Source organism: Streptomyces sp. NPDC047072, from assembly GCF_040643855.1.
In the GTDB taxonomy this organism is placed as follows: domain Bacteria; phylum Actinomycetota; class Actinomycetes; order Streptomycetales; family Streptomycetaceae; genus Streptomyces.
The window spans coordinates 1-54,575 of the sequence record NZ_JBEYVC010000029.1 but is presented as its reverse complement, the minus strand read 5'-3'; the positions used below and the strand labels follow the sequence as shown (position 1 = coordinate 54,575).

Here is a 54,575-nt window from a genome sequence, read left to right as displayed (position 1 = left end):
TGACCCCCACCTCCGAGCCCTCCCGCCCCTCCCGCAGACCCTCCTGGGCGAGCCGCAACTACAGCCTGCTGACAGCGGCCGCGTTCGTGACGAACCTCGGCAGCAACGGCGCCCTCATCGCCTCCGCGTTCGCCGTCCTGGAGGCGGGCGGGGACGGCTCGGACGTGGGACTCGTGGCCGCCGCGCGGACCCTGCCCCTGGTGGTCTTCCTGCTGATCGGCGGCGCGGTCGCGGACCGGCTCCCCCGGCACCGCGTGATGGTCGCGGCCAACGCCCTCAACTGCGTCTCCCAGGGCGCCTTCGCCGTGCTCGTCCTGGCCGGCGAACCGCGGCTGTGGCAGATGATGCTGCTCACCGCACTGGGCGGCACCGGCCAGGCCTTCTTCAGCCCGGCGGCCGAGGGCATGCTGCTCTCCTCGGTACAGGGCGAGCAGGCGGGCCGGGCCTTCGCGGTGTTCCGGATGGCGATGCAGGGCGCGGCGCTCGGCGGGGCCGCGCTCGGCGGCGCGATGGTCGCCGCGATCGGCCCGGGCTGGGTACTCGCGGCGGACGCGGTCGCCTTCGCGGTCGCCGGTTCGCTGCGTTCCTTCCTCGACGTGAGCCACATCCCGGCGCGCGAGCCTGGCGAGGGCATGCTCGCCGACCTCCGGGACGGCTGGCGGGAGGTCGCGGGGCGCCCGTGGCTGTGGGGCATCGTCGTGCAGTTCTCCATCGCCAACGCCGTCCTGGGCGCCGCCGACGCGGTCTACGGCCCGCTCGTCGCCCGGGACCACCTGGGCGGCGCGGGCCCCTGGGGTCTCGCGCTGGGCTTCTTCATGGCGGGCACGGTCGGCGGCGCGCTGCTGATGACCCGCTGGAAGCCGCGCCGCCTGCTGTTCACGGGCATCCTGGGTGTCTTCCCACTGGCCCTGCCCTCCGCGGCGCTGGCCGTCCCCGTCTCGGTGCCGGTCCTGTGCGCGGCGATGTTCGTGGCCGGCGCGACCGTGGAGGTCTTCGGCGTCTCCTGGATGACCGCCCTGCACCAGGAGATACCGGAGAACAAGCTCTCCCGGGTCTCGGCCTACGACTGGTTCGGCTCGGTCGCCCTGATTCCGCTCGCGACGGCGCTGGCGGGCCCGGCGGAGTCGGCCTTCGGGCGCACCCCGGCCCTGTGGGGCTGCTCCGCGCTGATCGTGCTGGTCACCGCGGCGGTGCTGTTCATTCCGGACGTCCGCAACCTGCGCCGGAACACCAAGGAGGTGACCCAGACCCCGGTGAGCGGCTCAGCCGATGCCGAACGCCCCGTCGGGGGGCTCGGGTGACGCCACCGCGTCGGCGTCCCGCACGGGCCGCGCGTCGCCGATGAACTCCCGCAGCCCGTCGCCGTGCGCCACCCGTGCCGGGAAGGCGTCGGCGGCGGTGCGCCGGGCCAGCCCCGGCAGGTCGAGCGGCCGGTGCGCGGCGACCAGCACCGCGTTCCCGAACCGCCGTCCCCGCAGCACCCCCGGCTCGGCGATCAGCACCAGTTCCTCGAACAGGCCGGCGAAGTTGGCGAGTTGGGACCGTAGAAACGCGAACGGCGCGGCATCCGCGAGATTGGCGAGATAGACCCCGTCCCCCTTGAGCACCCGGGCGGCCTCCCGCGCGTACTCGACGGACGTCAGCTGTGCGGGCACCCGCGACCCACCGAAGACATCGGCGACCAGCGCGTCGGCGGAGTCCGCGGGAGCACCTTCCAGCCAAGCCCGGGCGTCGGCGGCGTGCAGCGTGACACCGCTCCCCTCGGCCAACGGCAGATGCTCGCCGACCAGCTCCAACAGCCCCCGATCGGCCTCTACGACGTCCTGCCGCGAGCCCGGCCGGGTGGCGGCCACGTACCGGGGCAACGTGAACGCCCCACCCCCGAGATGCACGACGTCCAGCGCCGTCTCCCCCAGGGAGTCCAGCACATGCCCCAGCCGACGGGCGTACTCGAACTCCAGATGGGTGGGTTCGTCGAGATCGACGTAAGACTGCGGAGCCCCATCAACAGTGAGCAGCCACCCCCGCGACCGATCGACATCAGGCATCAACTTGGCGAACCCGAAATCGGTAACTCTGCCAACGGGTATGGACTCATTCACACGTCCATGATGCCTCCCAGGGGCGCGGGGAACTGCGCGACCAGCCACGAAGCGGCCCGCAGTCCCCCCACGTACAAGCACCACCCCTATGGAACGGCGGTCACGGTCCCCGCCCCCACGGTCCTGCCACCCTCACGGATGGCGAACCCGAGGCCCGCCTCCAGCGGCACGTCCCGCCCCAGCTCGACGGTCATGACGACCTTCTCCCCGGGCCGGGCGACGGCGACCGTACCGAGGTCGACGTCCCCCACCACATCAGCCGTACGGATGTAGAACTGCGGCCGGTACCCCGTGGAGACCGGCGTCGTACGACCGCCCTCCCGCGCCGACAGCACATACACCTGCGCGGTAAAGCGACGACTCGGCACCACACTCCCCGGCGCGGCCACCACATGCCCACGCCGTACGGCATCCCGCGGGACGCCCCGCAGCAGCAGCGCCACGTTGTCCCCGGCCTGCGCCTCGTCCATGGGCTTGCCGAAGGTCTCGACCCCGGTGACGACGGTCTCCACCCCCGCACCGAGCACTTCGACCCGGTCACCCACCCGCACGGTGCCCCGCTCGACCGCCCCGGTGACCACGGTCCCGCGGCCGGTGATGGTGAGGACGTTCTCGACCGGCAGCAGGAACGGCGCGTCCAAGTACCGCTCGGGGATGGGCACATACGTGTCCACCGCGTCGAGCAGCGCCTCGACCGCCGCCGTCCAGCGCGGGTCCCCCTCCAGCGCCTTGAGTCCGGAGACCCGTACGACGGGCACCGCGTCGCCGCCGTAGCCGTGCGCGGTGAGCAGTTCGCGGACCTCCAGCTCGACGAGCTCCACCAGCTCCTCGTCGGCCGCGTCCGCCTTGTTCAGCGCGACGACCACGTGGTCCACGCCCACCTGCCGGGCGAGCAGCACGTGCTCCGCGGTCTGCGGCATGATCCCGTCGAGCGCGGAGACGACGAGGATCGCCCCGTCGAGCTGCGCGGCCCCGGTGACCATGTTCTTGACGTAGTCGGCGTGGCCCGGCATGTCGACGTGCGCGTAGTGCCGGGTGTCGGTCTCGTACTCGACGTGCGCGATGTTGATGGTGATGCCGCGCGCGGCCTCCTCCGGGGCGCGGTCGATGCGGTCGAACGGCACGAAAGTGCCCCCGCCACGCTCGGACAGAACCTTGGTGATGGCGGCGGTCAGAGTCGTCTTGCCATGGTCAACGTGCCCCATGGTGCCGATGTTCAGGTGCGGCTTGGTGCGCACGTAAGCGGTCTTGGACATGGCTGTACCTCGAAGCCTCTTCTTGTTCGTGGAAGAACGGGGACCCCAAGGACTTGCCGACCCTCCCCCTGCGGGGTCCGCCGGACGATCCGGGAAGGGTCAGCTTCGGGCGCCGTCTGCGGCGGCCGGGAAAACGGGAACGGCAGCCTTCGGCGCATCCGCGACTGCGGATGCTGCGAGAGCGAAGGCGTACCGGAACATGACGCAGATCATGTCCGACGCGTCGTCCCACGTCGAACGGTTTTCCACGGCCGCTTTCGCGGGCGGCCCACAGGATCCATACGGCGATCACACATCCAGGTCGGTTACCGTCACTGGATGCTCGATGCCACCACCCGCTCTGGGGGCACCGCCACGGCCTCTCCCCGGGCCGCCGCCACGGAGTTCGCCCTCGCCACCCCCGCTCCGGTGGGCCTCACCGCGCGCTGCACGAGAGTGCTGCTGTCGCCGTGGGCGCGGCTGTCCCTGCTCATAGCGCTGCTCGCGGGCGCCGCGTCCACCGTGCTGCTCTTCGAGCCGCAGCGGCTGCTGGCGGACGGCTGGCCGCCCCAGCTCGGCGGGGCCGCTGCGGCTGTCGTGTTCGGGGTGGCTTACGGGTTGTGCACGGTCGCTTTTGTGCCACGTCCTCTACTGAACCTCGCCGCCGGCGCGCTCTTCGGGTCCTCGCTCGGGCTCGCCTCGGCGCTCGCGGGGACGGTTCTCGGAGCGGGGATCGCGTTCGCGCTCGGGCGGGTGCTCGGGCAGGACGCGTTGCGGCCGTTGCTGCGGGGGCGGTGGCTCAAGGCTGCGGACGGGCAGCTCAGTCGGCACGGGTTCCGGTCGATGCTGGCGGCGCGGCTCTTTCCCGGGGTGCCGTTCTGGGCCGCGAACTACTGCGCGGCGGTGTCCCGGATGGGGTACGTGCCGTTCCTCGTCGCGACGGCGCTCGGGTCGGTCCCGAACACCGCCGCGTATGTCGTTGCGGGGGCGCGGGCGTCTGCTCCGACGTCCCCCGCGTTTCTGATCGCCATGGCCGCGATCGCCTTGCCGGCGTTGGTGGGGGCGGTGGTCGCCTGGCGTAAGCGGCACCACCTGCGCCGTTGAAAGTGCCTCGCCGGGTTGTTGGGCGGCTGCGGGTCCGTTGTGGCTGGTCGCGCAGTTCCCTGCGCCCCTTAGTGGGTTGTAGCTAGAGTCCTTCCAGGATCATCGCGTTGGCCAAGCCCCCCGCCTCGCACATCGTCTGCAGGGCATAACGGGCTCCGCGTTCACGCATCGCGTGCACCAAGGTTGTTGTCAGGCGGGTGCCGCTCGCGCCCAGGGGATGGCCCAGAGCTATCGCTCCGCCGTGCACGTTGACCTTCTCCAGGTCCGCGCCCGTCTCCTGCTGCCAGGACAGGACGACGCTGGAGAACGCCTCGTTGATCTCGAAGAGGTCGATGTCGTCGAGGGTCAGGCCCGCGCGGCGCAGGACCTTCTCCGTCGCCGGGATGACTCCCGTGAGCATCAGGATCGGGTCGGAGCCCGTCACCGCGAAGCTGTGGAGGCGGGCCAGGGGGCGCAGGCCCAGGCGGTTCGCGGTCTCGGTGGACGTGATGAGGACGGCCGACGCCCCGTCATTGATCGGGCTCGCGTTGCCCGCCGTGACGTTCCACTCGATCTGCGGGAAGCGTTCGGCGAAGTTCGGGTCGTAGTAGGCGGGCTTGAGACCGGCGAGGATCTCCGGTGTGCTGCCGGGGCGGACGCACTCGTCGCGTGAGACGCCCTCCAATGGGGCGACTTCGGCGTCGAAGAGGCCCTTCTCCCAGGCCGCCGCGGCCTTGTGGTGCGAGGAGACGGCGAACGCGTCCATCTGCTCGCGCGTGATCGACCACTTGGCCGCGATGAGTTCCGCGCTGATGCCCTGCGGGACGAGGCCCTCCTTGTAGCGTTCGGCGATCCCGGGGCCGAAGGGGTCCTTGCCGGGCGGGACGTTCGACCACATCGGCACCCGGCTCATCGACTCCACACCGCAGGCGACGACGAGGTCGTACGCACCGGCGATGACCCCCTGCGCGGCGAAGTGCACGGCCTGCTGGGAGGAGCCGCACTGGCGGTCCACGGTGGTCGCGGGCACCGTCTCCGGGAAGCCCGCCGACAGGGCCGCGTAGCGGGTGGTGTTCATGGCCTGCTCGCCGACCTGGTCGACGGTGCCGCCGATGACGTCGTCGATCAGCGCCGGGTCGATCCCGGAGCGCTCGACGAGGGTGCGCAGGGTGTGGGCGAGGAGTTCGACCGGGTGGACGTGCGCGAGGGCGCCGTTCGGCTTGCCCTTGCCTATGGGAGTACGTACGGCTTCGACGATCACTGCGTCACGCATGCTGCGGGCCTCCAGGGCTGCCAAGGGGCATTACCAGTGAGTAGGAAATCCAAACTCACCATAACTCCGTGAGTTGGAAAAACAAACCCTCCCCTAGACTGGACGCATGGCCGCCACCAAGGACCCCCGCCCCTGCCTGATCGCCGACACCCTCGCGCTCGTCGGCGAGAAGTACTCCCTGCTGGTGATGCGGGAGGTCTGCCTGGGCAACGGCCGCTTCGACCAGCTGGTGCGCAACATCGGGGCGCCGCGCGACATCCTGGCCACCCGGCTGCGGCGGCTGGTGGATGCCGGGATCCTCACCAAGCGGGCCTACAGCGAGCGTCCGCAGCGGTTCGAGTACCGGCCGACACAGGCGGGACTGGAGCTGGAGCCGGTGCTGCTGACGCTCATGGCGTGGGGCGACCGCCATCTCCGCCAGGGCGACCGCCCGATGGTCGTCGAGCACAGCTGCGGCCATGAACTGCTGCCGGTCGTCACCTGCTCCGCCTGCGGGGACGCCGTCGCCCACGACGATCTGACGGCCCATCCCCAGGCTCCCGGCTGGACGGTGAGCGGGCCGACCGCGGCGTAGTCCCAGGGCTCTCGGCGGCAGGGCCCCGGGGCCCTCGCGTCCGCCCCTGTGCCGGAGCCGTCGGTGCGGGACGCTACGCTGCCCCTCGCACCCCGATCACCGTGTCACGGTGACCGGCGCGCCCGACTCCCTTCTGACGATCAGCACTTGGACGCCGTAACTTCATGTCTTGGTTTGAATCCCTCATCCTCGGACTCGTCCAGGGGCTGACCGAGTTCCTTCCCGTCTCCTCCAGCGCGCACCTGCGGCTCACCGCGGCGTTCTCCGGCTGGAAGGACCCCGGAGCGGCCTTCACGGCGATCACGCAGATCGGCACCGAGGCGGCCGTGCTGATCTACTTCCGCAAGGACATCGGGCGGATCATCTCGACGTGGTCCCAGTCGCTGTTCAAGAAGGAGCTGCGCAGCGACCACGACGCCCAGATGGGCTGGCTGGTGATCGTCGGCTCGATCCCGATCGGTGTGCTGGGGCTGCTGTTCAAGGACCAGATCGAGGGGCCGTTCCGCGATCTGCGCATCACGGCCACGATGTTGATCGTCGTCGGCATCGTGATCGGCGTCGCCGACCGGCTCGCCGCGCGCGACGAGAGCGGCGGCAAGCACCGGGCGCCCAAGCAGCGCAAGGGACTTGAGGACCTCGGCATCAAGGACGGCCTGATCTACGGCTTCTGCCAGTCGATGGCGCTCATCCCCGGTGTGTCCCGCTCCGGCGCGACCATCAGCGGTGGCCTCTTCATGGGCTACAAGCGCGAGTCGGCGGCCCGTTACTCCTTCCTGCTCGCCATTCCGGCGGTGCTGGCCTCCGGGCTCTTCGAGTTGAAGGACGCGATGGAGAGCGACCACGTGTCCTGGGGACCGACGATCTTCGCGACGGTCATCGCCTTCGCGTCCGGATACGCCGTCATCGCCTGGTTCATGAAGTTCATCTCGACCAAGAGCTTCATGCCCTTCGTCTGGTACCGCATCGCCCTCGGCATCGTCATCATCGCCCTGGTCACCATGGGCGTCCTGAGCCCCCACGCGGCGGAGTCGGCGACGGAGTGACGCGGGGGGTTCGCCCGACTGACACCTTCCGCCGACCGAAAACCCGTGACCAATCACATACGTCGTGCGTAGCCGTCCGGTAGCGGACCGTCAGTTCTTGCCCCTAGGCTTGTCCGCATGTTCCCCGATTCCGTGACCCCTGGTTCCGCGCGGTCCGCTGCCGAGGTGAACGAGCAGATCCGCGCGCTCTGGATGCGCGCGGGCGGCACGCTGTCGGCCCAGGAGCGCGCGGAGTACGAGCTGCTGGTCGTCGAGTGGGCGGCCGCGATCCGCGGCGACATCATCGAGGCGGCCTGACCGACCCCGGTCGCCCGCACGTCGGCCGAAACTCCTTGTACAAACCGGGAGTTCCCTCCGATACCCTTCCCGGACCCACCGTCGAGTGTCCCTCGAAGTGAGGTCATGCCATGCGAGCGATCGTCGTGGGAGCGGGCATCGGAGGACTGGCCGCGGCCGTGAGCCTGCGCCGGGCCGGTCATGAGGTCACCCTCGTCGAGCAGACACCCCGCTTCACCGAACTCGGCGCCGGAATCCAGCTCGCCCCCAACGCCACCCGCGAACTACGCCGGTTGGGCCTGCTGGACACCGTGGCGGCACAGTCCGCGTACCCCTCCCACATCAGTTTCCGCTCCTGGTCCGACGGCTTGGAGATCTGCCGTTACGAACTGGGCCGCGAGGCCGAGGACACCTTCGGCGCGCCCTACCTCCAGGTCCATCGGGCCGATCTGCAACAGGCGTTGGCGGCCGCGGTGCCGCCCGCCTCGGTGCGGCTCGACACCGTCGTCGTGGGCGTCGACCAGGACGCCAAGTCCGCCTGCGTGGTCACCGGCGACGGCGAGGTGCTGGACGCCGACCTCGTCGTGGCGGCGGACGGCATCCGCTCCGCGGTCCGCCAGTGGCTCTTCGGCAAGGACGCGGCGGTCTTCTCGCACACCGCCGCCTTCCGCGCCCTGCTCCCCGCCGCCGAGGTCGCCGACCTGGACCTCCCGGACACCGGCATCTGGCTCGGCCCCGGCCGGCACTTCGTGCACTACTGGGTGCGCCGCCGCGAACTCCTCAACGTCGTGGCCGTCGCCACGGCGGACGAGTCGGCGGCGCAGGAGTCGTGGACCGCGCGTGCCGAACCCGGCGAGCAGTTAAGGGAGTTCGAGGGCTGGTCCCCCACGGTGCTCGACGTCCTGGAACGGGCGGGCCAGGTCTTCCGCTACGGCATCTACACCCGCACCCCGCTCGCCCGCTGGAACACCGGCCGCATCACGCTCCTGGGCGACAGCGCCCACGCGATGGTGCCGTTCCAGGCCCAGGGCGCGGCCCAGGCGATCCTCGACGCGGCCGTCCTCGGCGACTGCCTCGCGGACGCGGCCCCGACGGACGTACCGGAGGCCCTGGAGCGCTACGTGCACCGCCGTCTGACGACCGCCACCGGCATGCAGGCCAGGTCCACGCGGGCGGGCGCGGAGTTCCACCTCCCGGACGGCCCCGAGGCCGAGGCCCGCAACTCCCGGATGGCGGCCCACGCGGCCGAGCACCGCTTCCTCCCGGTGGCCACCGAATGGGCCGTGGACCCACTGAACGAGCCGAAGCCGGAACCAGAACCGACCTGAGCCCGGCGAGAAGGCGCACACGAAGACCCCGCACGCCCCTTGGCTCCGTCCGCCCCATGCCCAACACTGAGCCGATGACGCAGCGTGTGGAGCTCGCGACCGTGATGGACCGGCTGGCCGTCGACGCCCTCGTCACCGACTACGCCGTGGCCGTGGACGACGGCGACTGGACCTCGTACCGGGCGCTGTTCACCCCGGACGGACGCGCGGACTACCGCTCGGCCGGCGGGATCGAGGGGGACGCCCGGCAGGTCTGCGACTGGCTCGCCGAAAGCCTCGGGCTGTTCTCGATGCGCCAGCATCTGATCGTCAACCGCCGGGTCCGCTTCGGCCTGCTGGAGCAGGACACCGGCGACACCGCCCGCGTCCAGGCCGACTACATCAACCCGATGCGCCTGGCCGGCGACGACTCCCCGGAAACCGCCCCCGACTTCGTCTGCGGCGGCCGCTACGCCTTCGCGCTGCTGCGCACGGACGACGGCTGGCGGCTGCGCGAGGTCGTCGTCCAGGAGAAGTGGCGGCGTCTTCCCGCCCCGCGCCCGGCTCCCGTGATCAACTGAAACGACGCCATCACCCGAAGGTGGTCAACAACACGCACACTGGTAACACCCACGGGGTAGGAGGCGCCGTATGAACAGGTTCGGCCACTGGCTCGCCTCCCCCTGGCGGCGCTCGACCGTCGCCGCGCTGGCGGGCGCCCTGCCCGTGTTCGCGTTCCCCGCCCCGTCGTTGTGGTGGTTCGCGTACGTCGCCCTCGTCCCCTGGATCGTCCTGATCCGCTCGGCTCCGACCGGCAAACGGGCGGCGTACGACGGCTGGGCGGGCGGCTTCGGCTACATGGTGGCCGTGCACCACTGGCTGTTCCCGAGCCTGAACGTCTTCATCTTCGTGATCGGCGCCCTGCTGGGCGCGCTGTGGGCCCCCTGGGGCTGGCTGGTCCGGCGTCTGCTCGGCCGGGCACAGGTCGCGACCGCTCTCGTCGTCCTCCCCTCCGGCTGGCTCGGCATCGAGCTGGTCCGCTCCTGGCAGGGGCTCGGCGGCCCCTGGGGCATGATCGGGTCCAGCCAGTGGCAGGTGGAGCCCGCGCTGCGGCTGGCCTCCGTCGGCGGGGTGTGGCTGCTCAGCTTCCTGGTGGTGGCCGTCAACGTCGCCGTGGCCGTGCTGGTGACGGTCCGTGAGTCCCGGGTGCCCGCCGTGGTGGGCCTGGTCGCCACCGCCACCGTCACCTCGGCGGCCTGGATGTGGGCACCGCGCCCCGACACCTCGGGCCGGACCCGGATCGCCGTCGTCCAGCCCGGTGTGATCGTCGGCCCCGAGAAGCGCTTCGACCGCGAGGAGCAGCTCACCCGCGAACTCGCCGGCCAGGGCGTCGACTTGATCGTCTGGGGCGAGAGCAGCGTCGGCTACGACCTCGGGGACCGCCCCGACCTCGCGCGCCGGATCGCCGCCCTGTCCCGCGAGACCGGCGCCGACATCCTCGTCAACGTGGACGCCCGCCGCTCCGACAAGCCCGGCATCTACAAGAGTTCGGTCCTGGTCGGCCCGGACGGGCTCACCGGCGACCGCTACGACAAGATGCGCCTGGTCCCCTTCGGCGAGTACATCCCGGCCCGGCAGCTGCTGGGCTGGGTCACCTCCGTCGGCAAGGCGGCCGGCGAGAACCGCAGGCGCGGCTCCGAGCAGGTCGTGATGAACGTCGGACACGGCCTGAAGGTCGGCCCGATGGTCTGCTTCGAGTCGGCCTTCCCCGACATGAGCCGCCATCTCGCCCGGGACGGCGCCCAGTTGCTGATCGCCCAGTCGGCCACGTCGAGCTTCCAGCAGAGCTGGGCTCCCGAGCAGCACGCCTCGCTCGCCGCCCTGCGCGCCGCCGAGACGGGCCGCCCGATGGTGCACGCCACCCTCACCGGCGTCTCCGCCGTCTACGACGCGAGGGGACACCGGATCGGACAGTGGCTCGGCACCGACGCGAGCAGTGCGCGGGTGTACGACGTCCCGCTGGCCACCGGCACCACCCTGTACGCCCGGTTCGGCGACTGGGCCGTGCACGCGGCACTGCTGGTCCTGGCCGCCTGGTGCGCCGTAGCGGGCAGTCGGCGCCTCAGGCGCCCCGCTCCTGAACCGCTCGCACCACCCGCTCGCACAGTTCATGAGTCGCCAGTGCGTCCCGCGCGCTGAGCAGCTTGCCCGCGCGCACCGCGTCGAGGAAGGCGAGCACCGCCTGCTCGATGCCCCGCTGCCGGGCCACCGGCACCCAGTCGCCGCGCCGCCGTACGGTCGGCTGGCCCTTGTGGTCGATGATCTCGGCGAGGTTGACCACCTGCCGCTTGGTGTCCTGCCCGGACACCTCCAGGATCTCCTCGGCCGAGCCGCTGAGCCGGTTCATCACCCCGAGCGCGGTGAACCCGTCCCCGGACAGCTGGAGCACGACGTGGTGCAGCAGTCCGTCCTCTACGCGGGCCCGCACGGTGACGTCGTCGACCGGGCCGGGCGCCAGGAACCGCAGGGTGTCGACGACGTGGATGAAGTCGTCGAGGATCATCGCGCGCGACTCCTCGGGCAGCCCGATGCGGTTCTTCTGCATCAGGATCAGCTCGCGGGGATGGTCGGCGCACTGCGCGTACCCGGGGGCGTAGCGCCGGTTGAACCCGACGGCGAGGCTCACGCCCCGCTCCTCGGCGAGCGCGACCAGCCGTTCTGAGTCGGCGAGCCGGTAGGCGAGCGGCTTGTCGACGTACGTCGGCACGCCCGCCGTCAGCAGCCGCTCGACGATCTCGGGGTGCACGAGCGTGGGCGCGTGCACGAAGGCCGCGTCGAGGTCCTGGGCCAGCAGGGAGTCGAGGTCGCCGTGGCGCCGCGCCTCGGACAGGCGGAGTCCGTCGGCGACCCGGGCGAGCGTCGCCGGTGTCTGCGTCTGGAGGTGCAGCTCGATGCCGGGCAGGCCGCCGAGAACCGGCAGGTAGGCCTTCTGCGCGATGTCGCCGAGTCCGATGCAGCCGACCTTCACGGGGTCTCCTCCAGTGGTTGTCCGCCGGGTCCTGCCGGAAGCATACGGCCGCTAAATCGCTGGTGGGCAGGGATGCTGCGGTCCATGATGCGGGGATGACGATCGAACGCAGCGAACCCGCCACCACCGCCGACGAACGCACGATGCTGGAGGGCTGGCTCGACTACCACCGTCAGACTCTGGCGTGGAAGTGCGAGGGATTGACCGACGCACAGCTCAGGACCGCCTCGGTGCAGCCGTCCGCGCTCTCCCTGATGGGGCTGGTGCGCCACATGGCGGAGGTGGAGCGGCACTGGTACCGCAGGATCCTCGCGAACGAGGACGCCGCGCCGATGTACTACGACAACGAGACCGATCCGGACGGCGATTTCCACGTCACCGAGACCGACACCTGGCAGGAGGCGTACGGCACCTGGCAGGCCGAGATCGAGGAGGCCCGCAGCAACGCGGCCGGCTTCGGCCTCGAGGACCTCTCCAAGGGCAGGCACCGGCGCACCGGCGAGCAGTTCAACCTGCGCTGGATCCACACCCACATGATCGAGGAGTACGCCCGTCACAACGGGCACGCCGACCTGATCCGCGAGTGCCTCGACGGCGCGACCGGGGACTGACGTCAGCACAGGGGGACGTGAGCACGCCATACGGGGGCCGAGATCACCCGTGCGGGGCAAACTGCGCTCGTCTGCTGTCCCCGAGGGCGGCGGAACCACCAGAGTGGCGCGGGTGCATCGAACGACGACCACCGCAACGCTCCTGGTCACCGTGGCTGTCTCGGCCCTCACCGGCTGTGTGACCATCCAGCGTCCCCCCGTGCCCGGGCCGCCGCCGACGACACTCTCCCAGCCGCCGGCACCGCGCCCGGACGGTCAGGCCGAGCCGCAGATCGTGCAGGCGCCGGCCCGGGAGGCGCTGGAGATGATCGGCCCGTCCCGCGCGCCCCGGTCGAGCACGCCCACGCCGGGCCGTGCGGCCCCGCAGACCCCGGCCCGGCCACAGGAGCACCAGGAGCGCACCCGGCCGGCCCACCCGGACCATCCCGAACAGCGCCGCCCCGAGGTCCGGCACCCGCACCCCCGCCCGCCTCACATCGAGGTACCGGACGTCACCAAGTCGGTCCCCAGGGGCCCCGAGGACGTCTGCGCCCTCGGCAAGAAGTACGGCCGCTGGCAGGAGGACAGCCCCGAGGCGGCCATCTGCAAGCAGGCGTACGGCCGTTGAGGTACGCCCACCGGCTCGGCGTACCTCAACGGCTCAGGGCCGCTGTCGCGGCGGCCCCCAGCCGTGCTCCCCGGTGGGTCCGCCGCCTCCCGGGCCGAGGCGTTGTTCCAGGCGGCTGATCGCCGCGCGGACGCCGTCGCTGTACCCGTCGTCGCCGAGGGCGTCGGCCGCCCGGCGGGCCCGGCGGATGTAGGTGCGGGCGGCGTCCGTGCGGCCGAGCTTGGCGTAGTCGGCGGCCAGGTTCAGATGCAGCGAGGGGTACAGCGCGCGCACCGCGAGCGTGCTCTCGTGGGCGGCGAGCCGGTCCTCCGTGAGTTCCTCCGCCGCGGTCAACGCCCGTAGGTCCCACGCCAGTTCGTCACAGGGGTCGTCCTGGACGTCCGCGAGGTAGTGGGCGAGCGTGCAGCGGTGCAGCGGGTCGCCGTCCTCACCGATCTCGCCCCACAGCCCGAGGAACCGGTGCCGCGCCTCCTCGCGGTCCCCGGCGTGGTGCAGCATCACGGCCTGTCCGATCCGGCCCATCACGACGTCCCCCGCCGCCTGTTCCGCCCGCTCCGTCACCGCGCCCTCCGGCCCTCGTCGACTTCGTCGCCTGTCCCGGTCGACGCTAACGGCAGCCACCGACAAACCGGGGCAGGCCGCACCGAACCGGCCGGGCACGACGGCACCCGGTGGCGGTCAGCCAAGGTTCGGGATCGTCCAGTCGATCGGCTCGTGGCCCTGCGCGGCCACCGCCTCGTTGATCTGCGTGAACGGACGGGAGCCGAAGAACCTCTTCGCCGACAGCGGGGAGGGGTGCGCGCCCTTGACCACGATGTGCCGGCTCTCGTCGATGAGGGGGAGCTTCTTCTGGGCGTAGTTGCCCCACAGCACGAAGACGGCCGGGTCGGGCCGCGAGGCCACCGCGCGGATCACGGCGTCGGTGAACTTCTCCCAGCCCTTGCCCTTGTGGGAGTTGGCCTCGCCGGAGCGGACCGTGAGGACCGCGTTGAGCAGCAGGACGCCCTGCTGGGCCCACGGCATGAGGTAGCCGTTGTCCGGGATCTCGGTGCCCAGCTCCTCCCGCATCTCCTTGTAGATGTTGCGCAGCGAGGGCGGGGTCTTCACACCGGGGCGGACCGAGAAGCACAGGCCGTGGCCCTGGCCCTCGCCGTGGTACGGGTCCTGACCGAGGATCAGGACCTTCACCTTGTCGTACGGTGTCGCGTCGAGCGCGGCGAAGACCTCCTCGCGCGGCGGGTAGACGGGGCCCTTCGCCCGCTCGTCCTCGACGAAGTCCGTCAGCTCCTTGAAGTAGGGCTGCTGCAGCTCGTCGCCCAGAACCCCGTGCCAGGACTCGGGCAGCATGGCGATGTCGGTCACGTCAATTCCTCACGATGTGCGGTCACTTGCAGGATTGAGAACCTACAGGCGCCCACTGACAATCGCCGCTACCAGCTGGTCTTCCAGTAGAGCTGCCACATGGTCATCATGGTCGCCGGGTCGATGACCTTCTCCAGGCCCGCGATCTCCTCGTTCGCGGCCACGTACTGCTTGCCCTGCCACAGCGGCAGCAGCCGCGCGTCGTCCGCGAAGACCTGCTGGGCCTCCTCGATCTGCGTCGCCACGGCCCCGCGGTCGCTCTCCGCGCGCGACTGGGGCAGCAGCTTGCCGGTGATCTCGGGGGCGTCGTACGGGGTGCCGAGTGCGTTCTGCTGGCCCACGAAGGGCGCGATGAAGTTGTCGGCGTCGTGGAAGTCGGGGAACCAGCCGCGCCCGAACACCGGGTACTCGCCGTTGCGGTAGCCCTCGACGTAGGTCTTCCAGGGGCGGCTCTTGAGGGTGATCGTGAAGAGGCCGGACGCCTCCAGCTGCTTCTTCAGCTCCTCGAAGGCGGGCTTGGTCGTCGAGCCGTAGCGGTCGCTGGTGTACCAGAGGGTCAGCGGGACCTTCTCGGTGATCCCCGCCTGGGTGAGCAGCTGCTTGGCCTTGGAGACGCTGGGGTCCCCGAAGTCGTCGAAGAAGCTCGTGGTGTGGCCGGTGAGGCCGGCCGGGACCATCGAGTACAGCGGCTCGACGGTGTCCTTGTAGACGTAGTGCACGAGCGCCGGGCGGTCGACGATCTGGGCGATGGCCTTGCGGACCTCGGGCTTCGCCGCCCAGGGGTCGCTGGGGTTGAACACCAGGTAGCTGATCTCGGTGGTGGGGTTCTCCACCAGCTGGAGCCCCTCCTTCTGCTGGTTGACCTCGATGTCCACCGTGTCGGAGGCGCCGAGACCGCGGTAGACGACCGAGATCTCCTTGTTCTTGAGGGCCTTGACCATGTCGTCCGACTGCTGGAAGTAGCGGATGGTGACGGCGTCGTTCTTGCGGTCGGCGATGCCCTTGTAGTTGTCGTTGCGGACCAGCTCGGCCTTCTCGCCCTCCTCGTAGGAGTCGAGGCTGTAGGGCCCCGAGCCGGTGATCTTCCCGTCCTTGCGGAGCGCGTCCGCCGGGTACTCGTCGGGGTCCACGATCGACATGGCGGGCGTGGTGAGCACCAGGGGGAAGGTGGCGTCGGGCTGGCTGAGGTGGAAGACGACCTCGCGGTCGCCCTTCGTCTCCACCCGGTCGAGGGTGGTCAGCAGGCCGGCGGGGCCGCCGTTGACGTTGATCTTCTTGATCCGGTCGAAGGAGTGCTTGACGGCCTTGGCGTCCAGCGTGTCCCCGTCGGAGAACTTCAGGCCCTCGCGCAGCGTGCAGCTGTACACGGTGCTCGAACTGTCCGTGAACTCGCAGTTCTCGGCGGCGTCGGGTTCCGGATCGGAGCCGCCGGGGCTGTAGTTGAGGAGTGTCTGGTAGACGTTGCGGAACAGCTCCCAGGAGTTGTCCCAGGAGGCCGCGGGGTCCAGCGTGGCCGGGGCACTGGTGGTCCCCACGACGATCGTCTTGCCGTCGCCGGAGGACTCCGAGGAGAACACACCACATCCGGCCACCGTGGATATGGACACGAGGGCCGCGAAGGGCGGCAGGTACCGGTTCCGCTTGAACACGCGCTTGCTCCTCGAAATGCCGTACCAAGGGTCGGCAAAACATACCGCAGCACCGCGCGCGCTCAACCGGTTCGGTCACAGGCACCTTGATCATCGCGTTGGTGATGACCCTGTAATGCCCCCGTGTCGCTTTTGTGCGTGGACACGGGCGCCGTCGGTGTCAACGAGCGCCCGTGCCGGAGCGGGAGGGCTCAGCCGACGCCGGCGTTGAGGAAGATGCCGCCGTCGACGACGAGCGTCTGGCCGGTGACCCAGTCGGACTGGGACGAGGTCAGGAAGGCAGCGGCGCCGCCGATGTCGGAGGGCACCCCGAGCCGGGCCAGCGGGTAGGACGCGGCGGCCTCCGCCTCCCGGCCCTCGTACAGGGCGGAGGCGAACTTGGTCTTCACGACGGCCGGCGCGATCGCGTTGACCCGCACCCCCGGCGCGAACTCGTGCGCGAGCTGCTGGGTGAGGTTGATCAGCGCGGCCTTGCTGACGCCGTACGCGGCGATGAAGGGCGAGGGCGCGATGCCCGCGACGGAGGCGATGTTGACGATGGCGCCGCCGTTGTCCTTCTGCCAGGCGTGCCAGGTCTTCTGCGCGAAGCCGAGCGCGGAGATCACGTTGGTCTCGAAGACCTTGCGCGCCACGTTCAGGTCGAGGTCGGCGATCGGACCGAACACCGGGTTGGTCCCGGCGTTGTTGACCAGGTAGTCGACGCGCCCGAAGGCGTCCATGGCCCGTGCGACGGCCTCGGTCTGGTGGTCCAGGTCGTGCGCCTTGCCCGCGACGCCGATGGCGCGCTCGGCGCCCAGCTGTTCGACGGCCTCCTTGAGGGCGTCCTCGTTGCGGCCGGTGATGACGACCCGGTCGCCGCGCGCGACGAGCGCCTCGGCGACGCCGTAGCCGATACCGCGGCTGGCGCCCGTGATGAGCGCGACCTTGCCCGAAAGCTCGGGGAGCTGCGAAGTCATGTTCCGTTTCCTCTAGTCGAGCGGTCCGCCGGCCACGTACAGCACCTGGCCGGAAACGAACCCGGCGGCCTCGTTCGTGAAGAAGGCGATGGCGTTGGCGATGTCGTCGGGCTCGCCCACGCGCGCGACGGGGATCTGGGTGGCGGCGGCCGCCTTGAACTCCTCGAAGCCCATGCCGACGCGGGCGGCGGTCGCGGCGGTCATGTCGGTGGCGATGAAGCCGGGGGCGACGGCGTTGGCGGTGATGCCGAACTTGCCCAGCTCGATGGCGAGGGTCTTGGTGAAGCCCTGGAGACCGGCCTTGGCGGCGGAGTAGTTGGCCTGGCCGCGGTTGCCGAGCGCCGAGGAGGAGGACAGGTTGACCACGCGGCCGAAGCCGGCGTCGACCATGTGCTTCTGGACGGCCTTCGTCATCAGGAAGGAGCCGCGCAGGTGCACGTTCAGGACGGTGTCCCAGTCGGACGTGCTCATCTTGAACAGCAGGTTGTCGCGGAGCACGCCCGCGTTGTTCACGAGGATCGTCGGGGCGCCGAGTTCGGCGACGACCCGCGCGACGGCCGCCTCGACCTGCGCCTCGTCGGAGACGTCGGCGCCGACGGCGATCGCCTTGCCGCCGGCCGCGGTGATCTTCTCGACGGTGTCCTTGCAGGCGGCCTCGTCGAGGTCGATGACGGCGACCGCGCGGCCCTCGGCGGCCAGTCGTACGGCGGTGGCGGCGCCGATGCCGCGCGCGGCACCGGTGACGACGGCTACCCGCTGCTCAGTGGTGGACATTGCTGATTCTCCTCGCCCTCGAGAGCGTCCTCGAGAAAGTTCGGCCCGATCAGGTTGGTGAGCGACCGCTTAGTACCTTCGGCAGACGTGACGCTAGAAGCCCTGGCACGCGGTGTCAACGTCCCACGGGACGGGTGTGATCCATTACCTCACCAGCAGGTCGAGCAGGCGCTCCGGCTCGGCCTCCGGATCCAGGGTGAGTCCGGTGTGCACGGGACCCGGCTGGACGACCGTGGAGCGGGGTGCGACGAGCCACCGGAAGCGGCGCCCGGCGTCGTCGCCCGCGGCCTCTCCGGCCGCCTCGCCGCCCGCGCAGACCCGTTCGACGGCCCTGAGGGCGGCCCGGACACCCGCCACGTCCGCGGCCGGGTCCAGCGCGCGCAGCCGGTCCTCGTCGAGGTGGGTGCGCACACCGACGTACGCCTTCGCCCGGCAGTAGACGAGCACACCTGCGTTGATGCACTCGCCGCGTTCGACACGGGGGACGACCTTCAGCAGGGCGTACTCGTAGACGTCCCGTTCGCTGGCCCGCCCGCCCTTGATGACATGGCGCTCGACCACACTGCCGGCCATGTGGATGTGGCGCTCGCTCACTTGTCCCCCTCGATTCCGGTGATGCGCTCGTGGACGTCGGCGGCCCGTGCGAGCAGGGGCAGGGCGTAGGCCCTTCTCAGGTCGTCCGGGGTGTCGAAGCCGGGCTCGCCGGACAGCCAGACGTCCGGGATCTCCGCGGTGACCTCGGCGAGCAGGTCCTCGGTGACGAGGGGGGCGAGGTCGGCGGCGGCCGCGGCGAGGTCCGGTGCGAACGGTTTCAGGACGTGGTCCGAGGCGTCGTAGGGACGAGCGGCGGACTTCTCGGCGCCGGGCCAGTTGTGGTGCCAGATCATGGTCGCGCCGTGGTCGATGAGCCACAGCTCGCCCTGCCGGCGCAGCAGGTTGGGGTTGCGCCAGGAGCGGTCGACGTTGCTGACCAGTGCGTCGAACCAGACGATCCGGCCCGCCTCCGCCGGGTCCACCTCGAAGGCCAGCGGGTCGAAGCCGAGCGCGCCGGAGAGGAAGTCCATGCCGAGGTTGGTGCCGCCGCTGGACCTCAGCAGCTCCTGCACCCGCTCGTCGGGCTCGCCGAGCCCCAGGTCCGGGTCGAGGTCGAGGGCCACCAGGCGGGGGACGCGGAAGCCGAGCCTGCGGGCGAGTTCGCCGGCCACCACCTCGGCGACCAGCGTCTTGCGGCCCTGTCCGGCGCCGGTGAACTTGATGACGTAGATCCCGTGGTCGTCGGCCTCGACGAGCCCCGGCAGCGAGCCGCCCTCCCGCAGGGGCGTGATGTAGCGGGTCGCGATGGCTTCCTTGAGCATCGCCCCAGGTTACCGGCCGACAGCGAAGCGACAGCTCTGGCTTATCCGCCCCTGATCTCGAACACGTTTAGATCTCGACTACGTCTGAACAGGGGGCGCCGAGCGGCCGTACCCCTGGACAGCTCCATGAATTCCGCACTGGAAGGAATGTTCAGCATGACCAGCGAACTGCCTCAATCCGTTCCGGCGCCTGCCCGCCGTACCGTCGTGGCGGCGGTGGGCGCGGCGGGGCTCGCCGTCGCGCTGACCGCGTGCGGATCGGACAGCGACTCCTCGGACTCCTCCACGAGCCAGGCCGACGCGAACGGCGGCGGGGCGAGCGCCTCGTCCGGTTCCGGTGGCACCGCCCTCGCGAAGACCACCGACATCCCCGAGGGCGGCGGCACGATCTTCAAGGACCAGGGCGTGGTCGTCACCCAGCCGACCGCGGGCACGTTCAAGGCGTTCTCGTCCAAGTGCACCCACCAGGGCTGCGCGGTGGGCAGCGTGGCCAACGGCGTCATCGTCTGTCCGTGCCACAACAGCGAGTTCTCGGTCGAGGACGGCAGCGTCAAGAAGGGTCCCGCGACCCAGGCGCTGGCCGCCGAGCAGATCACCGTGACCGGGGACTCCATCACGCTGGCCTGACCCGCGCCCGTCCGGGCCGGCCGAGGCCGCCCAGCACCTCGTCCGTGGTCGCGACCGTGGCGACCAATGCGAGGGTGTTGCGGATCATCGCGGGGGTGTAGTCGGAGGGCACCCCCGCGACGGCGTCGCTCGGCACGACGACGGTGTAGCCCCGGTTCACGGCGTCGAAGACGGCGTTGGGGATCGCCACGTTGGCCGAGACCCCGGTCACGACCAGCGTGCGGCAGCCGAGGTTGCGCAGCAGGGCGTCCACCTCGGTGCCCTGGATCGGCGACAGCCCGTGCAGCCGTCGTACGACGATGTCCTGCTCGGCGACCTCGATCGGGGGCGCCACGCGAACCGCCGTGGTGCCGGTCAGCTGCTGCACCGGCAGGCGTGCGGCGGCGTGGAAGAGCCGGGCGTTGCGGTTCGCGCCGCGTCCGTCGGGCCGGCGTTCGGCGATCGCGTGGATCACCTGGACGTCGTGCTCGTGGGCGGCGGCGACCAGCCGGGCGATGTTGCCGAGGGCGCCCGAGGAGCGTGCCTCGCGGGCGAGTTCGGGCAGCGCGCTGTCGGGGCCGACGACACCCTGCTGGCACTCGACGGTCAGCAGGACCGTGTGCCCGGGGTCGAGGAGTTCGCGAAGTCGTGCGTACGACGGCATGGTTGCCCCCTCGACACCTGTGACCGGAGCGGCGACAGTAGCCACCATTGCGTGGGTAGGGAAGACAGAACGAGGGGGATGCATGACCGTCACTCAGCGCCGGGGCCGGAAGATCATGATGACGCCCGGCGAGCTGGACGATTTCCTCACCAGCCAGCGCACCTGCCGGGTCGCCACGGTGTCGGCGAGCGGCGCCCCGCACGTCAGCGCGCTGTGGTTCGCCTGGGACGGCACCTCGATGTGGCTGTACTCCGTGGTGAAGAGCAAGCGCTGGGCCGATCTGCGCCGGGACCCGCGGGTCGCGATCGTGGTCGACTCGGGTGAGGAGTACGACCAGTTGCGGGGCGTGGAGCTGTCCGGGACCGTGGAGTTCGTCGGGGAGTTCCCGCGCACCGGTGAACTGCGCGCCGAACTCGACGTCCCGGAGACGCTGTTCGCCCGCAAGAACTTCGGCCTGGAGGAGATGCCGCACGACGGGCGGCACGCCTGGGTGCGGCTGACGCCCGAGAAGATCGTCTCCTGGGACTTCCGCAAGCTGGGCGGCGCGTAAGGCTGGGTGGTGCTCAAACGGCCTGCTCCGCCGCCGACTTGAGCGCCTCGACCGCCGCCCGGATCGACGGACGGCGGTCGGCGTCCGCCCGCCACAGGGCGTAGATGTGACGCCGTACCGACTGCCGTACGGGGACGGTCCGCACCCCGTCCGGTACCGGGCCGCGCCCCAGCCGCGGAGCCACGCAGACGCCGAGTCCGGCCGCCACCAGGGCGAGTTGGGTCGTGTGTTCCGCCGCGCGGTGGGCCACGCGGGGCTCGATGCCCTTGGGGCGCAGGGTGTGCAGCAGCCACTCGTGGCAGAACTCGTTCTCTCCCCAGGTGACCCAGTCGTCCTCGGCGAAGTCCTCCAGGTCGACCTCGGCGCGGTGCGCGTGGCGGTGGCCGGCGGGCATCGCCACGTCCGCCGTGTCGTCGAGGATCGGTGCCTTGACCAGCCCTTCGGGCATCGGCAGCGGCTTGTTGTACCAGTCCAGGACGACCGCGAGGTCGCAGTCGCCGCGGAGCACGGCACGCACCGCGGACTCGGGCTCGATCTCCCGTGACGTGATCCGCAGTCCGGGGTGCTCCACGCGCAGTCCGGCGACGGCGGCCGGGAAGAGTCCGCGCGCGGCCGTCGGGAACGCGGCCAGCCGCAACTCCCCCACCACCTGGCCGCGTTGGGCCTCCAGATCGGACTGGGCGAGCTCGACCTGGGACAGGATGCGCGTCGCGTGGGCGGCGAGCAGCCGGCCCGCGTCCGTGAGCCGTACGCCTCTGCCGTTCTTGGCGAGGAGCTGCTGGCCGACCTCCCGCTCCAACTTGGACATCTGCTGCGAGACGGCGGACGTCGTGATGTGCAGCCCCTCGGCGGCGCCGCTGACCGAGCCGTGCCGGGCGAGGGCTTCCAGGGTGCGGAGGCGCTCCAGGTTCAACATGTAAGCGATACTACGAGATACCTGGCGACAAATCTCGCTTGTTCTACGAGATCGTCTCAAGGATCGTGGTCGTCATGACCACCGTCACCGCCGTCGAAGCCCCGTCCCGGGCTCCCCGCCGTCCCGCCCTCGACTGGCGGCTGCGCTTCGGCGCGCTGTCGCTGATCTGGGGGTTCAGCTTCCTGTTCATCAAGGTGGGGACCGAGGGGTACGCCCCGTTCCAGGTCACCTTCGGACGGCTGTTCTTCGGCACGGCGGTGCTGGCGGTGGCGATGGCCGTGAAGCGGGAGCGGCTGCCGCGCGGCGTCCGGACCTGGGGGCATCTGGCGGTCGCCGCGTTCCTGCTCAACGCCCTGCCGTTCTCGCTGTTCGCGTACGCGGAGCTGAGCATCCCCTCCGCGCTCGCCGGGATCTGCAACGCGACCTCGCCGTTGTGGGGCATGGCGCTGTCGCTGGTGGCGCTGTCCGAGGACCGGCCCACGCGGGTCCGGGTCGCCGGTCTCGGACTCGGTTTCCTCGGTGTGCTCACCGTCCTCGGGGCGTGGGGGGGCTTTCAGGGACTCGACGCCAAGGGCACGGTGATGGCCCTGCTCGCCTCGCTCAGCTATCCGATCGGGTGGATCTACGTCCGTCGCACGCTGGCCGGGTCGAGCGAGTCCCACCTGTCCCTGACGGGGGCGCAGTTGCTGTTGGCCACGGCTCAACTGGCCGTGGTGACGCCCCTGTTCAGCGGTATACCGCACCATGTCGACGCCGTGCCGCTCCTGGCGATCGCGACGCTGGGTGCGCTGGGGACGGGAGTCGCCATGCTCGCCCAGCACCGGCTGGTGTCCGAAGTCGGGCCCACGACGGCGCAGATGGTCACCTACTTCATTCCGGTCATCGCCACGGCGGCGGGGGTCGTGATGCTCGGGGAGTCGCTGAGCTGGTCGACGCCGGTGGGAGCGGTGGTCGTGCTCGCGGGGGCTGCGCTCACCCAGGTGCGGCGAGGCTCCTGACGGGGTGGGCGGCGACCTCGTCAGACAGTCACGGCCTCACCCGGCTTCAGGGGAAGAACCTCGTACTCCTCGGCGGCCGCCGCGTCGAGATAGCGGGACAGTTCGTCGGGCCGGGTGCCGTAGACGCCGTCGATGTGGAATCCGTCGTAGTGGATCGGAATGGCGGCCTTCGCCCCGAGCAACCGTCCGGCCAGGGCCGCGTGTTCGGCGTCGAGTGCGGCGGGGCGCGGGCTCGCCGGCTGGCAGTGCGGGAAGCACAGGGCCGGTCCGTTGACGGGCGTCAGCACCGCGTCGAAGGGGCCGTGCCGGTGGGCGGCACGCCACCAGTAGCCGTGGAACATGCTGTCGCCCAGGTGGATCACCCGCTTCCCGCCGGCCTCGACCGCCCAGGACAGCTGGGGATCCCCGATACCGTCGACGGCGGGTACGGCGGCGATGGTGAACGGCCCGATCCCGGTGGTCTCCCAGGCGGTCATCGGGCGCCTGGGCAGGCCCAGTTGAGTCAGCTCGCCGTCGGCCTTCAACGTCCAGAGGTTCTCGTGGTCGTCTCCGCCGAACGACGCCGGGTGCAGGACCGGAGCACCGGGGCGCAGAGCCCGGGCGAGGGCGGCGGCGTCGGTGTGATCGCGGTGGAGATGGGTACAGAGGCCGGCCAGCACGCGCCCCTCCGTGTGGGGGCGGGTGACCGTGGGCAGCGGGGCCGACAGGCCGGTCCCCTCCAGGACGCCCTCCGGTTCGCCGAGCAGGTCGATGACCAGGCTCTCGCCCTCCGCTTCGAGTTCCACCCCGGCCCAGCCCAGCCATCGGACACGCATGGATCCACCCCTCGCCTTAGCGTACGGTCGTTCGCCAAAAATTAGCACACGGTCGTTCGGTAAGCTCTGTGGGTATGAGGAGATCCGCCGACGAGGCCCAGCGCACCCGCGACCGGATCGTCGCCACCGCTGTGACCCAGGCATCCGGTGCGGGACTGTCCGGCCTGACCATCGGCTCGCTCGCCGAGACCCTCGGCATGAGCAAGGCCGGAGTGGTCGGCCCCTTCGGCTCCCGGGCAGCACTCCAGCTCGCCGCACTGACCAGGGCGATGGACCTGTTCACCGCGGCGGTCGTGGCACCGAGCCGTACGGCCCGACCCGGTCTGGAGTGTCTGCACGTGGTGATCGACAGGTGGTGCGACTACCTTGCCGACAGCCCGTTCCCCAACGGCTGCTTCGTCACCGCCGCGTCCTGCGAACTGGACGGACAACCCGGCGAGCTGCGCACCTTCCTCCAGGACGCGGTGCGCCGCTGGCGGGCCTTCCTCAGGACGCAGATCGAGACCGCGCAGTCCGCCGGGCAGATCGCCGCCGAACTGGACCCCGACCGCCTCGTCTCACACCTGTCCGGCATCGCCATGGCGGCCAACCAGGAGATCCAGCTGCTCGACGACCCCGAGGCGGCAGCGCGGGCTCGCGATCTCATGCGTGCGGTGGTCGCACGAGGGCGCCACCGGTGACATGCCCCGGCGGATCGGGTCAGACATAGCCCGGTGAAGGAGCGGGACCCACTGCCGCCGCCACCGCGTCCGCCAGCCTCACCGTCTCCTCTCCGGTGAGCGCCGCCACCGTGACCCTGATTCCCTGCGGCGCGCTCATCCGGAAGCGCGCGCCCGGCGCCACCGCCCAGCCCGCGTGCAGCAGCCGCGCCACCGCTCCCGTCTCGTCCGGGACCGGGATCCAGACGTTGAGCCCGGTGCGGCCGTGGGCCTCCACTCCTCGTGCCGCCAGGGCCTCGATCAGGCGGTCGCGTCGCGTCCGGTACTCCGTCGCGACCTTCGCCGTGTCCAGGACGCCCGTCGACCAGAGGTGGGCCACCGCCCGCTGGGTGATGTGGCTGACCCAGCCGGGGCCCAGGCGGTGGCGGCCGTGGACGCGGTCGACGGTGGTCTCGTCGCCGGTGAGGACCGCGAGGCGCAGGTCGGGGCCGTACGCCTTGGCGACCGAGCGGACGAACGCCCAATGGCGGGTGACACCGGCGAGGGGGTGGAGCGGGAGGTCGACAATGCCGTGCCCGTGGTCGTCCTCGATCAGCAGAGTCTCGGGATGCTCTTGAAGCACCGAGCGCAGGGCACGCGCGCGTGCCGCCGTCACCGAGGCCCCAGTCGGGTTCTGCGCGCGGTCGGTGACGATCAGCGCCCGGGCGCCGGACTCCAGGGCCCGCCGGACGTCGTCGGCGCGCGGACCCTCGTCATCGACGCCCACCGGGGCCGTGCGCAGGCCCAGTGCCGGGATCAGGTCCAGGAGGCTGCCCCAGCCGGGGTCCTCGACGGCGACCGTGTCGCCCGGCTTGAGGTGGGCCGCGAGGACGCGTTCGATCACGTCGAGGGACCCGCAGGCGAGCGCGAGCGGGCCGGCGGGCACCCCGTCGACGTCCAGGGCGGCCCGCGCGAGGCGCGCCAGCTCCGGGTCCACGGTCGCCTCGCCGTAGAGGACGGGGGCGCGGTCGGCCCGCTCGGCGGCCGCCGCGAAGGCGGGGGTCAGCGGGGGCAGCAGCGCGGGATCCGGGTTGCCGTTCGCCACGTCCCGGACGCCCGCGGGAACCGCCACGCGGATGTACTCGCGCCCGGTGGTGGCCGGCTTCGACCGCACCCGGCTGCCCCTGCGCCCGGCCGTCTCGATGACTCCCCGCTCCCGCAGGGTGCGGTACGCGGCCGCGACCGTATTGGGATTCACCCCCAGCTCCAGGGCCAACTCCCGCATGGGCGGCAGCAGTTGCCCCGGCGCCAGCTCCCCGGCACCCACCGCGCGCTCGACGCTCGCCGCAATCTCCGCTGCGCGTCGCCCTTCGATCCGATATCCTTCTAGCACAAAGCAGAGTATGCACTAGTGCAATATACAGCGCAACCACACACCGCACCGAGGAGAGCACTATGCCGGGGACCACCGAGGCCACGCCGGAGACACCCGCCTACGCCCCGACCGACCGCACCGTCCCCACCCGCTCCCCCGACCGGGCGTCGTACGACAAGGAGGTCGTGCACGCGATACTCGACGAGGGCTACGTCTGCCACCTCGGCTTCGTCCGCGACGGCGCCCCGGTGGTGCTGCCCACGCTGTACGGCCGGGTCGGCGAGCGGCTCTACGTCCACGGCTCGACGGGCTCGCGCCCGCTGCGGATGACCGGCAAGGCCGACCCGGGGCTGCCGGTCTGTCTGACGGTCACCCACGTCGACGCGCTGATCCTGGCCCGCTCGGCCTTCCACCACTCGATCAACTACCGCTCCGTGGTGGTCCACGGCCTCGCCTACGACGTCACGGACCCCGAGGAGAAGCGCCTCGCCCTGGACGCGCTGGTCGACCACGTCGTCCCGGGACGCTCGTCCGACTCCCGGCCGGCCAACAAGAAGGAGCTGGCCGCCACCGCCGTCATCCGCCTCGACCTGGACGCGGTCTCCGCCAAGATCCGCACCGGCGGGGTCAACGACGAACCCGAGGACCTGGCCCTCCCGCACTGGGCCGGAGTGGTCCCGCTGCGCAAGGGGTACGACGTCCCGGTCGCCGACCCCGACCTGGCCCCGGACACCGAGGTCCCCGACTACCTCGCGGTGCTGTGATGCTGATCCACCCCTGGGACGCGGCCCGTGACGACACCGAGTGGCAACAGTGGCTGTCCGTCCACGACTTCGGGCAGCTCGCGGTCAACGGCCCCGACGGCGAACCGCCGTTCGTCCAGCCCCTGCACTTCCTCTACGACGCCGGGCGCGGCGAGGTCCTCACGCACCTGGCGCGGCCGAACCCGCTGTGGGGCGCGCTGGAGGCCGACCCGGACGTCCTGCTGAGCGTGGTCGACGACTACGCCTATGTGCCGGGCCCCTGGCAGGCCGCCGCGGACGTCCCGCCCGAGCACGGCACGCCGACGAGCTTCTACGCGGCCGTCCAACTCCGGTGCCGGGCCCACCTGGTGGACGATCCGGCCGAGAAGGCCGCGCTGCTCAACCGCCTGGTCGGCCACTTCCAGCCGGAGGGCGGCTCCGCCCCGGTGGCGGCGGGCGAGTCACCGTACGGCCGCATGCTGCCGGGGTTGCGCGGCCTGCGTCTCGAAGTGACCGACGTACGGGCGAAGTTCAAGTACGCCAACCACCGCGACCGGGAGGTGCAGGACCGGATCGTCACCGCGCTGGCAGAGCGGGGCGGGCCGGGGGACGCGGCTGCGCGCGAACATCTGCTGCGCAGGCGGAAGGCCTGAGAAAGGGACCCTTCACCAGAAGGGCCCTCGGCGTCAGACCTTCTCCCGCGCCTCCGCGCCCGCCAGCCCCGCGACCGCGCCGAGCATCAGCAGCGTGCCGGTCACGGTCGTCGCGGTGAGGTGCTCGCCGAAGCACACCACGGCCAGCAGCGCCGCGCTCACCGGCTCCAGCAGCATGATCACGGCGACGGTCGTGGACCGGAGCACGGCGGCGGCCGCGAAGTAGAGGGTGTAGGCGAGGGCCGTCGGGACGGCCGCCATGTAGGCCAACAGGCCGAGCAGCAGGGCGGGTTGAGAAGTGTGCGGCACCAGGCCCTCGGTCGCCGCGAACGGCAGCAGGCAGAGGCTCGTGACCGCGAACACCCCGACGGACAGGTCCGAGGAGTCGGTCCCGCAGGCCCGCGTGATCAGGGTCATCGCACAGCCTCCGGCCGCCGAGACCAGTCCGAGCACCACGCCCCAGGGCCGCACGGACGCCTCCGTGCCGCCGAGCGTGAGCACCCCGAGCCCGGCGAGCGCCCCGGCGACGGCGAGGACACCGCCCCGCCCGAGCCGCTCCCCCGGCACCAGCCGCGCCCCGAGCGCGACCAGCACGGGACCGGCCCCCAGCGAGACGACCGTGGCCACAGCGAGCCCGGTGACCCGTACAGCGGCGAAGTACGCGGTCTGGAACACCGCGAGACCGATCCCGGTCGCCACGGTCCGCAGGAACCGGGCCCGGCGATCGAACGGCACGGGGACGGCCGTACGCGTGCGTGGACGTGCACCGAGGGACGCGCGCCCGCAGCGGACCGCGGCCAGCAGCACGAGCCCACTGGCACAGCGCCAGAAGGACAGGGACACCGGGCCCAGGTCACCGGTGCGGTACGCCAGGGAGGCGACCGCGCCCGCGGTGCCCCAGGTGGTTCCGGCGATGATCAGACAGAGCAGGCCGCGCCCGACGGGCAGGCCTGAGACGGTATTTGACACGTGTTCTCTCCGCAGCTGCGCGTGTGCGCGGAAGTTCGGGAGGGACGCCCGCTGTGCGGGGTCCGCGGACTTCGTCTGCGGGCAGCACCGTTCAGCCCGACGGCAGTGCCGGGCGTGGCTTCCGGAGGGCCCGCCTCAGGCGGCGGGCGGCGCGAGAACGACGACGTGGGAATGCATGATCGGGAGCCTAGGCGGCGCTTTCGCGGGCGTTCAACCGGCTTTCGGGCCCCCCGGTGGCGACCGGCTCGGCGGAGCCCTTCGCGGGGGTCGAGGACTGTGCGATGAACGCGCCCGCGAGGACCACCGCGCCGCCCACGATCTGCGGAGCGGAGAGGTGCTCGCCGAGCAGGACCCAGGCGAGGACGGTCGCGACGACCGCCTCCAGACAGGCCACCACACCGGCGACGGCCGGGGAGAGCCGGCGGACCGAGACCACGCCCGTGATGTAGGCGAGGACGGTGGCGACGAGGACGATCCAGCCGAGCAGCAGTCCGGCCGCGACCGGCGTGCCGTTCATGTCGGCGCGGTGGGTGAGCACCGAGAAGTCCATGGTCCAGGGCCGGGCCACGGCGGTCAGCACGACGGCCCCGACGAGCAGTCCGTACGCGATCACCCCGAGCGGGTCGGGCGCCTGGTCGCCCGAGTCGCTGCCCTGGTCGGACAGGACGAAGTAGCCGACCTGGCAGCAGGCGGCGCCGAGTGCGAGGAGCAGTCCGAGGGCGTCGAAGCTGAGGCCCGACCAGACCTCGACGACACAGGCGAGCCCGCCGACCGCGAGGACCACCCCGACCGCGGCGGCCCGCGTCACCGGCCGCCGCTGCACGAACCGCACCCAGCCGAGCACCAGCGCGGGCGCGAGGTACTCCACGAGCAGCGCGACCCCGACCGGGATCCGGGATATCGAGGCGAAGTAGAAGGCCTGCACCCCGGCCACGCCCAGCAGGCCGAACCCGGCGAGCAGCGCGGGCCGGCGGCGCAGCAGCGCGCGGTGGCGCACCGCGAGCGGCAGCATCACCAGGGCCGCGCCCGTCACCCGCAGCCACACCACGTGGAGCGGGTCGAGTCCGGCCTCGATCAGCGGCTTGGCCGCGACCCCGGATCCGCCGAAGGCGAGCGCGGACACCAGCGCCAGACCGAGCCCGACGCCCTTGCCCGGTCCTGCCTTGCTGCTCTCAGAGGTATGCACCGGCACATGATGACAGGCGATGACATGAGCGTCATCCCCGTTGACACCTGTCTCAGCGGCTGGACCGCCTCGGCCCCTCCGGCAGGGGCCCGTCGAGGCGGGCGCAGACGTCCCGCGCGTCGATCCCGGCACGGCCGAGCACCTCGGCGGCGCGGGAGCCGGGGTCCACGAGGATCGCCGCGAGCAGGTCGGTGCCGCGGGCGAGGGCGTCCCCGCGACGGTCGGCACGGGCGCAGGCGTACTCCATCGCCCCCGCGGCGAGCGGCGAGAAGCCCTCGTCCGCCGTCACGACGGGCACGGCGCCGGAGTCCTCGGGCGCCGTCACCACGGGCACCGCGCCGGAGTCCTCGACGGTGCCCTGCCAGCGCAGCCCGTAGCCGATGCTCCGCTGCACGAGGTAGCCGAGCAGCCGGGGCAGCTGGGGTTCGCTCTCGAAGAGGGCGTAGGCCTCCGGATCGGACTCCAGGAGGGAGTGCAGCAGATGGGCGGTGTCGATCTGGCGGTCCCCGTCGCGCAGCGCGCGTCTGCGGGCACCGGAGATGACCGTTGCCAGTTCCGCGCTGAGCCTGGCATCGGCGTCCGGGCCGCCCGACGGCGGGCCGTCCGGGGCGCGGGACGACTGCCGGGGGATACGGGGGTGCACATCCCCCACCCCATCAGTCCCACCGGGTCGCGTCATCCCCGAGGGGAAGCATCTTCGGGTCCCACGCAGAGCGGACCCGGAGCGCCGAAATCTCCTCCTTGCGGATGAGATCAGGCAACCACGGCGCCGCGCGGCTCGTCCCACACAGGAATGGAGAGCAGGAGCTGGCTGGTGGCGCTGCCGGCCGTGGACGGCAAGCAGTACGTGTACCGGGTGTACGCCCCGGAGGACGCACTGCTCGCCGACCTGTTCTGGGAGGCCTGGCACTGCCACGACGAGAGCCCGTTCCCGCGCGCGTGGGACCTGTTCGACGCGGCGCTGATAAGGCAGGTCGGCTGAGACCGCGAGCAGCCCGGCGAGCAGCCCGCCATTTCCTGACGGTTCGTCAGTATTGAATGTTGCGACCCTTGCGGCTACGTTCCGCGACACCACAGCCCGACACGAAGAGGTGGTCGCATGCCCGACATCAGCGCGGAGGCACGGCTCGCGGCGCCGGCCGAGAAGGTGTGGGCCCAGCTCACCGACTGGTCCGCGTACGGCGAGTGGAACGCCACCCACACCAGCTTTCCCCAGGGCGGCCCGACAGCCCTCGAAGTGGGCGGGACCTTCCAGGAGAACATGAAGCTGATGGGGTTCCCGGCCGAGGTCGAGTGGACCATCGACCAGGTGGAACCGGCCCGGGTGCTCGCCATCCGGGGCAAGGGCCCGATGGCCGTGAGCGTGGCCACGCGCTACACACTGACCCCGGACGGCGACGGCACGACGGTCCGCATCGACGGCGAGTTCACGGGCGCCGCCGTCTCGCTGATGGCGGGCAGGCTCAAGGACTCGGGCACGGCCGCGCTCAACGAGTCGCTGCGGAAACTGGCCGGGCTGGTGGCCTGACGCGCCCGCACGCGAAGGGGCCCCGGGGATCGCTCTCCAGGGCCCCTCCATCGCCGTACGACAGGAGTCGTACCGGCGCCGTCAGTCCTCGTCGGCGAGGATCAGGTACAGCTTCTTGCGGGCCTCGTTGATGACGGCGACCGCCTTCTCGCGCTGTTCCTTGCTGCCGGTCTTCCAGACCTGGCCGAAGGCCTCCATGAGGCCGAAGCCGGCCTGGCGGATCTCGCCGAGGGCCTCCCAGTCGACTCCGCGGGTGGCTTCCTCCCAGGGGGCCTCGGGCCCCTCGTCGGCCGCGGTGCGGCCGGACTCGGTGAGCGAGAACAGCTTCTTGCCGCCCTCGGACTCACTGGCGATCAGCCCCTCGTCCTCCAGCAGCTGGAGGGTGGGGTACACCGAGCCGGGGCTGGGCTTCCACGCCCCGCCGCTGCGCTCGGCGATCTCCTGGATCATCTCGTAACCGTGCATCGGCCGGTCCTTGAGCAGGGCCAGGATCGAGGCGCGCACATCGCCGCGCCGCGCCCTCCCCCGCGGTCCGCCGCGGCCCCTGGGCCCCCAGGGGCCGGGGCCGAAGCCGGGTCCGCCCGGGCCGAAACCCGGGCCGCCGGGGCCACCCGGGCCGAAGGGCCCGAATGCTCCACGCCGGCCCTCGGGGCCGCCTCGGCCCTGACGGCCGAACCCACCGTGTCCACGTTCGAATCCATGGGAACGCATCGCAATCACTCCATTCCATCGTTGATCAGTCGCGATGCTTCAACGATATATCGGAAGCATTCGGTTGGCAAGGAATGTGACCTGCATCACTTCCTGTCACGCCTCCGGAGGGCGCGGTGTCTTGAGGCCGGAACCCAACGGAGGAGAGACACCGTGAACGAGAACATCGAGGTCGTCGTGGTCGGCGGAGGCTACGCGGGCGTCATGGCCGCGAACCGGCTGACGCAGCGCGCCGACGTGCACGTCACCCTGGTCAACCCGCGCCCCGAGTTCGTCGAGCGGATCCGCCTGCACCAGCTCGTGGCCGGCACGCACGACGCGGTCGTCGACTACCGCAAGATCCTGGGCGAGCGCGTCCGGCTGGTCGTCGACACCGTCACCCGGATCGACGCGGCAGGGCGCACCGTGCTGCTGGCCGGCGGGGACACGCTCGGCTACGACCACCTGGTCTACGCGGTGGGCAGTGGCAGCGCCGATCCGCGCGTGCCCGGAGCGGCCGAGTTCGCCCACCCGGTCACCAGCCTGGAGGAGGCCCGGCAGCTGCGCCCGGTCCTCGCCGCCGCGCCCGCCGGCGCGCCGGTGACGGTGGTCGGGGCCGGTCCGAGCGGTATCGAGGTCGCCGCCGAACTGGCGGAGCAGGGCCGGGCCGTGACCATGGTCTGCGGCGGGGTGCTCGGCCCGTACCTGCACCCCAAGGGCCGGCGCTCGGTCGCCGGGCGGCTGGCCGCGCTCGGGGTGACCGTCCTGGACGGTCCCGGCACGAAGGTGGCGGCGGTGACCGAGGAGACGGTACGGCTCGCCGACGACCGTACGCTGCCCAGCGAGGTGACCATCTGGACCGCCGGGTTCGGGGTGCCGGACCTGGCCGCGCGCAGCGGGCTGACCACCGACGCCCTGGGGCGGCTGCTCACCGACGAGACGCTGACCAGCGTGGACGACCCGCGCATCGTCGCGGCCGGCGACTCGGCGGCGCCGTCGGGAGTGCCGTACCGGATGGGCTGCCAGTCGGCCGTCCAGCTGGGCCCGCAGGCGGCGGAGACGGTGCTCAGGCGGATCGCGGGCGAGGCGCCCGTGCCGGCCACCGTGGGCTTCGCCGGGCAGTGCATCAGCCTCGGGCGCCGCCACGGCATCTTCCAGGTCTCCGACAAGGCGGACACCGCCAACAAGCACTACCTGGGCAGCCGCCCCGGGGCGTGGGTCAAGGAGCTCATCTGCTGGAGCACCGTGTGGCAGCTGGGGCAGGAGGCCCGTCACCCCGGCAAGCGGACGTGGTGGTCGAAGGACGCCAAGCGGGAGCAGGCGCTGCGCGCCGTTGCCACGGAAGTCCCCGCAACCACCGAACACGTGTCCTAGGCTGCCGGTGGATCGGGGGAAGGATCACACCATGGAAGAACCGGCGACCGAGACCTTCGTCGCGCACCGCAATCTGCTCTTCACCGTCGCCTACGAGATGCTCGGCTCGGCCGCCGACGCGGAGGACGTGCTCCAGGAGACCTGGCTGCGGTGGATCGACGTCGACCAGGAGCAGGTCCGGGACCAGCGGGCCTATCTGGTCCGGATCACCACCCGGCAGGCGCTCAACCGGCTGCGCACCATGAGCCGCCGCAAGGAGGCCTACGTCGGCCCCTGGCTGCCGGAGCCGCTGCTGACCACGCCGGACGTGGCGCAGGACGTCGAGCTCGCCGAGAGCGTGTCGATGGCGCTGATGCTGGTCCTCGAGACGCTCTCGCCGACCGAGCGGGCCGTGTTCGTGCTGCGCGAGGTCTTCGACGTGGACTACGACGAGATCGCGGCCGCGGTCGACAAGTCCCCCGCTGCCGTCCGCCAGATCGCGATGCGCGCCCGCCGCCACGTCGACGCCCGCCGTCCCCGCCAGACGGTCCCGGCGAAGGTGACCCGGGCGGCCCTGGACTCCTTCCGCCGGGCCCTCGAAACCGGTGACATGCAGGGCCTGTTGGACCTCCTCGCCCCGGACGTCGTCATGCTGAACGACGGCGGCGGGGTCAAGCAGGCGGCACCGCGGCCGATCCTCGGCGCCGGCAAGGTGGCCCGCTTCATCGCCGGCGCCATCGCCAAGTTCGGCGTCGACGTCGCGCTCGCCCCGACCACGGTCAACGGCAACCCCGCGCTCGCCGTCCACAACGCCGCCGAGTTCGACGGCATCCTGGCGATCCGCTGGGACCACGACCGCATCGCCGGGCTCTACTACGTCCGCAACCCGGAGAAGCTCACGCGCGCGACGTCGGAGACCCCGCTGACGCTGCGGTGATGTTTCCGGGGCCGCCGGACACCGCCAGCCGCCACAGGGACGTCACCTCCGGCGCGCGGGCCGCGTGCAGCGGGTCCCCCGGGTTCGTCGCCCGCGGGTGTCGTGGCCGGGTGTCCGTCCTGCCCAGCACCCGCAGCCCCGCCGCCTCGACGGCCGTCAGGAGGGTCACGCGGCTTCTCAGGCCCAGGAGTTCGGCGAGGTCGGAGAGGATCAGCCAGCCTTCACCGCCCGGGGCGAGGTGCGCGGCGAGGCCGGCCAGGAAGCCGTGGAGCATCGCGCCGTCCGGGTCGTAGACGCCCTGGTCGAGGGCGGAGGCCGGACGGCCGGGGAGCCAGGGCGGGTTGCAGACGACCAGATCCGCCCTGCCGTCGGGGAACAGGGCCGGGCCCTCCAGCGAGACGCGTCCGCCGAGCCCGAGGCGGTGCGCGTTCTCGTGAGCGCAGGAGAGCGCCCGGGGGTTGACGTCCGTGCCCACCACGCGTTCGAAGCCCCGGTGCGCCAGGACCGCGGCGAGCACTCCCGTCCCGGTGCCCAGATCGAACGCGGTACGACGCCCGGCGGGCAGCGGAACGCGCGCGACCAGATCGACGTACTCACTCCTCGTCGGCGCGAACACCCCGTAGTGCGGGTGGATCCGCGCGCCGAGGGCCGGCACCGCCACCCCCTTCTCCCGCCACTGCCGGGCCCCGAGCACGCCCAGCAGTTCGCTGAGCGACACCACCATGGCTCCGCGTGGGACGCCGTACGCGTCGGCGCACGCCCTGCGGACATCGGGTGCCCTGCGCAGGGTCAGGGAGTAGTGGTCGGTGAGGAGGACAAGCAGCCTGCCCAGTACGCGGGCCCGGTGACCGCGCGCTCTGCGGTACAGGTGGAAGGTCTCGGCGAGGTCGGCCACCGGTCGCGGAGGCTTCCTGTCGACGCGGCGGCCCATCGCGCTCAGCAGTTGCCGTGCGTTGACGTAGTCGCCGCGCCACAGCAACCCCGTGCCCTCACAGGCGAGTCGGTAGGCGGCGTCGGCCTTCAGCGAGTCGTCCGCCACGACGACCCGGGCGGGAGGGGGCGCGGCGCTCTCGGAGTGCCAGCGGGCGGATCGGGCGGTGCGGTCTTCGGTCCAGTGGATCGTGGTGGACACCACGTACTCCTCGTGTGTGCGGACGTGCGGGGGCACGAAGAGCACTCCGACGACGAGCGGAGGAGCAGGAAGAAATCCGGGGTAGGGGCTACCGCTCCCGCGTCGAAGCGCGAGAGGAGACGTCGCCGAGAACCATGCCGAGCGTCATGACCAGCCCTTTCGAAGAGATGCCGGACGAGACTCGCACACGCCGTTCCGCCAGGGCAAACCGCCGTGGAATTCGGGCCAGTGACCCGGGATTGGCCTTGTTCCGCCACGCCCCTCACGCCGTAGCGTCGGCGCATGCGGATTCGAGTAGTCGACGCCTTCACCGACCGTCCCTTCGCCGGCAACCCGGCCGGGGTCCTGCTCCTGGACGCGTTCCCGGACGACGACCGGCTCCAGAGCATCGCCCTGGAGGTGAACCACGCCGAGACGGCCTTCGCGCATCCGCTGCCCGAGGGCGGCGAGGCCGACTGGGCGCTGCGCTGGTTCACGCCGGCGACCGAGGTGAACATGTGCGGCCACGCGACGCTGGCGACGGCCCACGTCCTGCACAGCACCGGCGCCCACCGGGGCCCGGTGCGCTTCGCCACCCGCAGCGGTGTCCTCATCGCCACGGCCAGCGAGGACGGTTCGATCACCCTCGACTTCCCGACGGCACCCCTGACCCGGGTCGAGATTCCCGAAGGGGTCGCCGAAGCCCTCGGCGCCGAGCCGCTGACCGCCTTCGACACCGGCCCGAACATCGGGGACCTGGTGATCGAGGTCGCCGACGAGAAGACCGTCCACGCGCTGCGCCCCGACCACAAGGCCCTCGGCGCCCACTCCGCGCGCGGCATCATCGCGACCGCCCGCGCCGAGAACCCCGCGCTCGACTACGACTTCGTCTCCCGCTGCTTCTTCCCCAACGTCGGCATCGACGAGGACCCGGTCACCGGCAGCGCCCACACCGCCCTGGCGCCCTACTGGTCCGAGCGCCTCGGCCGTACGGAACTCACCGGTCTCCAGGCCTCACCGCGCTCCGGCCGGGTCCGCACGGAGCTGCGCGGCGAGCGCACCCTGCTGAGCGGACGCGCGGTGACCGTCATCGAGGGCGAGCTGCTGGTCTAGTCACGCGGTGGGCAGCCAGCCCACCTTCCCGGCGAGCAGCGCGTAGCCGACGAACGCCCCGATGTCGAGCAGGGAATGCGCCACCACCAGGGGACCCACCCGGCCCCACCGCCGGTACAGGTAGACGAAGACCACGCCCATCACCATGTTGCCGATGAAGCCGCCGATGCCTTGGTAGAGGTGGTAGCTGCCGCGCAGTACGGAACTGGCCACCAGCGCGGTGCCCGGCGTCCAGCCCAGCTGGTGCAGTCGCCGCAGCAGGTACCCGACGACGATCACCTCTTCGAGGATCGCGTTCTGCATCGCCGAGAGGATCAGCACGGGGTACTTCCACCACACGTCGGGCAGCGCCTCGGGCACCACCGTGAGGTTGAAGCCGAGACCGCGTGCGGCCAGGTAGAAGGCGATGCCGGTGCTCCCGATCACGGCGGCGATCCCGGCCCCGCGCAGCAGATCGGGGCCCGGCTTGGTGCGGTCGAACCCGAGGGTCCTGAGGCTCTCGCCCTCCCGCAGCAGGAAGTGCGCGACCAGCGCCACGGGCACCAGGGCCGTCGTGATCCCGAAGAGCTGCCAGGCGAGATCCAGCCAGGGACGGCCGGGCGCGGCCGAGGCGTTGAGGGTCGCCGCCTGGTCCTTGAGACCCCCCGGTTTGGTGACCGATCCGACAAAACTGATCAGGGCGGACACACCGCTCGCACCGAGCGAAAGCCCCAGAACGAGCAGGGCCTCGTCACGGAAGAACCTCCGCGAGAGCGCCCGCTGCGGAAAAGAATCGGCCACTGCACCTGCCTCCGCCTGCACACCTGCCTCCAGTTGAGTAATCCCGCCTCATGCCCCGCGCGGCCCCGCTAGGGTCCCTCGAAAGCTTTCCTGCCAAATGTGGCCGCCCTTGGCATGGAAACGGACACGCGCATACAGGGAGGGGCACCACCGTCATGGGACGTCACAGCTTGCCCGATCAGTATGGGGCGGGCGGCAGCGACCCCCGTCCCCGTGCGCGCCGCCGCACCGTGGCCGTCGCGACGGTGCTCGTCCTGGCCGTCGCCGGTGGTACGGCCGCGGCCGTCCGGGGCGGCCTGTTCTCCTTCGGCTCCTCCTGCCGGGACGACGCGGTTCCGCTGAAGATCGCCGCCGCCCCCGAGGTGGCGCCCGTTCTGGAGGCCGCCGCCGAGCGGGCCCGCGAGCAGAACCTCACCTCCGACGGACGGTGCCTCGCCGTCTCGGTGACCGCGCGCGACTCCTTCAAGGTCCGTGACACCCTCGTCGCCGGCAAGGACCCGGGCGTCCAGGTGTGGGTGCCGGACTCGGACGTGTGGGTCGAGCAGATCAACGCGGACGGCGGCGCCACCGAGGTGGCCCGGGTGGGCAACGTGGCCTCCAGCCCCGTGGGGGTGGCGATGGTGCCCACGGCCGCGAAGTCGCTGGGCTGGCCGCAGAAGACGTACGGCTGGCTCGAACTGGCCGCCGCCACGCTGACGGACGACTCCCTCAAGCTCGGCGCGGCCGATCCCGCGCGCAGCGCGAGCGGGCTGCTGGCGCTCACCCAGCTGAGCACCGCGGCCGCGAAGGCCGACGGCGGGGCGACCCAGGCCGCGGCGATGATGAAGACGCTCTCGCAGCGCATCTCCGACACCGATGCACAGGTGGTGGACACGCTTCCCCGCGACTCGTCGGGCACCGAGCAGGGCAACCCCAAGCGCAACCAGGCGCTGGTCCTGTCCGAGCAGGCGGCCTTCGCGTACAACTCCTCGGCGGACACCGGCCTCGACCTCTTCTACCCGAAGGACGGCTCACCGCGGCTCGACTACCCCTACGCCCTGGTCGATCAGAAGCACCTGAGCACCGACGAGAGCCGGGCGGCGATCCGGTTCATGACGTATCTGCGCAAGCCGGAGCAGGAACAGCTGCTGACGGACCAGGGGTTCCGCACCTCCGACGACCAGGTGTCGGCATCGCTGGTCACCAAGGCCGGGGGCAAAGCCCCGCAGCCGTACGCCGAGGCCGCGGGCGAGCCCGCCTCGGCGGCGGCGCTCCAGGAGGCGCTCGGTACATGGACGATCACCGTGCAGAGCGCCCGGATCACCACGGTCGTGGACGCCTCCTCGTCCATGTCGGAGCCCGTACCGGGCACCGGCCGGTCGCGGATGGACGTCACCAAGGGCTCACTCCTCCAGGCCCTCGCGACGTTCACGCAGGAGGACGAGATCGGGCTGTGGGAGTTCTCCACGAAGCTCGACGGCGACAGGGACTACAAGGTGCTGGTCCCGACGGACCGGCTCGGCGACCGCGCGGCGAGCGGCGCGACCCAACGGGAGCGGTTGTCGGCGGCGTTCGGGGACCTTGATCCGGTGCCGGGGGGTGCGACGGGGCTGTACGACACGACACTCGCCGCGTACAAAGAGGCGACGTCCTCCTACGCCGAGGGCAAGTTCAACGCCCTGGTCGTCCTCACCGACGGCGTCAACCAGGACCCGGGCAGCATCTCCCGCGCGGAGCTGGTCTCCCGGCTGGAGGAACTCACCAACCCGTCCCGCCCGGTCCCCCTGATCGTCATCGCCGTGGGCCCCGACGCGGACCGAGCCGAAGCCGAACAACTGGCCGAGGCCACAGGCGGCTCCGGCCAACAGGTCAACGACCCGTCCCAGATCCACACGGTGATCCTGAAGGCGATAGTGGCGGCGGGAGCCCAGGCAACGGGCACCAGCTGACCCACCCCGCCCCCGGCCTCCTACCCGAGAGGAACCCGCTCCGGCAACCCCACCGGCCACGCATGCACCGGCTCCCCCCGATGCATCAGCTCGCTGTACCGCCGAGTCGTCGCCGCCAGCGCGGCGTCCCGCGACAGCCCCGCCTCCAGCGCCCGGTGGAACGTCGCCGCCTGCCACGACGCCCCGTTCACCCGCCGCCGACACCGCTCCTCGATCACCCCGAGATACAACTCCCGGTCCGCAGGCTCGACACCCCACGCGGCGAGCCCCGCCTCGGCAAGCGGCAGCAGTTCATCCCGTACGAGACTCACCGCGTCGACCTCGACCACACCCCCGTACCGCCCCCGCCGCGGCCACGTCATCCGCGCCTCGATCCCGTACCGGCACGCCGCGTCGAAGTTGGCGGCGGCCGCCGAGAACGGCAACCGGCTCCACACCGGCCGAGACTCCTCGGCGAGCGCGCGGACAAGGCCGTAGTAGAACGCCGCGTTGGCGACGACGTCGACGACGGTCGGCCCGGCGGGCAGCACCCGGTTCTCGACCCGCAGATGCGGAACGCCGTCGGCGATGCCGTACACGGGCCGGTTCCAGCGGTACACCGTGCCGTTGTGCAGGACGAGTTCGGCGAGCGAGGGCACCCCGCCCTCGTCGAGGACCTCCAGCGGATCCTCGTCGTCGCAGATCGGCAGCAGGGCCGGGTAGTAGCGCAGGTTCTCCTCGAAGAGGTCGTACGCCGAGGAGATCCACCGCTCCCCGAACCAGGTGCGCGGCCGCACCCCCTGGGCCTGGAGCTCCGGCGGACGCGTGTCCGTGGACTGCTGGAAGAGCGGCGGCCGGGACTCCCGCCACAGCTCACGCCCGAACAGGAAGGGCGAGTTGGCCCCGACGGCGATCTGTACGCCGGCCACCGCCTGCGCGGCGTTCCACACATCGGCGAACCGGCCCGGCGTGACCTGGAGATGCAGCTGCACGGAGGTGCACGCGGCCTCCGGCGCGATGGACTTCGAGGTACAGGTCAGCCGCTCCACACCGTCGATGTCGAGGACGAAGTCCTCACCGCGCGCGGCCACGATCTGATCGTTGAGAAGGGTGTAGCGGTCGACGTCGGAGAGATTGGAGGAGACCAGGTCGTCCCGGTCGAGCGTCGGCAGAATACCGATCATCACGATTCCCGCGTCGACCTCGCCCGCTTTCCGATGGGCATATGCCAGCGAGGTGCGGAGTTCCTCCGCGAGCCGGTCGAATACCCGACCACCCAAACGGTGTGGGGCTATGTTGACTTCCAGATTGAACATGGCGAGTTCTGTTTGGAAATCTCGGCTTGCGATGCGTTCGAGAACCTCCGCATTCAGCATGCGCGGCATGCCGTCGGCCCCGGCGAGATTCAGCTCGATCTCCAGCCCCATGAGGTTCTTGGGGCGGTCGAACCGCTGCTCCGCCAGAAGCCGCTCCAGCCCCGACAGGCACTGCCTGAGCTTGTCGCGGTAGCGCTGGCGATCGGACAGGTCGAACCCGCCTGCCACGACCTTCTCCCCCATCGAAGGGTCCCTCCTCGATGTGTCACCCGATGCGTCACGAGTCAGGTGGAAGGATGCCCAGCCGAGACGATCGATAACGTCCCACGCGGGGCCGGAGCCCGCTACCCTGGCCGATGTGACCGGTGGCACATTCCCTCGGCATGGAACTCTCGACAGTTTCGAGTTCCCTGAGAACCTCGTGAAAAACGCCGATGGGAATTGGCCGACCGTCACCTCCGGCATTCTCCGAGGTCACCGGCGAAATCCCGCTGCGGAATCGGGATGATTCCCACGTATCGCCGACCGGATGCAACCTTGCCGAGTCCACCGAAAACGGCTAGACGAAACATCGTCTGAACACATGTCGTATAAACTCCGCGAGCAAGGCAGAGGGTTGGCACCCGCGGTCCTGGATCCTGCCGTCAGGTGACGTACGGCAGACCTCATCCGTACCCGCGCCACCGGACCCCGGCCCCCGCCTCTCTGACCTCGTGAGCGATCCCGTGAGCTGACAGCGCCGTCCGCCCCCGCCCTCGCGCCATCGTGCCTGTCGAATGAGAGGCGACCCACCATGCCGCTGCATGTCCCCCCGGCACCCGCACCTGCCCTTCGCACCGTCCTCACCGCACTCGGTTCGCCCACCGCGGTCCGCGAGGCCCGAACCCCCTCCCTGCTGCGCGCCCAGGGTCCCGCCTCCCCCGAACTCCCGCTGCCCGTGCACGTACTGGACTCCGCCTCGACCGCGGGCGGCTCGACGACCCACCTGACGGGGTGGCGTTTCCTGATCCGCTGCGGGGATCGCGCGGTGGCCGCGGCCGAGACCATGCTGACCCCCGACGGCTGGGCGTTCTCGCACTTCTTCGAGGGCCCGTACATCCCGTCCACCGAGCGCGCGCTGCGCCAGGCCGACGTCCTGCCCCATGCCTACCAACCACGCCTGCTGTCGATCCCCGGCCTGTACATGCTCGCGCTGTGGCTGCACGGCGACTGCGACGCGGACGCCGCGACAGGCCGTCTCGCCGCCACCGATCTGCTCGTCCCGCTGGCGCCCGCCCCGCCCGGCATCGCGGCCCACCGACCGCACCTGGCCGCCGAGCTCCTCCCGGTGCTGACCCACCGGGTGACCCGCGCACCACTGCTGGGCTCGCCCGCCTGAGATCAACCCCTCTCGTACCCCGCCGCCGAATTCCGGGTAGCGGGGTACGACGCTGTTTTCCGCGCGGTTATGGTCGTACGAAAAACACAGGAACCCAATTGCTCATACGAGCAGGCAATTGCTCTCCCGTGACGATGAGTGGCATCTACCCAGGTGGACTAGTCCCATCCGGTCGCCGCGAACCACCCGAAGGGACCGTCCAGTTGGAGTGAACCGTCCGGCCGGGTGATGCGTCATCAACCTGTGAAGAAGTGGTGATGCGAAATCCCTGCGGATTGACGCCCGTGGGGCAACACTGGGTTCGGAGTGAGTAATCACAACGGGGGACGACATGACCACAACACAGCGAAAGATCCCACCCATGTGCCAGCACAAGCCACCGTGTCCCACCGCCGACTCCGCCGACCGGGAATCCGCCCGCCTCGTGGCGCACCACCCGGAGCAGGGCTGGAGCCTGCTGTGCAACGGCGTTCTGCTCTTCGAGGACACCGGTGAGCTCCTGCCCGACGGCCGGATCATCGCCCCGCACCGCCCGGTCGCGGTGGTGACCGCCGCCTGAGCGGCGCCGGGCGGTCGCCGTTCCGCCGTATCGCCCGGAGACCTTGAGGGGCCGGCTCGCAGCGAACCGTCTGCGCACCGGCCCCGACGCATGTCCGTCGCCGATCACTCCCCGTAATCCCTTGTATATGGTCCCACTTTTCCGGAAGACTCCTGGAAGTTCCGAGACTCCGACGCGGAGGTGGGGGAAGTGGCAGCAGGCGAGGCCAGGGGCAGAGTCACCATCACGGAGATCGCCCGGCAGGCCGGGGTCTCGGTGCCCACCGTCTCCCGGGTCGTCAACGGCCGCTCCGACGTCTCCCCGGCCACCCGCGCCCGGGTCGAGGGGCTCCTCCAGCAGTACGGCTACCGCAAGCGCCCCGCGTCCCCCGGCACCCGGGCCGCCCTGCTCGACCTCGTCTTCAACGACCTCGACAGCCCCTGGGCCGTGGAGATCCTGCGCGGGGTCGAGGAGGTCGCCCACGCGGCCGGGGTCGGCACCGTCGTCTCCGCGATCCACGGACGTTCGGGCGACGCCCGGGAGTGGATGCGCAATCTGCGGGCCCGCGCCTCGGACGGCGTCATCCTCGTCACCTCGGCCCTCGACCCGGTCCTGCACGACGAGTTGCGTGTCCTCGGGGTTCCGCTGGTGGTCGTCGACCCGTCCGGCTCGCCGGCCCTGGACGCCCCCACCATCGGCGCCGCCAACTGGTCGGGCGGGCTCGCGGCCACCGAGCACCTGCTGTCGCTGGGGCACCGCAGGATCGCCCTGATCGCCGGACCGCCCCGGCTGCTGTGCTCACGCGCCCGGTTCGACGGCTACCGCGCCGCCCTGGAGGGCGCCGGGCTCACCCTCGACGAGTCACTGGTCGTCCCCGGCGACTTCCACCCGGAGTCCGGGTTCGCCGGCTGCGAGAAACTCCTCGACCTGCCCGAACCACCCACCGCGATCTTCGCGGCCAGCGACCAGATGGCCCTCGGCGCGGTCGAGGCCCTCAGGCGGCGCGGCCTCAGGGTGCCGGAGGACATGAGCCTGGTGGGTTTCGACGACCTTCCGGAAGTCCGCTGGTCGGCACCGCCGTTGACGACCATCCGCCAACCCCTCGCCGACATGGGCAAGTTGGCCGTCCGCACGGTCCTGAAGCTGGCCCGCGACGAACAACCCGACTCCCCGCGCGTGGAGTTGGGGACGGAACTGGTGGTGCGATCGAGCACCGCACCACCAGCTCTTCGATGAGGCCCTCTACTTCAGCGCGTCCCGGATCGCGTAGTACGCCGGCTTCGGCTGGAGGTCCTCGTCCCACGGCAACGCGGCTCCCTGGCCCTCGAAGAAGGCGGGGATCCAGCTGTACTTGTCGGTGTAGTCCCAGATCGTGATGCCCACGCACCGCCGCACCGCGAGGCACGCGTCGGTCAAGTCGGCGTACCACTGCGCCTGTTGGGCGAGCTTCTCCTCGGTCGCGGGCAGGATCATCCGGATGTCGACCTCGGTGAGCGCGGTGTCGAGACCGAGCCTGGAGAAGCGGCGGAGGTTGTCCTCCAGGGTGGTCGGATAGCCGTACTGGAGCGCCAGATGGGCCTGGAGGCCGATGCCGTCGAGCGGGACGCCCTGCGCCTTCAGCTCCTTGGCGAGGGTGTAGTAGGCGTCGCTCTTCGCCCCGGTCCCCTCGATGTTGTAGTCGTTGAGGTAGAGCTTGACCTTGGGGTCGGCCTGCCGGGCCCAGCGCAGGGCGTCGGCGATGTAGCCGGGGCCGAGGGTCTTGTAGAAGACGGTCTCGCGGTAGGTGCCGTCCTCGTTGAACGCCTCGTTGACGACGTCCCAGGCGAAGACCTTGCCCCGGTAGTGCCGCACCTCGGTCTGGATGTGGTTCTTCAGTACGGCCCTCAGCTCGTCGGCCGTCCACTCGCGCGAGGTGAGCCAGCCGGGCAACTGGCTGTGCCAGACCAGGGTGTGGCCGCGCACCTTCTGGTGGTGGGCGCGCGCGAAGTCGACGATCTCGTCGCCCTTGGAGAAGTCGAAGACACCCTGCTGCGGCTCGGTGGCGTACCACTTCATGCCGTTGCCCGGCGTGGTCTGGTCGAACTCGCTGCCCAGGACGGCCTTGTACGGCCCGTCGACCAGTTCCGGGTTGTCGGTGGCGCTGCCGAAGTAGCGGCCGTGGCGCTGGGCGAGGTCGGCGAGGGTGGGTTGCTTGCCGTGCGCCTGGGCGGCGGGGCCGGTGACCGCGACGAGCACGGCGGCGAGGACACAGACCAGTCTCTTCTTGCGCATGGGGCGACTCCTCACATGCGGGGGTGGGTGAGCCGTACTTTCGAAAGTGCCGTCAGCCCTTCGTGGCACCGGCGGTCAGCCCGCCGACGAGCTGCCGCTCGGCGACCGAGTAGAAGGCGAGGGCGGGGACCATCGCCAGGACGAGATAGGCGAAGACACGGGCGTACTCGGCGGAGTACTGCCCCTGGAACTGCTGGACGCCGATCGGCAGCGTCCACCACGTGTTGTCGGTGAACACCAGCAGCGGCAGCATGAAGTTGTTCCAGCTGGTGACGACGGCGAGCACCGAGACCGTGCCGAGCGCAGGCCGCGCCATCGGCAGCAGCACCCGCCAGAAGAAGCCGAAGGAACTGCACCCGTCGAGGGTCGCGGCCTCCTCCAACTCCCCCGGGATCTCCCGGAAGAAGGCCCGCAGGATGATGATCGTCATCGGCAGCCCGAAGGCGGCCTGCGGCAGGATCACGCCCAACGGGTTGTCGAGCAGGCCGAGATAGCGCAGCAGCAGGAAGAGCGGCAGGGCCGCCACCGCGAAGGGGAACATCAGCCCCATCGTGAAGAAGGTGAACAGCGCCTCCCGCCCCCGGAAGGCGAACCGCGCGAAGGAGAAGGCGGCGAGCGCGGAGACCGCGACGACCAGCACGGTCGTGGCGACCGCGATCAGCGTGCTGTTGCCGAGCAGCTTCCAGAAGTCGCCGGAGCCGAGGATGTCCGTGTAGTTCCCGGTCAGCCAGTGCTCGGGCAGCCCGAACGGGTTGCGGGACAGCTCGTCGGTCGACTTGAAGCCGGACAGGACGGCGTACACCAGGGGTACGACCATCAGCGCGCCGACCAGGACGAGGACCAGGTGCAGCGGCACCGTACGCGCGTTGTTACGGCTCATTTCCCGTCCCCCCTCATCGTCGTGGTGGCCCCTTCGAGGTCGCGGCGGAGCACGAACCGCTGGTAGGCGAGGGCGAAGACGAGGCAGATGCCGAACATGACCACGCTGATCGCGCTGGCGTAGCCGACCTGGTAGCGCTTGAAGCCGTACTGGAACATGGTCACGGCCATGGTCTCGGAGTGGTGGTCGGGACCGCCCTGGGTGATCACCCACACCAGGTCGAAGAGCTGGATCGAGCCGATGACCGACAGGAAGACGCTGATCCGGATGGTCGGGGCGAGCAGCGGCAGGGTGACGTTGCGGAACACCTGCCAGGGGTTGGCCCCGTCGATGAGCGCCGCCTCCCTCAACTCGGCCGGGATGGACTGGAGTCCGGCCAGATAGAGCATCATGTGGAAGCCGAAGTACTTCCAGGTCATGACGATGAAGACGGTCGCCATGACGGTGGAGGGCTCCGCGAACCACTCCCCGCCGATGCCGTCCAGCCCGACCAGGCCCAGCAGATGGTCGGCGAGACCGTCGTCCGGCGCGAAGATCATGCTGAACAGCACACCGGTGATCGCCTCGGACAGCACGTACGGCGCGAAGAACAGCATCCGGTAGACGGCCCGCCCGCGCAGCCGCTGGTTGAGCGCCACGGCCATGGCGAGCGCGAACGGCAGTTGGAGCGCGAGCGAGAGCACCACCAGGAGCAGACAGCGCCAGAGGTCGCCCAGGAACACCGGGTTGTCGAAGAGGTCGGTGAAGTTGTCGACGCCGACGTAGTCGGAGGGCATGCCGAAGCCGCCCCAGCGGAAGAACGCGGCGTACAGCGCGAACAGCATCGGCAGCAGCACCAGGCCGATGAACAGCACCAGCGCGGGCACCTGGAAGGCCACCGCCGTAAGCCAGTTGAGCACGCGCCGCCGGACCCGCCCCCGGGCCCTGATCCTTTCCGGGGGCGGGAGATCGGTGCCGGAACCGCTCCGCCTGTCTGCGAGGAACGTGGAGGTCATCGGCGGCTACTGCTCTTCCTTCGCGGCCTGTGTGATCGACTGGGCCACCTGCGCGGGCGACTTGGACCCGGCGATGAGCGCGGCCACGCTGTCGTTGACCTCCTGGCCGACGGCGGGCGCGTACGCCTGGTCGAGATAGAGCTGGAAGCCGGTGGCGGCGTTCAACTGGGCCTGTACGGCTTTGGTGTTGGGGTCGGAGATGGCGCTCTCGGCGCCGGGGACCACGGGGAGGGTGCCGGTCTTCTTGACCAGTTCCAGGTCGGTGGCCTCGGAGGCGAAGAACTTCAGGAAGTCGACGGCCGCCTGCGGGGCGCCCCGGCGCAGGGCGTGTCCACCGCCTCCGCCGAACACCTCGGTGATGGCGCCCTTTCCGCCCTCGACGGCCGGGAACGGGAAGAAGCCGAGGTCCTTGCCGAGCCCCTTGCCGGAGTCGGCCTCCACGGACGGCGCCCACTGGCCCATCAGCTCCATCGCCGCCTTGCCGTTGCCGACGGTCGCCGCCTGCCCGGTGGGCGTGGAGTAGGCGGCGTTGAGGAACCCCTTCTGGAACGGCTGGAGTTGGACGAGGTCCTTGAGGTGCGCACCGGCCTGGACGAACTCGTCGCCGGTGAAGTCCTTGTCGTCGTACGCCTTTTGGAGTGCGCTCGCGCCCGCGGTGCGCATCGAGAGGTAGGCCCAGTAGTACATGCCGGGCCACTTCTCCTTGCCGGCGAGGGCGATCGGCGTGATCTTCCTCGACTTCAGCTTGCTCACGGCTTCGAGGAACCCGCCCCAGGTGGTGGGCGGTTCGGCGATGCCCGCCTGCTGGAAGAGCGCCTTGTTGTACCAGAACCCGATCATGCCGATGTCGAACGGGATGCCGTACACCTTCTCGTCGAGGAGATACGGCGCCTTCGCGACCTTGAGCAGGCTGTCCGACCACGGCTTGGTCTTCTCGGTGAGGTCCTCGACCAGCCCGGCGTCGACCTGCTGCTTGAGGACGCCGCCGCCCCAGGTGTGGAAGACGTCCGGGAGCTTCCCCGAGGCGGTGAGCGCCGTCATCTTCGACTTGTAGGCGTCGTTCTCCAACTGGACGATCTTCAGCTTCACCTTGGGGTTCTGGGCCTCGAACTTCTTGGCGAGAGCCGCCCAGACACCCTTGGCCGGCTCGGTGGTGGAGATGTTCCACCACTCGACCGTGGTCGTCCCGTCGGACGATCCTCCGTCCGAGTCGCCGCCGCAGCCGCTCAGTGCGGTCATGCCCACGCCGGCAGCGGCGGACGCCGCCAGAAAGCCGCGGCGGGACAGTGCCGGGTCGCCCATGATGCGCTCCTTGGGTCCGAAAGTTTCGGAGTTGATCCAGAAAGCTTCGCTGTTGCCGCACCCTAGAGACAGCCGCTGAACGGTGGCAACCCCTTGAACACAAGGAATGTTGAGCGTGCGAAGAGAACGGATATCCCGGCCCGGCCTGTCACGACACCGGGATGCGCGCCTACGACACCAGACCGACCGAAACATTCGATCTCACTGGCGAACATTACGAAGCGAACCGGGGAGGCTGGGGAGCACCGGCAAGACAACGCTGTCCGCCCCCGCGACCAGGCGTCCCCCGACTCAGGCCCCGCCCCGACTCAGGCCCCGCCGCCCTGGGACGTCCCGTCCCGCCGCTCCCGCCCGACCGGCCGCGACCGCACGCCCGTCAGCAGGATCTCCAGCCCCCGCCGGGTCGTGGCCAGCACCACCCGGTCCCCCGCCCGCAACACCCTCGCCTGCACCGGACGCCAGTCGAACCCCGCACGGTCGGGCCGCAGCCCCACGGGAACGTCCATCCCCGGCGACTCCGGCAACGGCCCCGCCGCCGCCCCCACGGCCAGCACCCGCCACCCGTTCTCCCGGAACGCCTGGCGCACCGACCGTCCCTCCAGCTCCGGATGCCCGGCCACGTCCACGCAGGTGAACAGCAGCGACCCACGCTCCACCGGCATCACCCCGAGGACATGGCGCCCCATCATCGCCGCGGCGAACGAGGGCGCGGCCAGTGCGGAAACGCTTCTGCTCCGGGTCAGCGCGTCCGGGTAGGAGGCACGCAGGGTGCGCTGCACGGTCGCCGCGAAGCCGTCGTCGTAGAACCGCGTCACGACCCGCACGGCCGGGTTCGTCTCCCGCACGGCCATGACGATATCGAGGTTCTGCCCGTCGTCGCGGGTGAGGACGAGCAGCGAACCGCACTGGCCGACCCGGGCCCGCTCGAGGACCCCGGGCGCCGCAGCGTCCTCAAGGATCAGCGGTACGCCGAGTTCCCGGGTGCGCGTGACCCCGCGGGCCTGCGCGTCGCGCTCGATGGCCACCACCCGGTGCCCGGTGGCGTGCAGCCGATCCAGCACCCGGGTGCCGACCATGCCCAGGCCGACCAGGACGATGTGCCCGTTCACGTCGTCGTCCGGCGGATGGCTCGCCGAAGCGGTGCGGAACGCCTCGGTGGCGTTCACGGTCGCCGCGACGACGAGCGGCAGCACCGCCAACCCCACGAAACCGGCGATCAGTTGGAGCACCCGGCGGGCGACCGGCTCGTCGGTGGCCGGGTCACCCATCGTGAAGATGTCCAGGAGCGGCAGGTAGAAGTTCTTCCACCACGGGTGCTCGTCGGCGAACAGCGCGGTGGCGGTGGACAATCCGACCACGACCGCCGCCAACGCCCCGTACACAGCGGCGAGTTGATTGGAGAGCAGCACCCTCCACGGCAGGTGCGCGAGCCGTGCCCGCACCCAGCTGCGCGGCCGCAACCGCCCGGCACGGACCGCCGGTTCGGAGAGCTGCTGGGTGACCTCCTCCAGCATGAGCCGCCCGTGCGTGTCCTGCCGTTGGTGGGCGCTCCGGATGTCCGGCAGCAGCTGGATGCCGTCCTCCCCGGGCGCCTCCGCGCTGTCCTGGCTCGCCGGATCGTCCTGGTGCGCACCGGACAGCACGGCGAGGGTGGCCAGGTCACCGGCCTGCTGCGCCGTCCGCGCGGGCCGTACGACACCGCGGAAGACCCGGCCCTCGACCTGGAGGGTGTGCCCGTGCCCCACAGCGGCCGCCGCCACGAGCTCCGGTACGGCGGTGTCGGCGTCGGAGAGCACCGTGGTGGAGGTGTCCTGCGCGAGGTCCCCGCACAGCCCCGCCGCCCGGTCGAGGAGCCGCTCCAGATGCCGGCCGCGCTCCCGGTTGAACATCCGCACGACCAGCCGTACGGAGGGGTTGAGCGTGCGCGCCAGCAGGGCCGCCGTCACATTGACCTGGTCGTCCCGGTAGGTCAGGGCGAGGGCCGCGGCCCGCTCGACGCCCGCCGCGCGCAGGGTCCGCTCGTCGGGGCGGGCCGAGACATGCAGCTCCACGGGCGAGTCGGGGTCGTGGTGCAACGCCGCGATCTCCACACCGCGCTCGTCGCTCACGGACGGCAGCACGACGGTGACCATCTCACCGCACACCCCGTCCAGTTCGACCGCCAGCCGGTGCGCGAGTCCGTCGTCCCCACAGATCACCATGTGCTGCGTTCTCTGCCCGAGCCCCGTACGAGCGGGAAGAATTGACGTCACACCAGGCAGAACGGCAGGCGCCCCAGGCCCTGTTCCACCGGGACGATCCCCGTGATCCAAGTTTCCGCCAAGAACATGCCAAGCCCACAGGGCAATGACCTCAGCAGTCCCTATCGCCTCTCCAGCCCCTGCGCCCCGCACACGAGGTGTGCGGGGCCGTACCGGGCGCCCGTTTCCAGCCACTCCCCCCACCCCTTGGCATCCCCATCGCCCTCTCTTCGGCCTACGTCGACAAGATGACGCTCGGTATCCACCCCCACCCACCCCCCATACAGCCCAAACACACAATAACCTCCACGAACCGCCCTCCCTGATGCGCCGCAGGCCCTCCGCAGTGAGTCTTAACGGAAGCTTGACGCCCTGTGCCCCCACATCCGTGGGCCCACGCGTCACTCTCCGCTTACGCTGGTGCCGCCGTCCGCGTGATGGCCGGAATCCTCACGCTGAGCCGCACATCAGGAGCACGCGATGGCCACCACCGAACACCCCGCGCCCAGCCGCCTGCGCGCCTGGATGCTGGAGGGCCTGTCCGACATGACCAAGGGCAACGGCCAGCAGGCCGAGCAGCCCGAACCCGAGCCGGAGCACCAGGGCCAGCGCTGGTACCGGGTCATGTGCCTGACCGGTGTCGACTACTTCTCCACCCTCGGCTACCAGCCCGGCATCGCCGCCCTCGCGGCCGGTCTCCTCTCCCCCGTCGCCACCATCGTCCTGGTCGTCGTGACCCTCGCGGGCGCCCTCCCGGTCTACCGCCGCGTCGCCGAGGAGAGCCCCCACGGCCAGGGCTCGATCGCGATGCTGGAACGCCTTCTGACCTTCTGGAAGGGCAAGCTCTTCGTCCTGACCCTGCTCGGCTTCGCGGCCACCGACTTCCTGATCACCATCACCCTCTCGGCGGCCGACGCCTCGACCCACCTCGTCGAGAACCCGCACCTCAACAGCGCCCTGCACGACCAGAAGATGCTGATCACCCTCGTCCTCGTGGCCCTGCTCGGCGCGGTGTTCCTCAAGGGCTTCCTGGAGGCGATCGGCGTCGCCGTCGCCCTGGTCGGCGCCTATCTCGCCCTGAACGTCGTCGTCGTGATCGTCGGCTTCTGGCACGTCATCACCGCCGAACACGTCATCACCGACTGGTCCAACGCCCTCACCACCGAGCACGGCAACGTCTTCGTGATGATCGGCGTGGCCCTGATCGTCTTCCCCAAGCTCGCCCTGGGCCTCTCCGGCTTCGAGACCGGCGTCGCGGTGATGCCTCACGTGAAGGGCGACCCCGGCGACACCGAGGAGAACCCCGCCGGCCGGATCCGGGACACGAAGAAGCTCCTCACCACGGCCGCCGTGATCATGAGCGTCTTCCTGATCACCACCAGCTTCATCACCACCCTGCTCATCCCCGAGAAGGAGTTCGAGGCAGGCGGCCAGGCCAACGGCCGTGCCCTCGCCTTCCTCGCCCACAAGTACCTCGGCGGCGCCTTCGGCACGGTCTACGACGTCTCGACCATCGCCATCCTCTGGTTCGCCGGCGCCTCCGCCATGGCCGGCCTCCTCAACCTGATGCCCCGCTATCTCCCCCGCTACGGCATGGCCCCCCACTGGGCCCGCGCCGTACGCCCCATGGTCATCGTCTTCACCCTGATCGCCTTCCTGGTCACCTGGATCTTCAACGCCGACGTCGACGCCCAGGGCGGCGCCTACGCCACCGGCGTCCTGGTCCTCATCAGCTCCGCCGCGATCGCCGTGACCATCGCCGCCCGCAAGGCCGGCCAACGCGGCTGGACCATCGCCTTCGCGGTCATCTCCGCAGTCTTCCTCTACGTCACGGTCGCCAACGTCATCGAGCGCCCCGACGGCGTGAAGATCGGCGCCTGCTTCATCGCCGGCATCATCCTGGTCTCCCTCCTCTCCCGCCTTGCCCGCGCCTTCGAACTCCGCGTGACCAGCGTGACGCTCGACCCCATGGCCGAACGCTTCATCCGCGACATGGCCAGCCGCAAGATGCGGTTCATCGCCAACGAACCCGACCAGCGCGACCAGGCCGAGTACCGGGACAAGATCGAGCAGATCCGCGAGGACAACGACATCCCCGGCGAGGACTTCGTCTTCGTCGAGGTCACGGTGCTCGACCCCTCGGAGTTCGAGGCGAGCCTCACGGTCCGCGGCGAGGTCCTGCACAACCGCTACCGCGTCCTGACCCTCGAGTCCTCCTCCATCCCCAACGCCCTGGCCGCCCTCCTCCTGCACGTCCGCGACACCACCGGCTGCACCCCCCACATCTACTTCGAGTGGACCGAGGGCAACCCCTTCGCCAACTTCCTCCGCTTTTTCCTCTTCGGCCAGGGCGAGGTCGCCCCGGTCACCCGAGAGGTCCTCCGAGAAGCAGAACCAAACCGCCCCCACCGCCCCCGAGTCCACACGGGCTGACCCGCTCCCCGGTGACCAGCGGCCCTATCGTGACCGCATGCAGTCCTACACCATCGGCCAGGCAGCACGACTGCTCGGCGTGAGCCCCGACACCGCGCGTCGATGGGCCGACGCGGGCCGGATCGAGACCCACCGCGACGAAGGCGGGCGGCGCGTCATCGACGGCCGGGACCTCGCCGCGTTCTCCGTCGAACTCGCCAGGACCGGAAGCGGCGGCGAGGAAGGGACGTCGTACACCTCCGTCCGCAACGCCTTCCCCGGCATCGTCACCGCCATCAAGCTCGGCGACGTGGCGGCCCAGGTCGAGATCCAGGCCGGCCCGCACCGACTCGTCTCCCTCCTGACCCGCGAAGCCGTGGAGGAGCTGGGCCTGGAGGTCGGCATGGAGGCGACGGCCCGGGTGAAGTCGACCAACGTCCACATCGACCGCACCTGAAGACCCGAAACCGCACATGCGTATCTCCAATCGACATCTATGCAGCTCATGCAATGCAACAGGAGACGTATGCCTCGCAGATGCGGCAGTATCATCGCCGCACGGATGTCGACAGACCGAGGAGCGCCCCTGATGACCCGCCGAACCCTGCAGCTTGCCGGAGCGACCGCCGCCGCGCTGCTGGCCCTGAGCGCCTGCTCGTCCTCCGACGACTCGGACTCCGTGAAGTCGGGGGCATCGGCGTCGACCTCCGGGACGAAGATCACCGGTGACATCACCGTATTCGCCGCCGCCTCCCTCAAGGAGAGCTTCACGACGCTGGGCCAGGACTTCGAGAAGGCCCACCCCGGCACCAAGGTCACCTTCAGCTTCGGCGGCAGCGACTCCCTCGCCGCGTCCATCACCGGCGGAGCACCGGCCGACGTGTTCGCCTCCGCCAGCCCCAAGACGATGAAGACCGTCACGGACGCCGGTGACAACGCCACCGCTCCGGCCACCTTCGTCCGCAACCAGCTGGAGATCGCCACCCTGCCCGGCAACCCGGACAAGGTCGCTTCCTTGAAGGACCTCACCGACAAGGACCTCAAGGTCGTCCTCTGCGACAAGACGGTCCCCTGCGGCGCCGCCGCCGAGAAGGCCCTGACCGCCAGCAAGCTCAAGCTCACGCCCGTCTCTTACGAGGAAGACGTCAAGTCCGCCCTCAACAAGGTCGTCCTCAAGGAGGCCGACGCGGCCGTCGTCTACAAGACCGATGTGAAGGCCGCCGGCGACAAGGTGGAGGGCGTGGAGTTCCCCGAGTCCGCCGACGCCATCAACGACTACCCCATCGCCCTGCTCAAGGAGTCGAAGAACACCGAGACCGCCAAGGCGTTCATCGCGCTCGTGCAGTCCGCCGAGGGCCAGAAGGTCCTGACCGCGGCCGGGTTCCTGAACCCGTGACCAGCCCCGCCACCGGCAAGGCCGACGCCGCGGACACCCTCACCGGTGGCCCGCGGCGCCGCCGTGCCATCCGGCTCCGCAAGAGCAGTGCCACCCGCCTCCGCAAGAGCCGTAAGAACCAAGGCGGCGCCCCACTCCCCCTCCTCGTCCCCGCCCTGATCGGCCTGGCCTTCCTCACCCTCCCCCTGATCGCCCTGCTGATCCGCGCCCCCTGGCGCAGCATGCCCGACCTGCTCACCAGCTCCGAGGTCTGGCAGGCCCTCCAGCTCTCCCTGCTCTGCGCCACCGCGGCGACCGCGGTCAGCCTGGTCATCGGCGTCCCCCTGGCCTGGCTGCTGGCCCGCGTGGACTTCCCCGGCCGCGGCCTCGTACGAGCCCTCGTCACCCTCCCCCTGGTGCTCCCCCCGGTCGTCGGCGGCGTCGCCCTCCTCATGGCACTGGGCCGCAACGGCGTCGTCGGCAAATGGCTGGACTCCTGGTTCGGCCTCACGCTCCCCTTCACCACCACCGGCGTCGTCATCGCCGAAGCCTTCGTGGCCATGCCGTTCCTCGTCATCAGCGTCGAAGGCACCCTGCGCGCCGCCGACCCCCGCTACGAGGAGGCCGCGACCACCCTGGGCGCCTCCCGCTTCACCGCGTTCCGGCGCGTCACCCTGCCCCTGATCGCCCCCGGCATCGCCGCCGGCGCCGTCCTCGCCTGGGCCCGCGCCCTGGGCGAGTTCGGCGCGACGATCACCTTCGCCGGCAACTTCCCCGGCCGTACCCAGACCATGCCGCTGGCCGTCTACCTCGCCCTCCAGAACGACCCGGCCTCCGCGATCGCCCTCAGCCTGGTCCTGCTCGCCGTCTCCATCGCCGTCCTCGCCGGACTGCGCGACCGCTGGATGACCACCCCATGACCGAAACCCCCAAGACCGAAGCCGCCGTGGCCGAAATCCCCGAGGTCAAAGCCTCCACCGCCGAAACCCCCGTGGCCGAAACCTCAGAGGCCAAAGCCCCCATCGCCGAGACCCCCGAGGCCGAAACCCCAGAGGCCAAAGCCTCCACCGCCGAGACCCCCGAGGCCGAAACCCCCGAGGC

56 protein-coding genes and 1 pseudogene (1 of these 57 running past the window's edge) are annotated in these 54,575 nt (G+C 70.8%); 30 read left to right on the top strand and 27 right to left on the bottom strand.

Annotated elements, in window-relative coordinates:
• On the top strand, window positions 1–1,301 hold the 3' portion of the coding sequence (locus ABZ896_RS15715; RefSeq protein WP_360927972.1) for an MFS transporter. 1 nt of this gene lie to the left of the window's left edge; the window shows 1,301 of its 1,302 coding nt (coding positions 2–1,302); only part of the start codon is in view: it crosses the left edge, with 2 bases visible at window positions 1–2; it ends in the stop codon at window positions 1,299–1,301.
• On the opposite strand, the gene ABZ896_RS15710 is transcribed toward ABZ896_RS15715, so the two are convergent.
• Together ABZ896_RS15710 and tuf are read right to left on the bottom strand one after the other, a co-directional pair.
• Window positions 1,263–2,102 (bottom strand): fused MFS/spermidine synthase, encoded by an 840-nt coding sequence (locus ABZ896_RS15710; RefSeq protein ID WP_360927970.1) that lies wholly within the window; start codon window positions 2,100–2,102, stop codon window positions 1,263–1,265. The genes ABZ896_RS15715 and ABZ896_RS15710 overlap by 39 nt on opposite strands.
• A gap of 86 nt (window positions 2,103–2,188) precedes the next feature.
• Window positions 2,189–3,358, bottom strand: coding sequence for an elongation factor Tu (tuf, locus tag ABZ896_RS15705; protein ID WP_360927968.1), 1,170 nt, complete (start codon window positions 3,356–3,358; stop codon window positions 2,189–2,191).
• Between the two features lie 318 nt (window positions 3,359–3,676).
• Between tuf and ABZ896_RS15700 the strand changes: the two genes are divergently transcribed.
• Window positions 3,677–4,441: a VTT domain-containing protein gene (locus ABZ896_RS15700; protein ID WP_360927965.1), complete on the top strand. Its 765-nt coding sequence runs from the start codon at window positions 3,677–3,679 to the stop codon at window positions 4,439–4,441.
• Window positions 4,442–4,523: 82 nt separating this feature from the next.
• Here ABZ896_RS15700 and ABZ896_RS15695 read toward each other — a convergent pair whose 3' ends face one another.
• Entirely contained in the window at window positions 4,524–5,693 is a 1,170-nt protein-coding gene (locus ABZ896_RS15695) for a thiolase family protein (protein WP_360927962.1), read from the bottom strand.
• A 106-nt stretch (window positions 5,694–5,799) separates the two neighbouring features.
• Between ABZ896_RS15695 and ABZ896_RS15690 the strand changes: the two genes are divergently transcribed.
• The 6 genes from ABZ896_RS15690 (at window position 5,800) to lnt (ending at window position 11,092) form a co-directional block, all read left to right on the top strand.
• Window positions 5,800–6,267 (top strand): helix-turn-helix domain-containing protein, encoded by a 468-nt coding sequence (locus ABZ896_RS15690; protein ID WP_360927959.1) that lies wholly within the window; start codon window positions 5,800–5,802, stop codon window positions 6,265–6,267.
• Window positions 6,268–6,431: 164 nt separating this feature from the next.
• Window positions 6,432–7,310 (top strand): undecaprenyl-diphosphate phosphatase, encoded by an 879-nt coding sequence (locus ABZ896_RS15685; RefSeq protein ID WP_360927956.1) that lies wholly within the window; start codon window positions 6,432–6,434, stop codon window positions 7,308–7,310.
• Between the two features lie 117 nt (window positions 7,311–7,427).
• Entirely contained in the window at window positions 7,428–7,607 is a 180-nt protein-coding gene (locus tag ABZ896_RS15680; protein ID WP_360927953.1) for a hypothetical protein, read from the top strand.
• 110 nt (window positions 7,608–7,717) lie between these two features.
• The gene (locus tag ABZ896_RS15675; protein ID WP_360927950.1) at window positions 7,718–8,914 is read left to right on the top strand and encodes an FAD-dependent monooxygenase; all 1,197 of its coding nucleotides are present in this window, start codon (window positions 7,718–7,720) and stop codon (window positions 8,912–8,914) included.
• 74 nt (window positions 8,915–8,988) lie between these two features.
• A complete protein-coding gene (locus ABZ896_RS15670; RefSeq protein WP_360927947.1) occupies window positions 8,989–9,474 on the top strand; it encodes a nuclear transport factor 2 family protein in 486 nt (161 codons plus the stop codon).
• Between the two features lie 70 nt (window positions 9,475–9,544).
• Window positions 9,545–11,092, top strand: a complete 1,548-nt coding sequence (gene lnt / locus ABZ896_RS15665) for an apolipoprotein N-acyltransferase (protein ID WP_360927944.1) — start codon at window positions 9,545–9,547, stop codon at window positions 11,090–11,092.
• Here the strand turns inward: lnt and ABZ896_RS15660 are convergent.
• Window positions 11,016–11,921: a Gfo/Idh/MocA family oxidoreductase gene (locus tag ABZ896_RS15660; RefSeq protein ID WP_360927941.1), complete on the bottom strand. Its 906-nt coding sequence runs from the start codon at window positions 11,919–11,921 to the stop codon at window positions 11,016–11,018. The two genes, lnt and ABZ896_RS15660, sit on opposite strands and share 77 nt — an antisense overlap.
• Window positions 11,922–12,016: 95 nt before the next feature.
• Here ABZ896_RS15660 and ABZ896_RS15655 point away from each other — a divergent pair, with 95 nt between their 5' ends.
• Together ABZ896_RS15655 and ABZ896_RS15650 are read left to right on the top strand one after the other, a co-directional pair.
• Entirely contained in the window at window positions 12,017–12,532 is a 516-nt protein-coding gene (locus ABZ896_RS15655; RefSeq protein ID WP_360927937.1) for a DinB family protein, read from the top strand.
• Window positions 12,533–12,644: 112 nt separating this feature from the next.
• On the top strand, window positions 12,645–13,139 hold the full coding sequence (locus ABZ896_RS15650; RefSeq protein ID WP_360927934.1) for a hypothetical protein: 495 nt from the start codon (window positions 12,645–12,647) through the stop codon (window positions 13,137–13,139).
• A gap of 33 nt (window positions 13,140–13,172) precedes the next feature.
• On the opposite strand, the gene ABZ896_RS15645 is transcribed toward ABZ896_RS15650, so the two are convergent.
• The 7 genes from ABZ896_RS15645 to ABZ896_RS15615 all read right to left on the bottom strand — a co-directional run bounded on the left by ABZ896_RS15645 (window position 13,173) and on the right by ABZ896_RS15615 (window position 19,235).
• Entirely contained in the window at window positions 13,173–13,700 is a 528-nt protein-coding gene (locus ABZ896_RS15645) for a hypothetical protein (RefSeq protein ID WP_360927931.1), read from the bottom strand.
• Between the two features lie 117 nt (window positions 13,701–13,817).
• Entirely contained in the window at window positions 13,818–14,501 is a 684-nt protein-coding gene (locus ABZ896_RS15640; RefSeq protein ID WP_360927928.1) for a uracil-DNA glycosylase, read from the bottom strand.
• Between the two features lie 68 nt (window positions 14,502–14,569).
• Entirely contained in the window at window positions 14,570–16,150 is a 1,581-nt protein-coding gene (locus tag ABZ896_RS15635; protein ID WP_360927926.1) for an ABC transporter substrate-binding protein, read from the bottom strand.
• Between the two features lie 191 nt (window positions 16,151–16,341).
• Window positions 16,342–17,106 (bottom strand): SDR family oxidoreductase, encoded by a 765-nt coding sequence (locus tag ABZ896_RS15630; RefSeq protein WP_360927923.1) that lies wholly within the window; start codon window positions 17,104–17,106, stop codon window positions 16,342–16,344.
• 12 nt (window positions 17,107–17,118) lie between these two features.
• Window positions 17,119–17,880 (bottom strand): 3-oxoacyl-ACP reductase FabG, encoded by a 762-nt coding sequence (fabG, locus tag ABZ896_RS15625; RefSeq protein ID WP_360927920.1) that lies wholly within the window; start codon window positions 17,878–17,880, stop codon window positions 17,119–17,121.
• Window positions 17,881–18,024: 144 nt separating this feature from the next.
• Window positions 18,025–18,474: a DUF3037 domain-containing protein gene (locus ABZ896_RS15620; protein WP_360927917.1), complete on the bottom strand. Its 450-nt coding sequence runs from the start codon at window positions 18,472–18,474 to the stop codon at window positions 18,025–18,027.
• Window positions 18,471–19,235, bottom strand: a complete 765-nt coding sequence (locus ABZ896_RS15615; protein ID WP_360927914.1) for a HipA family kinase — start codon at window positions 19,233–19,235, stop codon at window positions 18,471–18,473. Before ABZ896_RS15615 ends, ABZ896_RS15620 begins: the two co-directional genes overlap by 4 nt.
• A 156-nt stretch (window positions 19,236–19,391) precedes the next feature.
• Here ABZ896_RS15615 and ABZ896_RS15610 point away from each other — a divergent pair, with 156 nt between their 5' ends.
• Window positions 19,392–19,862: a Rieske (2Fe-2S) protein gene (locus ABZ896_RS15610; protein WP_360927911.1), complete on the top strand. Its 471-nt coding sequence runs from the start codon at window positions 19,392–19,394 to the stop codon at window positions 19,860–19,862.
• Here ABZ896_RS15610 and ABZ896_RS15605 read toward each other — a convergent pair.
• Window positions 19,849–20,505, bottom strand: coding sequence for a cysteine hydrolase (locus ABZ896_RS15605; protein ID WP_360927908.1), 657 nt, complete (start codon window positions 20,503–20,505; stop codon window positions 19,849–19,851). The genes ABZ896_RS15610 and ABZ896_RS15605 overlap by 14 nt on opposite strands.
• An 82-nt stretch (window positions 20,506–20,587) precedes the next feature.
• Here ABZ896_RS15605 and ABZ896_RS15600 point away from each other — a divergent pair, with 82 nt between their 5' ends.
• Window positions 20,588–21,055 (top strand): pyridoxamine 5'-phosphate oxidase family protein, encoded by a 468-nt coding sequence (locus ABZ896_RS15600; RefSeq protein WP_360927905.1) that lies wholly within the window; start codon window positions 20,588–20,590, stop codon window positions 21,053–21,055.
• A gap of 13 nt (window positions 21,056–21,068) precedes the next feature.
• Here ABZ896_RS15600 and ABZ896_RS15595 read toward each other — a convergent pair whose 3' ends face one another.
• Window positions 21,069–21,971 (bottom strand): LysR family transcriptional regulator, encoded by a 903-nt coding sequence (locus ABZ896_RS15595; protein ID WP_360927903.1) that lies wholly within the window; start codon window positions 21,969–21,971, stop codon window positions 21,069–21,071.
• A 38-nt stretch (window positions 21,972–22,009) separates the two neighbouring features.
• Between ABZ896_RS15595 and ABZ896_RS15590 the strand changes: the two genes are divergently transcribed.
• Window positions 22,010–22,969: a DMT family transporter gene (locus ABZ896_RS15590; RefSeq protein ID WP_360927901.1), complete on the top strand. Its 960-nt coding sequence runs from the start codon at window positions 22,010–22,012 to the stop codon at window positions 22,967–22,969.
• A gap of 20 nt (window positions 22,970–22,989) precedes the next feature.
• Here the strand turns inward: ABZ896_RS15590 and ABZ896_RS15585 are convergent, their stop codons facing one another.
• Entirely contained in the window at window positions 22,990–23,784 is a 795-nt protein-coding gene (locus ABZ896_RS15585; protein ID WP_360927899.1) for an MBL fold metallo-hydrolase, read from the bottom strand.
• 74 nt (window positions 23,785–23,858) lie between these two features.
• On the opposite strand from ABZ896_RS15585, the gene ABZ896_RS15580 reads away from it, so the two are divergent.
• Window positions 23,859–24,464, top strand: a complete 606-nt coding sequence (locus ABZ896_RS15580; protein WP_360927897.1) for a TetR/AcrR family transcriptional regulator — start codon at window positions 23,859–23,861, stop codon at window positions 24,462–24,464.
• A 19-nt stretch (window positions 24,465–24,483) separates the two neighbouring features.
• On the opposite strand, the gene ABZ896_RS15575 is transcribed toward ABZ896_RS15580, so the two are convergent.
• Window positions 24,484–25,815 carry an aminotransferase class I/II-fold pyridoxal phosphate-dependent enzyme gene (locus ABZ896_RS15575; RefSeq protein WP_360927895.1) on the bottom strand — a complete coding sequence of 444 codons (1,332 nt, stop codon included), beginning with the start codon at window positions 25,813–25,815 and terminating at the stop codon, window positions 24,484–24,486.
• Window positions 25,816–25,877: 62 nt separating this feature from the next.
• On the opposite strand from ABZ896_RS15575, the gene ABZ896_RS15570 reads away from it, so the two are divergent.
• Together ABZ896_RS15570 and ABZ896_RS15565 are read left to right on the top strand one after the other, a co-directional pair.
• On the top strand, window positions 25,878–26,561 hold the full coding sequence (locus ABZ896_RS15570; RefSeq protein ID WP_360927893.1) for a pyridoxamine 5'-phosphate oxidase family protein: 684 nt from the start codon (window positions 25,878–25,880) through the stop codon (window positions 26,559–26,561).
• Window positions 26,561–27,193 carry an FMN-binding negative transcriptional regulator gene (locus tag ABZ896_RS15565; RefSeq protein ID WP_360927891.1) on the top strand — a complete coding sequence of 211 codons (633 nt, stop codon included), beginning with the start codon at window positions 26,561–26,563 and terminating at the stop codon, window positions 27,191–27,193. The genes ABZ896_RS15570 and ABZ896_RS15565 overlap by 1 nt, the downstream gene beginning before the upstream one ends.
• A 33-nt stretch (window positions 27,194–27,226) precedes the next feature.
• Here ABZ896_RS15565 and ABZ896_RS15560 read toward each other — a convergent pair whose 3' ends face one another.
• The 3 genes from ABZ896_RS15560 to ABZ896_RS15550 form a co-directional block, all read right to left on the bottom strand.
• On the bottom strand, window positions 27,227–28,162 hold the full coding sequence (locus tag ABZ896_RS15560) for an EamA family transporter (protein ID WP_360927889.1): 936 nt from the start codon (window positions 28,160–28,162) through the stop codon (window positions 27,227–27,229).
• Between the two features lie 187 nt (window positions 28,163–28,349).
• Window positions 28,350–29,354, bottom strand: a complete 1,005-nt coding sequence (locus ABZ896_RS15555) for a DMT family transporter (protein ID WP_360927887.1) — start codon at window positions 29,352–29,354, stop codon at window positions 28,350–28,352.
• Window positions 29,355–29,400: 46 nt separating this feature from the next.
• Window positions 29,401–29,991, bottom strand: a complete 591-nt coding sequence (locus ABZ896_RS15550; RefSeq protein WP_360927885.1) for a Clp protease N-terminal domain-containing protein — start codon at window positions 29,989–29,991, stop codon at window positions 29,401–29,403.
• Between the two features lie 150 nt (window positions 29,992–30,141).
• Here ABZ896_RS15550 and ABZ896_RS15545 point away from each other — a divergent pair, with 150 nt between their 5' ends.
• Together ABZ896_RS15545 and ABZ896_RS15540 are read left to right on the top strand one after the other, a co-directional pair.
• Entirely contained in the window at window positions 30,142–30,330 is a 189-nt protein-coding gene (locus tag ABZ896_RS15545) for a hypothetical protein (RefSeq protein ID WP_360927882.1), read from the top strand.
• A 117-nt stretch (window positions 30,331–30,447) separates the two neighbouring features.
• A complete protein-coding gene (locus ABZ896_RS15540; protein WP_360927879.1) occupies window positions 30,448–30,876 on the top strand; it encodes an SRPBCC family protein in 429 nt (142 codons plus the stop codon).
• Between the two features lie 81 nt (window positions 30,877–30,957).
• Here ABZ896_RS15540 and ABZ896_RS15535 read toward each other — a convergent pair whose 3' ends face one another.
• A complete protein-coding gene (locus ABZ896_RS15535) occupies window positions 30,958–31,587 on the bottom strand; it encodes a PadR family transcriptional regulator (protein WP_360927876.1) in 630 nt (209 codons plus the stop codon).
• A gap of 153 nt (window positions 31,588–31,740) precedes the next feature.
• Here ABZ896_RS15535 and ABZ896_RS15530 point away from each other — a divergent pair, with 153 nt between their 5' ends.
• Together ABZ896_RS15530 and ABZ896_RS15525 are read left to right on the top strand one after the other, a co-directional pair.
• The gene (locus ABZ896_RS15530; protein ID WP_360927873.1) at window positions 31,741–32,940 is read left to right on the top strand and encodes an FAD-dependent oxidoreductase; all 1,200 of its coding nucleotides are present in this window, start codon (window positions 31,741–31,743) and stop codon (window positions 32,938–32,940) included.
• Window positions 32,941–32,971: 31 nt separating this feature from the next.
• The gene (locus ABZ896_RS15525; RefSeq protein WP_360927870.1) at window positions 32,972–33,856 is read left to right on the top strand and encodes an RNA polymerase sigma-70 factor; all 885 of its coding nucleotides are present in this window, start codon (window positions 32,972–32,974) and stop codon (window positions 33,854–33,856) included.
• On the opposite strand, the gene ABZ896_RS15520 is transcribed toward ABZ896_RS15525, so the two are convergent.
• The gene (locus ABZ896_RS15520) at window positions 33,816–34,988 is read right to left on the bottom strand and encodes a class I SAM-dependent methyltransferase (RefSeq protein ID WP_360927867.1); all 1,173 of its coding nucleotides are present in this window, start codon (window positions 34,986–34,988) and stop codon (window positions 33,816–33,818) included. The genes ABZ896_RS15525 and ABZ896_RS15520 overlap by 41 nt on opposite strands.
• 282 nt (window positions 34,989–35,270) lie before the next feature.
• Here ABZ896_RS15520 and ABZ896_RS15515 point away from each other — a divergent pair, with 282 nt between their 5' ends.
• Complete coding sequence (locus ABZ896_RS15515; protein ID WP_360927864.1) at window positions 35,271–36,080, top strand: PhzF family phenazine biosynthesis protein; 810 nt, start codon at window positions 35,271–35,273, stop codon at window positions 36,078–36,080.
• On the opposite strand, the gene ABZ896_RS15510 is transcribed toward ABZ896_RS15515, so the two are convergent.
• Window positions 36,081–36,881, bottom strand: a complete 801-nt coding sequence (locus ABZ896_RS15510; RefSeq protein WP_360927861.1) for a type II CAAX endopeptidase family protein — start codon at window positions 36,879–36,881, stop codon at window positions 36,081–36,083. It abuts the gene before it with no gap.
• Window positions 36,882–37,015: 134 nt separating this feature from the next.
• On the opposite strand from ABZ896_RS15510, the gene ABZ896_RS15505 reads away from it, so the two are divergent.
• Complete coding sequence (locus ABZ896_RS15505; protein WP_360927858.1) at window positions 37,016–38,788, top strand: substrate-binding and VWA domain-containing protein; 1,773 nt, start codon at window positions 37,016–37,018, stop codon at window positions 38,786–38,788.
• Window positions 38,789–38,808: 20 nt separating this feature from the next.
• Here the strand turns inward: ABZ896_RS15505 and ABZ896_RS15500 are convergent, their stop codons facing one another.
• Window positions 38,809–40,326: a glutamate-cysteine ligase family protein gene (locus ABZ896_RS15500; RefSeq protein WP_360927855.1), complete on the bottom strand. Its 1,518-nt coding sequence runs from the start codon at window positions 40,324–40,326 to the stop codon at window positions 38,809–38,811.
• A gap of 550 nt (window positions 40,327–40,876) precedes the next feature.
• Between ABZ896_RS15500 and ABZ896_RS15495 the strand changes: the two genes are divergently transcribed.
• The 3 genes from ABZ896_RS15495 (at window position 40,877) to ABZ896_RS15485 (ending at window position 43,235) form a co-directional block, all read left to right on the top strand.
• Window positions 40,877–41,461 (top strand): hypothetical protein, encoded by a 585-nt coding sequence (locus ABZ896_RS15495; protein WP_360927852.1) that lies wholly within the window; start codon window positions 40,877–40,879, stop codon window positions 41,459–41,461.
• A 361-nt stretch (window positions 41,462–41,822) separates the two neighbouring features.
• Entirely contained in the window at window positions 41,823–42,020 is a 198-nt protein-coding gene (locus tag ABZ896_RS15490) for a DUF5999 family protein (RefSeq protein ID WP_360927850.1), read from the top strand.
• Window positions 42,021–42,209: 189 nt separating this feature from the next.
• Window positions 42,210–43,235, top strand: a complete 1,026-nt coding sequence (locus ABZ896_RS15485; RefSeq protein WP_360927847.1) for a LacI family DNA-binding transcriptional regulator — start codon at window positions 42,210–42,212, stop codon at window positions 43,233–43,235.
• Window positions 43,236–43,241: 6 nt separating this feature from the next.
• Here ABZ896_RS15485 and ABZ896_RS15480 read toward each other — a convergent pair whose 3' ends face one another.
• The 5 genes from ABZ896_RS15480 to ABZ896_RS15460 form a co-directional block, all read right to left on the bottom strand.
• Window positions 43,242–44,270, bottom strand: a complete 1,029-nt coding sequence (locus ABZ896_RS15480; RefSeq protein ID WP_360927845.1) for an endo-1,4-beta-xylanase — start codon at window positions 44,268–44,270, stop codon at window positions 43,242–43,244.
• A gap of 52 nt (window positions 44,271–44,322) precedes the next feature.
• A complete protein-coding gene (locus ABZ896_RS15475; RefSeq protein WP_360927842.1) occupies window positions 44,323–45,150 on the bottom strand; it encodes a carbohydrate ABC transporter permease in 828 nt (275 codons plus the stop codon).
• Window positions 45,147–46,145 carry a sugar ABC transporter permease gene (locus ABZ896_RS15470; RefSeq protein ID WP_360927839.1) on the bottom strand — a complete coding sequence of 333 codons (999 nt, stop codon included), beginning with the start codon at window positions 46,143–46,145 and terminating at the stop codon, window positions 45,147–45,149. Before ABZ896_RS15470 ends, ABZ896_RS15475 begins: the two co-directional genes overlap by 4 nt.
• A 6-nt stretch (window positions 46,146–46,151) precedes the next feature.
• Complete coding sequence (locus ABZ896_RS15465; RefSeq protein WP_360927836.1) at window positions 46,152–47,447, bottom strand: extracellular solute-binding protein; 1,296 nt, start codon at window positions 47,445–47,447, stop codon at window positions 46,152–46,154.
• Between the two features lie 308 nt (window positions 47,448–47,755).
• On the bottom strand, window positions 47,756–49,648 hold the full coding sequence (locus ABZ896_RS15460; RefSeq protein WP_360927833.1) for an NAD-binding protein: 1,893 nt from the start codon (window positions 49,646–49,648) through the stop codon (window positions 47,756–47,758).
• A 519-nt stretch (window positions 49,649–50,167) separates the two neighbouring features.
• On the opposite strand from ABZ896_RS15460, the gene ABZ896_RS15455 reads away from it, so the two are divergent.
• From ABZ896_RS15455 to ABZ896_RS15435, 5 genes and pseudogenes are all read left to right on the top strand, one after another.
• Window positions 50,168–52,120: an amino acid transporter gene (locus ABZ896_RS15455; protein WP_360927830.1), complete on the top strand. Its 1,953-nt coding sequence runs from the start codon at window positions 50,168–50,170 to the stop codon at window positions 52,118–52,120.
• A 37-nt stretch (window positions 52,121–52,157) separates the two neighbouring features.
• Window positions 52,158–52,556 (top strand): helix-turn-helix transcriptional regulator, encoded by a 399-nt coding sequence (locus ABZ896_RS15450; RefSeq protein ID WP_360927827.1) that lies wholly within the window; start codon window positions 52,158–52,160, stop codon window positions 52,554–52,556.
• Between the two features lie 132 nt (window positions 52,557–52,688).
• Window positions 52,689–53,495, top strand: a complete 807-nt coding sequence (gene modA, locus ABZ896_RS15445; protein WP_360927824.1) for a molybdate ABC transporter substrate-binding protein — start codon at window positions 52,689–52,691, stop codon at window positions 53,493–53,495.
• A gap of 68 nt (window positions 53,496–53,563) precedes the next feature.
• Window positions 53,564–54,394: a molybdate ABC transporter permease subunit gene (modB, locus tag ABZ896_RS15440; RefSeq protein ID WP_360928054.1), complete on the top strand. Its 831-nt coding sequence runs from the start codon at window positions 53,564–53,566 to the stop codon at window positions 54,392–54,394.
• Window positions 54,391–54,575, top strand: a pseudogene (locus ABZ896_RS15435) (Toxic cation resistance protein); the annotation flags it as partial. The gene modB and the pseudogene ABZ896_RS15435, both read left to right, overlap by 4 nt.

Excerpts from the sequence above, each read along its gene's own strand:
- tuf (WP_360927968.1), bottom strand. The coding sequence starts at position 3,358 with ATGTCCAAGACCGCTTACGTGCGCACCAAGCCGCACCTGAACATCGGC.
- lnt (WP_360927944.1), top strand. The coding sequence starts at position 9,545 with ATGAACAGGTTCGGCCACTGGCTCGCCTCCCCCTGGCGGCGCTCGACC.
- ABZ896_RS15465 (WP_360927836.1), bottom strand. The coding sequence starts at position 47,447 with ATGGGCGACCCGGCACTGTCCCGCCGCGGCTTTCTGGCGGCGTCCGCC.
- ABZ896_RS15500 (WP_360927855.1), bottom strand. The coding sequence starts at position 40,326 with ATGGGGGAGAAGGTCGTGGCAGGCGGGTTCGACCTGTCCGATCGCCAG.
- ABZ896_RS15455 (WP_360927830.1), top strand. The coding sequence starts at position 50,168 with ATGGCCACCACCGAACACCCCGCGCCCAGCCGCCTGCGCGCCTGGATG.
- ABZ896_RS15675 (WP_360927950.1), top strand. The coding sequence starts at position 7,718 with ATGCGAGCGATCGTCGTGGGAGCGGGCATCGGAGGACTGGCCGCGGCC.
- ABZ896_RS15615 (WP_360927914.1), bottom strand. The coding sequence starts at position 19,235 with ATGCTCAAGGAAGCCATCGCGACCCGCTACATCACGCCCCTGCGGGAG.
- ABZ896_RS15680 (WP_360927953.1), top strand. The coding sequence starts at position 7,428 with ATGTTCCCCGATTCCGTGACCCCTGGTTCCGCGCGGTCCGCTGCCGAG.
- ABZ896_RS15515 (WP_360927864.1), top strand. The coding sequence starts at position 35,271 with ATGCGGATTCGAGTAGTCGACGCCTTCACCGACCGTCCCTTCGCCGGC.
- ABZ896_RS15505 (WP_360927858.1), top strand. The coding sequence starts at position 37,016 with ATGGGACGTCACAGCTTGCCCGATCAGTATGGGGCGGGCGGCAGCGAC.
- ABZ896_RS15480 (WP_360927845.1), bottom strand. The coding sequence starts at position 44,270 with ATGCGCAAGAAGAGACTGGTCTGTGTCCTCGCCGCCGTGCTCGTCGCG.
- ABZ896_RS15695 (WP_360927962.1), bottom strand. The coding sequence starts at position 5,693 with ATGCGTGACGCAGTGATCGTCGAAGCCGTACGTACTCCCATAGGCAAG.
- ABZ896_RS15580 (WP_360927897.1), top strand. The coding sequence starts at position 23,859 with ATGAGGAGATCCGCCGACGAGGCCCAGCGCACCCGCGACCGGATCGTC.
- ABZ896_RS15525 (WP_360927870.1), top strand. The coding sequence starts at position 32,972 with ATGGAAGAACCGGCGACCGAGACCTTCGTCGCGCACCGCAATCTGCTC.
- ABZ896_RS15670 (WP_360927947.1), top strand. The coding sequence starts at position 8,989 with ATGACGCAGCGTGTGGAGCTCGCGACCGTGATGGACCGGCTGGCCGTC.
- ABZ896_RS15570 (WP_360927893.1), top strand. The coding sequence starts at position 25,878 with ATGCCGGGGACCACCGAGGCCACGCCGGAGACACCCGCCTACGCCCCG.
- ABZ896_RS15610 (WP_360927911.1), top strand. The coding sequence starts at position 19,392 with ATGACCAGCGAACTGCCTCAATCCGTTCCGGCGCCTGCCCGCCGTACC.
- ABZ896_RS15495 (WP_360927852.1), top strand. The coding sequence starts at position 40,877 with ATGCCGCTGCATGTCCCCCCGGCACCCGCACCTGCCCTTCGCACCGTC.
- ABZ896_RS15600 (WP_360927905.1), top strand. The coding sequence starts at position 20,588 with ATGACCGTCACTCAGCGCCGGGGCCGGAAGATCATGATGACGCCCGGC.
- ABZ896_RS15450 (WP_360927827.1), top strand. The coding sequence starts at position 52,158 with ATGCAGTCCTACACCATCGGCCAGGCAGCACGACTGCTCGGCGTGAGC.
- ABZ896_RS15545 (WP_360927882.1), top strand. The coding sequence starts at position 30,142 with ATGGAGAGCAGGAGCTGGCTGGTGGCGCTGCCGGCCGTGGACGGCAAG.
- ABZ896_RS15700 (WP_360927965.1), top strand. The coding sequence starts at position 3,677 with ATGCTCGATGCCACCACCCGCTCTGGGGGCACCGCCACGGCCTCTCCC.
- ABZ896_RS15685 (WP_360927956.1), top strand. The coding sequence starts at position 6,432 with ATGTCTTGGTTTGAATCCCTCATCCTCGGACTCGTCCAGGGGCTGACC.
- ABZ896_RS15595 (WP_360927903.1), bottom strand. The coding sequence starts at position 21,971 with ATGTTGAACCTGGAGCGCCTCCGCACCCTGGAAGCCCTCGCCCGGCAC.
- ABZ896_RS15585 (WP_360927899.1), bottom strand. The coding sequence starts at position 23,784 with ATGCGTGTCCGATGGCTGGGCTGGGCCGGGGTGGAACTCGAAGCGGAG.
- ABZ896_RS15460 (WP_360927833.1), bottom strand. The coding sequence starts at position 49,648 with ATGGTGATCTGTGGGGACGACGGACTCGCGCACCGGCTGGCGGTCGAA.
- ABZ896_RS15540 (WP_360927879.1), top strand. The coding sequence starts at position 30,448 with ATGCCCGACATCAGCGCGGAGGCACGGCTCGCGGCGCCGGCCGAGAAG.
- ABZ896_RS15605 (WP_360927908.1), bottom strand. The coding sequence starts at position 20,505 with ATGCCGTCGTACGCACGACTTCGCGAACTCCTCGACCCCGGGCACACG.
- fabG (WP_360927920.1), bottom strand. The coding sequence starts at position 17,880 with ATGTCCACCACTGAGCAGCGGGTAGCCGTCGTCACCGGTGCCGCGCGC.
- ABZ896_RS15630 (WP_360927923.1), bottom strand. The coding sequence starts at position 17,106 with ATGACTTCGCAGCTCCCCGAGCTTTCGGGCAAGGTCGCGCTCATCACG.
- ABZ896_RS15655 (WP_360927937.1), top strand. The coding sequence starts at position 12,017 with ATGACGATCGAACGCAGCGAACCCGCCACCACCGCCGACGAACGCACG.
- ABZ896_RS15535 (WP_360927876.1), bottom strand. The coding sequence starts at position 31,587 with ATGCGTTCCCATGGATTCGAACGTGGACACGGTGGGTTCGGCCGTCAG.
- ABZ896_RS15565 (WP_360927891.1), top strand. The coding sequence starts at position 26,561 with ATGCTGATCCACCCCTGGGACGCGGCCCGTGACGACACCGAGTGGCAA.
- ABZ896_RS15690 (WP_360927959.1), top strand. The coding sequence starts at position 5,800 with ATGGCCGCCACCAAGGACCCCCGCCCCTGCCTGATCGCCGACACCCTC.
- modA (WP_360927824.1), top strand. The coding sequence starts at position 52,689 with ATGACCCGCCGAACCCTGCAGCTTGCCGGAGCGACCGCCGCCGCGCTG.
- ABZ896_RS15490 (WP_360927850.1), top strand. The coding sequence starts at position 41,823 with ATGTGCCAGCACAAGCCACCGTGTCCCACCGCCGACTCCGCCGACCGG.
- ABZ896_RS15475 (WP_360927842.1), bottom strand. The coding sequence starts at position 45,150 with ATGAGCCGTAACAACGCGCGTACGGTGCCGCTGCACCTGGTCCTCGTC.
- ABZ896_RS15470 (WP_360927839.1), bottom strand. The coding sequence starts at position 46,145 with ATGACCTCCACGTTCCTCGCAGACAGGCGGAGCGGTTCCGGCACCGAT.